The following is a 55010-nucleotide window of genomic DNA, read 5'->3' as shown; positions in this document are numbered from 1 at the left end:
ATCGACCTCGGCCCCGGCGCCGGCCACGACGGCGGGCTCGTGGTGTTCGAGGGCACGCCGGCCGATCTAGTCGGCGCACCCGCGAAGAAGCGGACGCTCACCGGCCAGCACCTGGCGGCGTACGTCGGCGCGTGAATCACACCGGTGTCGATGAGTTCCTGCCGAACGACATCGGTGTCGCATCGGGGTAGTCAGCACGCTAGCGCCCTGGTGCGCGCGTGGGGCTCTGAATCCGCGCAGATTCGCCGATCGAGCAGATGCCCAGCACGGCCTCGTGTTCTACTTCGAGGATGCAACCGGCGACGTTGAGCGACGACGTCTCGGCGTTTGGTGGGACACGTCGCCGGCTGGTCACCCTGACGGCGTTCGGGGCGATCCCGACCTTCGTGCTCTCACTCGCCATCGTCCTTGCGACGGCACTCCGGGACACCGAGCTCGTGGCGACACAGGCCGGGCAGCGCAGCGTCGACCTGGGGTGGCCGTGGGCGTGGATCCGCCAGGATCAGCATTCTCTCGATCCGCCGTTGCCGGACCGGATGGGCTTCACGTCGCCGTGGGAGAGCCCGACGAGTCTCTCGGGAGTGGCGTTCGTCGAGAACGTGCTCGTCGTCTTCACGGTGCTCACGGTCGGCGGACTACTCGCCGGCGCACTGATCGTTGTCCTCACACGGGCGGTCCGTGCTTCTCGGTTGTTCGCCGATAACTGACATTATGTCACTCTGTTTATCAGAGGCGCCCGAGCGTGCCTCCCCCTCCACGATGGCCACGAGCGACATCGCGGCTGGCGCTGACCACGCGAGGCCTGGCGTGAGAACAGGTCTGCAGCGCCGCCACGAGCGCGGCCGCGTCACTGGGCCAGGTGACGTCCGACCAGCTCTTCATGCACACGGAGCCGGCATCGTTCGATTGATCCGCCCCCGCGACGGGCAGGGCACGGAGCAGCACCGCGAAACCCTCGATTGAACACGGTGCCGTCTAGGCTCGCCCCGTGACCGACGCCAGGGGGAAGCCGAAGAAGAAGCACCGACCGTGGTGGCAGGAGACCCTGCTGCTGCTGGTGATCGCGGTAGGGCTCGCGGTGCTGATCAAGACCCTGTTCGTACAGGCGTTCTACATCCCCTCCCCCTCGATGGTCCCCGGGCTGGTGAAGGACGACCGGATCCTGGTGGAGAAGCCGTCCTACTGGTTCGGCGGCTCCCCCGAGCGCGGCGACGTCGTGGTCTTCCAGGACCCGGGCGACTGGCTGCCGGCGCACGAGAAGGCCGGACCGACCAACCCGGTGGCGCGGGCGATGGCCAAGATCGGCCTCTACCCCACCGGCGGGCACCTGGTGAAGCGCGTGATCGGAGTCGAGGGCGACACCATCGTCTGCTGCGACGAGCAGGGGCGGATCACGGTCAACGGCCAGGTCCTCGACGAGGACGACTACGTCAACAACGCCGACACCGTCGAGTGCCGGGGTCCCCAGGGCCCGGGTGACTGCGAGTGGACCGCGGGGCCCGTGCCGGCTGGGCACGTCTTCGTCATGGGCGACAACCGCGCCGAGTCCGCGGACAGCAGCTACCACCTGTGCCGCGAGAACGACGACACCTGCGACCCCGACGAGGCCTTCGTCGATGCCGACCTGGTCGTCGGCAAGGTCTTCGCGGTGATCTGGCCGCGCGACCATTGGGACTGGCTGACCCGGCCGGCGACGTTCGACGACGTCCCGGACGCCGGCTGACGGACTGGTTGAAGTCTGGAGTAACGTCGCGTCATGGCCGACCTCGATCTGGATCGCATCATCGCGGAGCGCGACCGCATCCGTGACACCTACGTCGCCGACGAGGCGGATCGCCCGGCCTCGTCGGCCCGCGGCCTCCACCACGTGGCGATCGTCTGCGCGGACGTCGAGACGACCGTGCGGTTCTACCAGGAGCTGCTGGAGTTCCCGCTCACGGAGATCTTCGAGAACCGGGACTACCCCGGCTCCAACCACTTCTTCTTCGACATCGGCAACGGCAACCTGATCGCGTTCTTCGACTTCCCCGGTCTCGACGTCGGGCCGTACGCCGAGGTGCTCGGCGGCCTGCACCACCTGGCGATCTCCGTGGCCCCCGACCGCTGGCAGCACCTCAAGGAGAAGCTCGACGCCGCCGGCGTCGACTACCTCCTCGAGAGCCGCACCTCCATCTACCTCAAGGACCCCGACGGCACCCGCGTCGAGCTGATCGCCGACCCGCTCGGCGAGATGTACGGCACCAAGGTGACATAACTCTCGTCTCCCCTGCGGTTCGGTCACCAACCGCAGAGAACGGGGCCTGGGATCTGCGGTTGGTGACCAAACCGCGCGCCCGGGCGGCGCAGGCAGCGCTCAGACGTCAGCCAGCCGCGGGACGACGTCCTGGCACACCTGGGTCGTCCAGGCGACCGGGTCGTCGGTGGGCGGCATGAGAGTCACCAGCGACATGCCGAGGGCGGCGTACTCGGCCATGTCGGTGAGGAACGAGTCCGGGTCGGTGGCCGGGTCGCCGTTCCAGAGCATCGTCTTCTCGATCGCGTCGTAGTCGCGGCCGAGGTCGTCGCAGTGGCGGCGCAGGACGTCGAGCTTGTGGCGCACGCCGTCCACGCCCTCGGGGAAGATGTTGCAGGCGTCGGCGTACTGCGCGACCAGCCGCAGCGTCTTCCGCTCGCCGCTGCCGCCGATGAGGATCGGTGGGTGCGGCCGCTGGACCGGCGGGGGCACGTTCACGGTCTCGGCGAGCTCGTAGTGCCGGCCGGCGTAGGCGCCGTCCTCGTCGCTCCACATCTGCCGGACGACCTGGAGGGTCTCCTCGAGCCGCTCGAACCGTTCGGCCGTCGACGGGAACGGCACCCCGAGGCCGTAGTGCTCGCGGTCGTACCAGGCGGCGCCGATGCCGAGCATCGCCCGGCCGCGCGAGAGGACGTCGAGGGTGGTGACGATCTTGGCGAGCAGGCCGGGGTGGCGGTACGTCGTCCCGGTGACCAGCAGCCCGAGGCGGACGTTGGCGGTCTGGCCGGCGAGGTAGCCCAGCGTCGTGTAGCCCTCCAGCATCGGCTCGGGCGGACCGCCGAGCATCTCCATCTGGAAGTAGTGGTCCATCACCGTGAACATCGCGGCCCCGCCCTGGTCCGCGACGCGCGCGGTCTCGGTGAGCCGGTCGGTGAGGCGGGACTCCCACTCGGGGTGGGAGAAGTTGGCGTAGTGGATGCCGATGCGCACGTCCCGAACCTACGCCCCCGCCCACAGCCAGCGACCGCCCAGCAGGAGGCAGCCGAGCGTCACGAGCAGGAACACCAGGACCCACACCAGACCCGGCAGCGGCGTGAGACGGGCCAGCATGTCGGCGTCGGAGTCCCGGGCCCGTCCCGCGCGCCGCAGCTGCTGGAGCTCGAGCACCGGACGCGGCGCGGCGAGCAGCAGGAACCAGGTCCCGGTGTACGCCGCCAGCGACTGCGCCGGGTCGCTCCCCCACCAGGTCACGGCGACCACGCCGACGCCGGCCAGCAGCACGATCCAGAGGCCGAAGAAGTTGCGGATCTGGACCAGCAGCAGGCCGAGCAGCAGCACCGCCAGCCAGAGGACGGCGAGGGCGTGCCGCTCCCGCAGCAGGAACGCGCCGCCCAGGCCGAGGAGCGCCGGACCGACATACCCGGCGAAGGCGGTGAGCACCATGCCGGGCCCGGTACGCCGGCCTTTGGAGACCGTCAGCCCGGAGGTGTCCGAGTGCAGCCGGATGCCGGCGAGGCGCCGGCCGCTGACCAGCGCCGCGACGCCGTGCGCGCCCTCGTGCGCGATCGTCACCACGTGGCGGGCCAGCTGCCACGCCCGCGGCACGAGCACGAGCGCCAGCGCCACCAGTGCGGTCGCGAGCACGCTCCCCTCCCCCGGCGGCGGCTGCGTGCCGGTGACGTCCTGCCAGATCCGGTCGAGCACGGGAGAAGCGTGCCTCACGCGACCCGTGGGTACGTCGCCGGCATGACCGAGCGATACGAGACCGAGAAGCTGGAGGCCGTCCAGGCCGTCGTCGACCGGGTCACCTCCTGGCAGGACGGCGCGACCGAGGGCACCGTCGAGCAGGAGCTCCGCGACGGGTGCGCCGAGGCCGGCGTCGACGTGCCGGACGGCGACGTGAAGAGGCTGGCCGACGCGATCCAGGACGAGCACGGGGCCGTGTCCGCGCAGGAGGTCCTCACCGCGTGACCCAGCACGACGACGGGTTCGACCACGCGACCGTGGAGGCCGTCGGCAAGCTGTCCGAGGCCTTCGAGGTGATCGAGGAGGCCCGCGGCAGCCTCTACCACTTCCACCGGCGCTCGGGCACCGCCGACTTCGCCCTCGGCGAAGCCGTGGAGCTGCTCCGGGAGGCCGGCCACACCGACCTCGCCGACCGGATCGACCGCGAGCTCGTGGGGCGCAACGTGCTGCCGGGCATGTGGACCTTCCAGATGGTCGAGGGGTACGACGACACCTACTACTCGCACTTCCAGCGGTTCGTCACCGAGGCCCGGGACACGCTCACCGGCGGCCAGCGGCACGCCTACGAGGCGCGGCTCAAGGCGGCGCGACACACCCAGTCCACCGACGAGAGGTGAGTACGTTGGACCGCATGGCGATCCCGACGTACGAGCTCAACGACGGCACCACCCTCCCGGCGATCGGCTTCGGCACCTATCCGCTGAAGGGCGAGGACGGGGTCGCGGCGGTGCGCAGCGCACTCGAGGTGGGCTACCGGCTCATCGACACCGCGGTGAACTACGAGAACGAGACCGAGGTCGGCGAGGCGATCCGGCAGAGCGGCGTCCCACGCGACGAGATCGTCGTGACGTCGAAGATCCCGGGCCGCCACCACGCCTACGACGACGCGATCCGCAGCACGCACGAGTCGCTGGAGCGGCTCGGGCTCGACCACCTCGACGTGCACCTCATCCACTGGCCGAACCCCACCGTCGGCCAGTACCCCGAGGCCTGGCACGCCCTGATCGACCTGCGCGAGAAGGGCCTGGTCCGCTCGATCGGCGTCTCGAACTTCACCGCCGAGCACCTCGAGCGGATCATCGACGACACCGGCGTGACGCCGGTGGTCAACCAGATCGAACTGCACCCGTACTTCCCGCAGGCGGTGATGCGCGACGTCCACGCCGGCTACGGCATCCGCACCGAGTCGTGGAGCCCGCTCGGCAAGCGGCAGGCCCCGTTCACCGAGCCGCCGATCGTCTCGGCCGCCGAGAAGTACGGCGTCACCCCGGGCCAGGTCATCCTGCGGTGGCAGGTCCAGCTCGGGTCGGTCCCGATCCCGAAGTCGGCGACGCCGGAGCGGCAGCGCGAGAACCTCGACGTCTTCGGCTTCGAGCTGACCGACGACGAGGTCAAGGCGATCACGGGCCTGGGCCGACCCGACGGACGGCTGTTCGGCGGCGACCCGGACACCCACGAGGAGATGTGAGGACGCCCCACCTGTGCATCGACGAGGCCCGGCTGCGGGCCAACGTCGCGCAGGTCGCCGAGCGGGCCGCCGCCGCGGGGGTCGCGCTGCGGCCGCACGCGAAGACCCACAAGTGCGCCGAGATCGCGCGGCTCCAGCTCGACGCGGGCGCGATCGGCCTGACCGTCGCCACGATCGGTGAGGCCGAGGCGTTCGCGGAGCACGGCGTCGAGGACCTGTTCATCGCCTATCCGCTGTGGGTGACCGAGGACGCGGCGCGGCGCCTGCGCGGCCTCGCCGACACCGTCGACCTGGCGATCGGCGTCGACTCCGCCGCGTCGGCCGAGCGGTCGGCGCGCCTGCTCGAGGGCACCGGTGTCGTCGCGATGATCGAGGTCGACAGCGGACACCACCGCAGCGGCGTGCCTCCCCAGGACGCGGGACGCCTGGCCGCGGCCGCGGTGGAGGCCGGGCTGCCGGTGCGAGGGATCTACACCTTCCCGGGTCACAGCTATGCGGCCGACGCCCGGGCCGCGGCGGCCGCCGACGAGGCGCGCGCGCTCACGGAGGCCGTCGAGGCCTTCCGCGCGGCCGGGCTCGAGCCGGACGTCGTCAGCGGTGGCTCCACCCCCAGCCTGGCGCACAGCGACACCGAGATCCTGACCGAGCTGCGACCGGGGGTCTACGTCTTCGGCGACGCCCAGCAGTGGGAGCTCGGGGCGATGGCGCCCGACGAGATCTCGCTCGTCTGCCGCGCGACCGTCGTGAGCCACGCGTCCGGCCGGCTCGTGCTCGACTCGGGCAGCAAGGCCCTCGGTGCCGACCGGGCGACCTACGCGACGGGGTGGGGCCGGTTGCCGGCGTACCCGGACGCGCGGGTGGTGCAGCTCTCCGAGCACCACTGCGTGGTCGACCTCGCCGGTGCGGAGCTGCCCACGCTGGGCAGCGTCGTCGACGTGGTGCCGAACCACGTCTGCACCGCGGTCAACCTGGCCGACGAGCTCTGGACGGACGCCGGCGAGAGGTGGGCCGTCGTCGCCCGGGGGCGCAACTCCTAGGATGCGGGCCATGCTGCTGCGCCGGATCGCCCTGCCCCTCGCCCTGGTCGGCCTGCTCACCCTCGCCGGGTGCGGGGACGACGAGGCGAGCAGTGACGTCACCGCCACCGACGGCGTCAGCTGCGAGTACCCGCAGAGCGAGCAGCCCGCGGCCGAGGAAGGGGTCGAGCCCCCGTCGGCCGCCGCGACGGAGACGGGCAGCGTGCCGGTCACGGCGGCGACGAGCGCCGGTGACTTCGCCCTCACCTTGGACGCCGACGCGGCACCGTGCACGGTCAACTCGTTCCTCTCCCTCGCCGAGCAGGGCTACTTCGACGGCACCACGTGCCACCGGCTCACGACCGCGGAGGACAACGGCATCGCGGTGCTCCAGTGCGGCGACCCGTCCGCCTCGGGCTCCGGCGGCCCGGGCTACAGCTTCGACGACGAGCTGACCGGCCAGGAGACCTACCCGGCCGGCACGCTGGCGATGGCCAACGCGGGCCCCGACACCAACGGGTCCCAGTTCTTCTTCGTGTACGGCGACACGCCCCTGCCGCCGGACTACACGGTCTTCGGGAGCTTCGACGAGGCCACCGTCGAGCTGATCCAGGGCGTCGCCGAGCAGGGCAGCGACCGGTCCTACCCCGACGGCAGCGGCCGGCCGGTCGAGGCGGTCGACATCGAGTCGGTCACCGTCGACTAGCGCGGGGACGACCGCCCGGTCAGCTCCGGCCTACCGCTGGACGTACTCGATCGGGGCCCCGAGCTGGACGGTCCGGCCGACGGTGCAGAGCCGGTCGCGCGACTGGGCGATCGAGCGCGGCAGCGCCTCGCGCGCGCGGTCGCCGGCCTCCCCCTCGGGGAACCGGACCTCGAAGGTCAGCCTCAGGTCGACCAGGTGGTTGCCCTGCTCGTCGCGCACGTTCTCGCCGGTCGCGACGAGTTCGAACGTCGTCGCGTCGGCCCGCTTGCGGGTGATCAGGTCGACGTCGATCGCGCTGCAGCCGGCGATCGCCGCGAGCAGCAGCTCGACCGGGGTGAAGTCCGGGTCGTCGCCGGACCCGACGGGCAGCACTCCCCCACGGGCGTTGGTGGCCTTGAACCGGCCCTCCCCGATCTTGGTCAGGTCGACGCTGCGCACACTCCCGGGCCCACTCATGGGCACAGCGTGCCAGACCGCGCGACACGCCCGGGCGCCCGGCGCGGACTTGAGTCGAGGCGGGTCATCGGGGACGGTGGAACGGGTAAGCAACCGCTATCCGGAAGGCGAGCCATGCTCACCCTCACCGAGAACGCCAGCGCCATCGTCAACGAGATCACGCACCAGCCGGGCCTGCCCGACACGGCCGGTCTCCGCATCACCACCGAGGACACGCCCGAGACGGCCTTCGCGGTCTCCGCGGCCCAGCAGGCCGAGCCCGGCGACCAGGTCGTCGAGCAGGGCGGCGCCACGATCTACCTGGAGCAGTCCGCGGCCGAGCTCCTGGACGACAAGATCCTCGACGCCGCGGTCGACCCGAGCGGCAAGGTCGAGTTCGCGCTCGCCCAGGCCTGACCCCCCACGCCGAGTCGGCGCTGTCTCAGCTGAGACAGCGCCGACTCGGCGTTTCCCATCAGGTGTCAGTCCGGGAGGCCGGTGACCAGGCGGGTCTGGACGAAGCCGTTGCGGACCCGCTGCGGGTGGTCGCCCACGGGTGCGGTCCGCGTGATCCGTCCCGTCCGGTAGGAGATCTTGGCGACCTGGTCGGTGCCACTCCACGAGATGTAGCAGGACCTGCCGTCCCAGCTCTGGGTGACCCAGTAGGGCTTGCCGTCCGCCTTCTTCAGCAGCTTGCCGCGCTTCCAGGTGCGGGCGTCGACGACGGTCGCGTAGTCCGACATCGTGCCGGCCACGCAGATCTTCGTGCCGGCCGGGCTCATCGCGATGCCGTGGTGCGCGGAGTCGAGGAGGTACTGCTCCCGCGGCGTGTCCGGGACGAGGTTCGGCAGCCGCACGACCTTGCTGATCCGGCCGCTGGCGAGGTCCATGCCGAGGAAGCCGTGGAAGAACGACACCTGGAAGTAGACCGTCTTCTCGTCCGGCGACAGGGTCATCGGGCGTACGGCGGTGCTGAAGTCGTCCAGCCCCCGCTTGTCGAGCGCCGCGCGGAGGTCGTACTCCCGGAGGACCTCGTAGGTCCTGGCGTCGACCAGCTGGAACCGCCGCTCCTGCTTCGTGGGGTCGAGCGCAGGGTCGTCGAGCGGGCTGTAGACCATGCCGATGCTGGCGTGGAGGATCTTCCTCCCGCCGTCGAGGTAGACGCTCTCGTGCGGCGACCCGCCGGAGGGGAACCTCCCGACCTCGGTGCCGTCGGCGATGTTCAGCGCGTGCACGACGTTCCCGGTCGACGCGCTCACCACCACGGTCCGGCCGTCCGGCGAGATCGCCATGTGGTCGGCGCGGACGCCGTCGACCGCGAAGCGCCACACGATCTCCTGGGTGCGCAGGTCGATCGCCACCACGTCGGCGAAGGACGGACGCGACACGATCAGCAGCCGGCCGTCGTTCGAGGAGTACATGTCGTCGACGAACTGGTCGTGGCCCTCGCCGATGAGCGTGCGGATGCCGAGGAAGTAGCCGAGCCGGTAGGGGTTGGTGGTGATCTCCTGCATCCGCTCGTCGTAGTCGGGGATCACGTTGATCCGCCCGAGCCGCTCGAACGAGCCGGGCGCGAGCACGTCGGCCGTGCCGGCCCAGTTGTTGCCGACGAACGCCACCCGGCGTACGTCGTCGGCGCGGCGCTCGAGCACCCCGCGGGTCTCCTCGGCGGAGACGGGCGGCGCGACGAGCGTCGTCGTCAGGGTGGCGGCGAAGGCGGCAGCGAGGGCGGCGGCGAGGGTCGGGACGAGTCGGGGCTTCACGCCCGGCCAACGACCGCGGCGCCGGGCCGGTTACGTCCGACCCGCGCCGCGGCCGGCCTCAGCGCGCGAAGACCGGGGCGAGCACCGACCCGCGGACGACGCCGTCGAGCGGGCCGAGCACGACGCGCGACTGCCGCTGGTCGGCGTCCTTGCGGCCCATGAGGATGAGGTCCAGGTACCCGCCGCCGCGCTGCGGACGACGCGACACCGTCACGAGGATCTGGTCGTTGCGCACCTGGCCGTCGAGCCACGCCTGGACGTCGTGCACGTTGCGCGGCATCCGGCCGGAGCCGGCGGACTCGCCGCCGAGCACCTGCAGGAAGCCGCGGTGCCGCGGGAGGTTCGTCGGCACCTCGACGGTGGTCGGCAGCACCGTGGTGGCGCCGTTGCCGCGCACGGTCACCCGGGCCGCGAGGTCCTGCCCACCGCGGGCGAGCAGGGTGGTCCGGCGACCGATCTCGATCCACTGGCCGCGCTGGCGCACCTCGACCTTCGCGATCGAGTACGACGACTGGTCGTCGGTCAGCTCGCCGGTCGTCGTGACGGTGTCGAGCGTGATCCCGGAGAGCTGCGCGAGCGCGTAGACCAGGTCCCCCATCTCGAAGCCGAGGCGGAAGGGCAGCGAGCTGCCGCCCGAGTACAGGTCCTCGCGGGTCAGCTCGAACGGCCTGCCGTTGCGGTCCGTGCCGGTGATCGTCCACGCCAGGGACTCGGTGCCGCGGACCGGCCCGTCGACGACCGCGTCGAAGTTCGACAGCAGGCCGTAGAACGTGGTGAGGGCGAGGGTGTCGGGGCTGTCGATGCTGACGTGCGAGACGCCGGTGCGGCTCCGCTCGGCGTAGGTCAGTCCCGCGCTGATGTCGGTCGTGTCCGGGAGGACGCCCAGGGTGCCCGCGATGCCCGCGCGCCGGTCGTCGGTGATCGTGCCCAGCGGGGCACCGAGGTTGGCGACCTTGAAGCCCGCGACCAGGTCCTCCTGGACGTAGAGCGCGTCCGCGCCGTGCAGGGCCATCGTGGTGCCGCCGAGGTACGCCGCCGGGTGGCCGAAGCCCACGACCCGGTCGCCGCACACCGAGGTGACCGTGCCGACCCCGGACATGGTGACGTCGCCGTACGCCGTGGAGGCCGCGAGGTTGCCGCCCGCGACGATGTCCGTGACGTCCGCGGCCGCGGCCCCGGCCCGGCCCGCGGCGTACGCCGAGCGCGGGACCCAGGTGCGGTCGCCGGCCCGGTCGGCCGCCTGCGCCAGCCGGGCGGCGCCGACGCCGGCGACGCCGAGCGGCATCGGGAGCTGGGCGAAGCCCTGACGGGCCTGTGCGAGAGAGACGTCGGTGCGGCGCGCGATCGCGCGGGCGGCCGTGCCGTCGACCGCGACGTCCTCGGGCGCGGCCAGGTAGTCGTCCATCTGCTCGAACGGCGTCACCCCGGCCACCGTCGAGCTGCCCATCGCCAGGCTGTAGCCCACCGCGCCGATGAGGCGGCCGTCGGCGGCGTACACCGGCGAGCCGGACATGCCCTGCCAGATCCCGACCCGGTCGATCTCGGGCGAGGTGAGGCGGACCATGACCATGTCGAGACCGGGACCGACGCCGTCGTCGAGCACGCCGAGCACCCGGCCGGTGAAGCCCTCCGGCGTCGTGCCACGGGTGACGGTGAGGCCGGTGACCGCGTCGTCGGCGGTCAGCTCGTCGACCGGGAAGGCGACGGCGCAGTCGCCGGCCGGCGCGGCCGACTGGGCGGGAGCGCCGGTGACGGCGGCGGCGGAGAGGCCGAGGCCGGCGACGAGCGCGACGGACGCGAGGGCGCGGGCGCGCCGGGTGCTGCGAGTCATGAGTGGATCCCCCGAGACGACAGGAGACACGGATCTCGCACCCCCCGCGCAGGAGCCTAACTCAGGTGCCGGCCCGGCAGCAGGAAATCGGCGTGATCGGGACCGCATAGGCTGGCGAGGTGACCAGCGCCTACCGAAGCCTCCAGCACGCGGAGGCCGTCGCCCGATTCGAGCTCATCACCGTCGACGAGTACGACGTCCGGCTCGATCTCGCCTCGGACGAGAGCTCGTTCCGCTCCGTGACGACGGTGCGGTTCCAGTCGCAGGGCGGGTCGACGTTCGTCGACCTCAAGCCGCTGCGGGTGAACGGGATCCGGCTCAACGGCAGCCCCGTCGACCCGAACCTGCTGGACCGCGGGCGGCTGCCGATCGACACCGTGGCGGGGCCGAACGAGCTGGTCGTGGACGCGCTGATGCCCTTCCGCAACGACGGCGAGGGTCTGCACCGCAGCGTCGACCCGGCCGACGGCCGGCACTACGTCTACGGCATGAGCTTCATGGACGCGGCGCCGACCGTCTACGCGTGCTTCGACCAGCCCGACCTCAAGGCGCCGTACACCTTCCACGTCACGGCGCCCACGGACTGGGTCGTGGTCGGCAACGCGCCGTCCACGCAGGTGGAGCCCGGCGTATGGGAGCTCGAGCGGACGGCCCCGCTGTCGACGTACTTCGTCACGCTCGTCGCCGGGCCGTACCACGTGCTCCGCGAGGAGCACGATGGCATCCGGCTCGGCCTGTCCGCGCGCGCCAGCCTCGCTCCGGCGCTGGACGCGGACGCCGACGAGCTGTTCACGATGACCCGGCAGTGCTTCGACGAGTTCCACCGGCTGTTCGGGATCCGCTACCCGTTCGGTGACTACCACCAGGCCTTCGTGCCGGAGTTCAACGCCGGCGCGATGGAGAACCCGGGCTGCGTGACCTTCCGCGACCCGCTCGTCTTCACCAGCCGGGTCACCCGCGGCATGCGCATCGCACGAGCGACCACGGTCGCGCACGAGATGGCGCACCAGTGGTTCGGGAACATCGTCACGCCGAAGTGGTGGGACGACCTCTGGCTCAACGAGTCGTTCGCCGAGTACATGGGCGTGCGGGTGACCGCCGACGTCACCGAGTACGGCGACGCGTGGATCGACAACGCCTACGACCGTCGCCTCTGGGGCCTGACGGCCGACCAGGGCCCGAGCACGCACCCGGTCGCCGGCAACGGCGCGGCCGACGCGAGCGCGGCGCTCCAGGACTTCGACGGCATCTCCTACGCCAAGGGCTCGAGCATCCTCAAGCAGCTCAACGCCTCCCTCGGCGACCGGGTGTTCTTCGACGGCGTGGTTGACCACCTGACCCGGCACCGGTTCGGCAACGCCACCATGCACGACCTCTTCACGTCGTGGGAGCGGGCGGGCGCCGGCGACCTGTCCTCGTTCACGTCGAACTGGCTGCGCACCGCCGGCGCCGACACGGTCAGCTTCGACCGGGACGCCGGCGTCGTGCGACGCACTCCCCCGCAGGACCACCCGGCCGACCGCGCGCACACGTTCCGCGCCGCGGTCGCGATGGACGGCGCGTGGGAGGACCGGCAGATCACGCTGGACTCCCCGTCGACGCCGCTGGACGTGCCGGACGGCGCGGCGGTCGTCCTCGACCCCTACGACGACTCCTGGGAGGTCGCCCACGTCGACGCGGTCACCGTCGGCGCGCTGCGAGAGCTGCTGCCCGACGTACCCGACGACCTGCGGGCGGGCATCTGGAACAACCTCCGCGGCGCGCTCATGGACGCCGCGGTCGACCCCGCCGCCGTGCTCGACCTGGTGGCCGCGAGCCTCCCGGTCGAGGACACCGAGGACACCCGCCGGCGCACGCTGACGTGGGTCTTCGGCTGGGTCGTGCCGCTCGCGGGCGAGGGCGCGCTGGCGCGCGTGCACCGGGCCGCGCTGGCCAAGCTCGAGACGCTCGAGCCCGGCTCCGAGCGACAGCTCGCTGCGTTCCGCGCGTCGATCACGTCCTCCGAGGACGCCGACGAGCTGCGCGGGTGGCTCGCCGACGCCCCCGCGGGCATCGAGGTCGACCTCGACCTGCGCTGGCGGATCCTCGTGCGGCTGGCCACGCTCGGCGCCACCGACCGCGAGGAGCTCCGGGCGGCGCTGGACGCCGAGCCGACCGGCGAGTCCCGGGTCGCGCACACCCGCGCGGTCGCCTCGCTCCCCGACTCCGACGCCAAGGCATGGGCCTGGGACCGGTTCACCGGCAAGGTCGACGTGCCCAACTACGAGATCGAGGCCGCGGGCTTCGGCATGTGGCGCGGCGGCCAGGAGCACGTGACGGCGCCGTACGTCGACCGCTACTTCGAGGACCTCCCCGCGACCGTCGGGGTGCGCAGCGGGTGGGTCCTGGCAGACGCAACGGAGTTCTTCTTCCCGCGTACGTCGGTCACCGAGGAGACGTTGGAGCGCACGCGTGCGCTGGCCGCGGACGAGGGCCTCGACCCGTCGGTCCGCCGCCGGCTGGCCGACCAGGCCGACACGCTCGCCCGCAAGCTGGCCGTCGCCCGGGCCTTCCCGCAGGCATGAGCACCAGCCGCGCACGCCGACCCGGACCCACGGTCCGGGCGCGGGTGCACGAGTCCACCTCCGCCGGCGAGCGCCGCCGGGAGGACCGGCTCGCGACCGAGGAGCCGCTGGAGATCCGGCTGGCCTGGCCGTCGGCGCCGGCCCGCCGGGTCTGGGTGACCATGCGCACGCCCGGCCACGACTTCGAGCTCGCGGCCGGGTGGCTGGTGCACGAGGGCGTCGCCTCGCCGGCGTCGATCCACGGCGTGGCCTACTGCACCGACGTCGCACTGACCGCCGAGGAGGAGTTCAACGTCGTCACCGTGACGCTGTCCGCTCCCCCGCTGCGCGACCCCGGGCACCGGCACTCCGGCTCCGGCTCGTCCGCGTGCGGGGTGTGCGGCAAGGACAGCGTCACCGACGTCCTCGACGCCCCCGTGGCACCCCGCTGGTCGGGTCCGCCGCTCCCCCCCGAGCTCGCCCGGTCGCTGCCGGACGCGCTCCGCGACCACCAGCAGGTCTTCGCCCGCACCGGCGGCGTCCACGCGGCCGGTCTCGTCTCGGGGTCCGGGGAGCTGCTCGTCGTACGCGAGGACGTCGGGCGGCACAACGCCGTCGACAAGGTCACCGGCGCCCGCGTGCTCGCCGGCTCGCCGCCGGCCGAGGCCGGCCTGGTCGTCTCCGGCCGCGCCGGCTTCGAGCTCGTCCAGAAGGCCGTCGCCGCCGGCATCGGCACCCTCGTCGCCGTCGGCGCCCCCACGTCGCTGTCCGTGCGGCTGGCGGAGCAGGCCGGTCTCGGGCTCTACGGCTTCACGTCCGCCTCCCGGTGCGTGCGCTACGCCTGAGAGGTCGCGGTTTGGTCACCAACCGCAGATCTCGGGCCCCGATCTCTGCGGTTGGTGACCAAACCGCAGCCCCTCGGCGCGCCGGACCGGGGACTGTCGGCGGCCCCTCCTAGCGTTGCGGTGTGCGCATCCTCCACACCTCCGACTGGCACCTCGGGCGGTCCTTCCACCGTGAGGGCATGCTCGGGCACCAGGCTGCGTACGTCGACCACCTGCTCGAGGTGGTCGAGGCGGAGCGCGTCGACCTGGTCGTCGTCGCCGGCGACGTCTACGACCGGGCCCTGCCCCACGTCGACGCGGTGCGGCTGGCCGACGAGACGCTCGCCCGGCTGGCGGCCAGCCGGGCGAAGGTGGTGCTCACCAGCGGCAACCACGACTCGGCCCAGCGGCTGGGCTTCAGCTCCCGGCTGATCGATGCCGCGGGGGTCTTCATCCGCACCGACGCGAGCACGGTCGGCGCGCCCGTGCTGCTCGACGACGAGCACGGCACCGTGGCGGTCTACGGCCTGCCCTACCTCGACCCGGACGCCGTCCGGGAGCCGTGGGGGCTCGCCGGCCGTTCGCACGAGGCGGCGCTGACCGAGGCGATGCGGCGGGTGCACGCCGACCGGGCCGGGCGCAGCGCGCGGTCGGTGGTGCTCGCGCACGCCTTCGTGGCCGGGGCCCAGCCCAGCGACTCCGAGCGCGACATCAGCGTCGGCGGGGTGTCGCTGGTCCCGACCAGCGTCTTCGACGGCGTCGACTACGCCGCGCTCGGTCACCTGCACGGTCGGCACACGCTCACCGACACCGTCCGCTACTCCGGCTCGCCGCTCGCCTACTCCTTCTCCGAGGCCGGCCACACCAAGGGCTCCTGGCTGGTCGACCTCGGCGCCGACGGGTTCGAGCGGGCGGAGTTCGTCCCGGCCCCGGTCCCCCGGCCGCTCGCCCGTCTCCGCGGCACGCTCGACGACCTGCTCCATGACCTCACCATCACCGAGCACGAGGACGCCTGGGTGCAGGCGACGCTCACCGACGACGTGCGGCCGGTGCAGGCGATGGAGCGGCTGCGGCGCCGGTTCCCCCACACGCTCGTGATCGGGTTCGAGCCGCGCGGCGGCGAGCGGACCGCCGTACCCACGGCGAAGCGGGAGGGCCGCTCCGACCACGCGGTCGCGCTCGACTTCATGGCCGACATGCGCGGTGCCCCGGCCACCAAGGCGGAGGCCGCGCTGCTCCAGGAGGCCGTCGACGCCTGCTGCGACGACCCCGACTTCGACGTGCTGGTGTCGGAGGCCGGATGAGGCTCCACCACCTCGAGGTCACCGCGTTCGGGCCGTTCGCCGACACGGTCGCGGTCGACTTCGACCACCTCTCCGACGCCGGGCTGTTCCTGCTCTCCGGCCCCACCGGCGCGGGCAAGACCAGCGTCCTGGACGCCGTCTGCTTCGCCCTGTACGGCGACGTGCCCGGCGACCGCGGCAGCGCCAAGCGCCTGCGGTCCGACCACGCCGCGCCCGACGCCCGCCCGCGCGTGGTGCTCGAGGCGACGCTGTCCGGGCGCCGGTTCCGCATCAGCCGCTCGCCCGCGTGGGAGCGACCCAAGAAGCGCGGCACGGGCATGACCACGGAGCAGGCGTCGGTGGTCATCGCCGAGCGCGTGGACGGCGAGTGGACCACCCACAGCACCCGCCTCGACGAGACCGGCCACCTGGTGACGCGGTTGGTCGGCATGAACGTCGCCCAGTTCACCCAGGTGGCGATGCTGCCCCAGGGCCGCTTCCAGGCCTTCCTGCGCGCGCGCTCCGAGGAGCGCCACCACCTGCTCCAGCAGCTCTTCCGGACCGGCCGGTTCGAGGACGTCGAGCGCTGGCTGCGCGACCGCCGGCTCGCGCTGCGCAAGCAGTCGGAGTCGGCCGAGGCGGCGGTCGCCGACCTGGTCAGCCGGGTCAGCGAGACCACCGGCACCGAGGCGCCGGCCGATGGGGTCGCCGCCTGGGCGCGCGGCCTGCTCGCCACGGCCGAGCAGCGCTGCGCCGAGACCGTCGCCGCTGCTGCCGCCGCCCACGGGGCCGAGGCCCGGGCGCGGGAGTCGCTGGAGTCCGCCCGCGTCCTCACCAAGCGGCGGGCCCGGCTCGACGCCGCCCACGCCGAGCACGACCGCCTGACCGCGGCGGCGCCCGAGGTCGACCTCGCGCGCGAACGCCTCGCCGCCGCGCGCCGCGCCGCCGGCGTCGTGTCCCTCCACCGGGTCGCGGTCGCCGCCCGCGCCGCGGTCACCGCGACCGACCGCGGCGAGCTCCAGCAGCACCTCACCGCCACGGTCGAGGAGGTGGCCCGCCTGCGCGCCCTCCAGCCCCGCGTGGCTCGCCGGCGCGAGGTGCAGGCCGAGACCCACCGCCTGGAGGCCCGGCGGGCCGAGCTCGCCCGCGCAGACGAGGCGGCCCGTGCCGCCGCGCGGGCGCAGGTCGCCACGCTCACGGCGCGTCTGGCCGATGCCGAGCGCGCGCACGAGGCCGCCCGGCTCCAGACCCTCGACCTCCGCGAGCACGCGATCGGGCTGCGCGAGCTGCGGGTCAACGGCATGGCCGCGGAGATCGCGGCCGGACTCGTCGTCGGTGGCTCCTGCCCGGTGTGCGGCTCGTGCGACCACCCCCACAAGGCCGTCGCCACGGCCGATGCTCCCGACGAGCTCGCCGAGAAGGCCGCCCAGAAGGCCGCGGACGATGCCGCCGCAACCGAGTTCCTCCGCAAGGACGAGGTCCGTGACGTGGCCACCGCCCTCGCCGTGGCGACCGAGCGCATCGACGTCACGCCGCCCGAGATCGCGACCGAGACCGCCGCCGTCGACGCGCGCCTCGACCACCTCGCGGCCGAGGCGGCCGACCTGACGGCCGCCCTCGCCGACTACGACGACGACCTGCTCGCCGCCTCCGTCCGGCGCGAGCGCGACCTCCGCACCGCCCTCGGCGCGCTCGACGACCTCGAGGCCGCCGAGCAGGCGCTGGCGCACGCCGTCGACGAGGCGGGCTTCGTCGCCGCCGAGTCCGCGGTCGCCGCGGCCCTCACCGAGCGGGCGTACGACGACCTGGCCCGTCGCGTGGCCGAGCACGACCGCCGGCTCGCGGCGGTCACCGAGCTCCTCGCCGAGCCGGGCGCCGACGAGGTCGCCCGGACCGAGCTCCCCGACGTCGCCGCGCTGACCGAGGCCCACCGGGTCGCGCTGGCGGCGCTGGGCGACGCCCGCGCCCAGGAGCAGCACTGGCGCACGCGTGCGCAGCGGCTGACCGACCTCGCCGCCCGGCTCGACGACGCCCTGGCCGCCTGGGCGCCGCTGCGCGGCGACCTGGACCTGGTGACCGGGCTGTCGGCGTTCGTCGAGGGCAAGGCGGCCGACAACCGGCTCCAGATGCGGCTCTCGGCCTACGTCCTGGGCTACCGGCTGACCCAGGTGGTCGCCGCCGCGAACGCCCGCCTCGCCGGGATGAGCGACCAGCGCTACTCCCTGGAGCACACCGGCCAGCGCGGAGCCGGCGAGACCCGTGGTGGCCTCAGCCTGCTCGTGCGCGACGACTGGTCCGGCGAGGCCCGCGATCCCGCGACGCTCTCGGGCGGCGAGACGTTCGTGGTCTCGCTCGCCCTCGCGCTCGGCCTGGCCGACGTGGTCACCCAGGAGGCGGGCGGCGCCGACCTGGACACGCTCTTCGTTGACGAGGGCTTCGGGTCGCTCGACGCCGACACCCTCGACGACGTGATGGACACCCTCGACTCGCTGCGCGACGGCGGCCGGGTCGTCGGGGTCGTCAGCCACGTGGCCGAGATGCGTGACCGCATCCCCACCCAGCTCGTCGTCCGCAAGGACCGCCGCGGCTCGACGCTCGCCGTCAGCCGCTGACTCCTGCAACGAGGCGTGGTCGCCCACGCATGGTCACCCCAACGAACGCCAGCTGCTGAGGTCGAGCCCCCAGTCGTCGGCGAGCCGTCGGGCCTGCGGTCGGTAGAGCCGGCGAAGCGCGTCCTGCATCCCCTCCGGCCACGCCCATGCGGCGTCGGGCGCCGAGCTCGAGCGGGACCGCTCGTCCACCGCCTCCAGGGGTACGGCGGTCAGGCCCATCCGCGACCACACGGCCTCGACCGCCGCCTGCGGATCCTGCGCGGCCTGCTCGTAGACCTGCACGACCAGCCGCTCGCGTCCGACCTGGGACGCCCAGACGTCGAGCTGGTCGGCGTAGTAGCCGGCCCACGTCTGGAGGCTGGTCGGCGTGCCCGACAGCTCGGTCTTCCCGCGGGTCACGGCGAGCCGCATCGCGGAGCGGAACCGGTCCACGGGGTCGCGCAGCAGCACCACGATCGGGGCGTCCGGAACCAGCTGCGGCACCGCGAGGCCGACCGACGGGTGCCGCAGGTAGCTGGGCGAGAAGTCGCCGCGCTTGATGCCGTCGTCCGGGAACAGCCGGAGGTACTCCTCGGGCGGGACGTTGCCGTCGGCGACCCGGTGGAGCAGCTGCTGCTCCTTCTTGCCGTTGGTCCCGAGGCCGACCTCCGGGTGCTGCGTCAGCAGTCCGGTGAACCACGAGGTCCCGCTGCGCTGAGCTCCGATGCCGAGCCAGGAAACCACGTTCATAGGGAGGACATTAGTCAGGTAGGTTCGCGCCATGAGTGGCCCGGTCCTCGACCCGTCCTTCACCGCACTCCCCCACCGCACTCTCGGCGACGCCGCCCTGTCCCGCGCCGGGGAGCTCGGTGCGAGCCACGCGGACTTCCGCTTCGAGCGGGTGCGCTACCAGAGCCTGGTCGCCCGCGACGGCGTCCTGCAGAGCGCCAGTGACAGCGAGGACCTCGGCTTCGCCGTGCGCGTCATCCACGGCGGCGCCTGGGGGTTCGCGTCCGGCGTCGTGCTGACGCCCGAGGAGGCGGTCCGGGTCGCCGAGACCGCGGTCGCGGTCGCGCGGGTGGCGGCGGAGATGACCGCCACGCCCGTCGAGATCGCACCCGAGCCGGTGTACGACGACGTGGAGTGGGTCTCGTCCTACCGCCTGGACCCCTTCGAGGTCCCGGTGCCCGAGAAGGCGGCGCTGCTCGTCGACTGGACCGACCGGCTGCGCAGGGGCGCCGCGGTCGACCACGCGTCGGCGCACCTGCTCCAGGTGCACGAGGTCAAGTACTACGCCGACCTGGCCGGCACCCGCACCACCCAGCAGCGCGTCCGGGTGCACCCCGGGTTCGAGGCGATGGGCACCGGCGCGGACGCGTTCGACTCGATGGCGAGCATCGCGCCGCCGGTCGGTCGCGGCTGGGAGTACCTCACCGGCTCCGGCGACGAGGCGTGGGACTGGGACGACGAGATCGAGCAGGTCCCCGAGCTGCTCGCGGAGAAGCTGAAGGCGCCGAGCGTCGAGGCCGGCACCTACGACCTGGTCATCCACCCCTCCAATCTCTGGCTGACCATCCACGAGTCGATCGGCCACGCGACCGAGCTCGACCGGGCGCTCGGCTACGAGGCCAACTACGCCGGCACGTCGTTCGCCACCCCGGACCTGCTCGGCAACCTCCAGTACGGCTCCCCGGTCATGAATGTCACCGGCGACCGCACCGTCGAGCACGGGCTCGCCACGATCGGGTACGACGACGAGGGCGTCGCCACGCAGAGCTGGGACATCGTCCGGGACGGGCTGTTCGTCGGCTACCAGCTCGACCGGGCGATGGGGCTGATGCACCCCGAGCTGAACGACGGCCGCTCCAACGGCTGCGCCTACGCCGACTCCCCCGGCCACATCCCGATCCAACGGATGGCCAACGTCTCGCTCCAGCCGGCGCCGGACGGGCCCTCGACCGATGAGCTGATCGGCCGGGTCGAACGCGGGCTCTACGTCGTCGGCGACAAGTCGTGGTCGATCGACATGCAGCGCTTCAACTTCCAGTTCACCGGCCAGCGGTTCTACCGGATCACCGACGGCGAGCTGGTCGGCCAGGTCCGCGACGCGGCGTACCAGGCGACCACCACGGACTTCTGGAACTCGATGGAGGCCGTCGGCGGGCCGGACACCTGGCTGCTCGGCGGCGCCTTCAACTGCGGCAAGGCCCAGCCCGGGCAGGTCGCCTCGGTCAGCCACGGCTGCCCCACCTCGCTGTTCCGCGACGTCCGCATCCTCAACACCACCGAGGAGGGTGGCCACTGATGAGCTCCCCCCAGGACTTCGTCGAGCACGGCCTCGCGACCTCGGCAGCCGACGACTGCATGGTGATCGTCCGCGCCCGGACCAGCGCGAACCTGCGGTGGGCCAACAACACGCTCACCACCAACGGCGTGATGAGCGGCAGCGACGTCACCGTCATCTCGTTCGTCGGCAGCGCCACCGCCTCGGTCAGCGGGAGCGTCACGAGCACGGCCGGCGTGACCGCGCTCGTCGACGCCGCGGATGCGGCGGCGCGTGCGGCCGCGCCCGCCGAGGACGCCAACGAGCTGGTCCGTGACCGGGTCTCCGTCGACTGGGACGCCGCGCCGGTCCCGACCGACATCCACGTGTACGACGACGTCGCCCCCGCTCTGGGCGGCGCGTTCGGCCGCGCCCGCTCGGCCGGCCGCATCCTGTACGGCTTCGTGAACCACGAGGTCACCACGACGTACCTCGGCTCGTCGACCGGACTGCGCCTGCGGCACGTGCAGCCCACCGGGCACGTCGGCTGCACCGGCAAGACCAGCGACCTGCGCAGCAGCGCCTGGGTGGGCGCCGCGACCCGCGACTTCGCCGACGTCGACCCCCTGGCCATCGACGACGAGCTCGCGAGGCGGCTCGCCTGGGCCGAGCGCAAGGTCGACCTCCCGGCCGGCCGCTACGACACGATCCTGCCGCCGACGGCCGTGGCCGACCTGATGATCGACGCCTACTGGTACGCCGGCGCGCGCGTCGCCTTCGAGGGCCAGTCGGTCTACAGCCAGCGTGGTGGGGGCACCCGGATCGGACAGCGCCTGGCCGGCGAGGGCGTCCACCTCTTCTCCGACCCGGCCGCGCCCGGGTTGGAGTGCCTGCCGTTCGTGGTCACCGCGAGCTCGAGCAACGAGGCGTCGGTCTTCGACAACGGCCTCGCGCTCGAGCGCACGGACTGGATCCGCGACGGTGAGCTCACCGCGCTGATCCAGACGCGACACTCCGCCGCGATGACCGGGCAGCCGCTGACGCCGGCCGTCGACAACCTGCTGCTGTCGGTCGACGGGGCCACCGGCTCGATCGAGGATCTGGTCGCCGGCACCGACCGCGGCCTGCTGCTGACCTGTCTCTGGTACATCCGCGAGGTCGACCCGCAGACCCTGCTGCTGACCGGCCTGACCCGCGACGGCGTCTACCTCGTGGAGGACGGCGAGATCACCGGTGCGGTCAACAACTTCCGGTTCAACGAGAGCCCGGTCGACCTCCTGAACCGCTTCACGCACGCCTCGGCGAGCGCTCCGGCGTTCAGCCGGGAGTGGGGTGACGACTACTTCTCCCGGACGCAGATGCCGGCGCTCCGAGTGCCCGACTTCAACATGTCCAGCGTGTCGCAGGCTCAGTAGTCGCGCGGGCCACCGTCCGCGCCACCGGCGACCGATCGCTGCGTTCGCCCTCGGCCACCGCGCGACAGGGCTACCGTGATCGCGTGCGCGCCGCCCTGCTCGCCGTGGCCATTGCTCTCGCGGCGATCGTCAGCGCGCCCGCGCAGGCGGTCCCCCGGCAGGACGCCGCCCCCGCGGAGCGGATCGAGCTCCGCGACGTCCAGCCGGTCCGGGTCTCCAAGACCTCCGACCGCGGCGAGCTGCAGGTGACGAACCCCAACGACCACTGGGTGAGGTTCATCTGGGGCACCTTCCGCCGGGCCAAGCCCGACGGCCGCAAGCGGGTCGAGGCGTCCGAGACCGTCACGATCCGCGTGCACCGGCACCGGATCGACTGGATCGCGCTGCTCGACGGCTACCAGCTCGCCGGCCAGGGCTCCGTGCGGGACATCCGGCTCTAGGCTCCCGGGATCGGCGCCCCGGGGTCGTAGGGCACCCGCGTGTAGATGAACGTCGCGACGTCGAGGTGGCTGATCGAGCCGTCCTCGCGGCGGACGACGTGCAGCTCCTCACCGGCGTGGTAGCCGGATGCGCCGAGCACCCGGCCGTCCGCGCCGACCCGGAACCGGTAGGACTCCGTGCCGTTGCGGCGGGCCACCAGGTCGGTGCCCTCCATGGCGAACACGAAGGGCGTGTTGCCCCAGTGCCACACGCCCGGGACACCGGCCAGCGGGGCCGGCACGCCCGCGGACGGCAGCCACGGGCCCTCGAGCGTCGGCTCGCTCCGCTCGAGCTCCTCGAGCAGCTCGGTCACGATCGCCGCCGGTGAGTAGCCGGTGGTCGCGTTGGCGAGGACGGCGCCGCCGGTCCGCCGCTTGCGGTCCACCAGGACCGTGGCGAGGAAGCCGGGCATCGAGCCCGTGTGACCGGACAGCGTGCCCGAGCCGCCGCGGAGGATCTGGAAGCCGAGGCCGTGCGCTCCGGCGAGCCCGTCCTCGGGGGTACCCGACTGCGGCCCGTAGGCCCGGTCCAGCTCCTCGACCGCCAGCACGTCCGGATGGCCCTGCCCGAGGAAGGAGGCGTACGTCGCCAGGTCGCTGATCGTCGACCACACCTGGCCCGCCGGCGCCATCGCGCCGGTGTCGGTGGAGGGCTCGGGGAAGAGCGTGCCGTCGTAGGGGTGGACGGACTGGCCCTGCGCGGCCGCGCCCTCGGGGAGGTACGACGTGCGGGTCATGCCCAGCGGGACCAGCACCCGCTCCCGGACGGCCTCCCACCAGGTCGTGCCGAGCAGCCGGGCCGCCACCTCGCCGAGGAGGGCGTAGCCGAGATTGGAGTAGTGGAACCGCTCCGCCGCGCCGAAGACCGCACCGGAGCCGTCGTTGGCCGCCACCAGCGCGTCGAAGGACAGGCCGGCGGACCGCTCCCACCAGGAGCCGACCGGTTCGGACTGCATCCCCGAGGAGTGCGCGAGCAGCTGGCGCAGCGACCGGTCGGCGTAGCCGACGTCGCCCAGCACCACCGACGCGGGGTCGTCGAGGCCGATCCGGCCGTCGCGCACCAGCTGGAGGACGAGCACCGCGGTCATGGTCTTGGTGATCGACCCGATGCGGTACTGCACGTCCAACGCGTCGTGGCCCGGCACGGCCGGCGAGCCGTAGGAGCCGAACCAGGCCGGTGCGCCGTCGCGGACCAGCCCGGCGACGACCGACGGCAGCCGGCCCGTCGTCTGGGCATGGGCGAGCCGCGCGAGCAGCCGGTGGGAGGTGTGGTCGGTGACGGTCACGCCGACATCATTCCGCGAATGCCTCCAGGGGCGGGCACGCGCAGACGAGGTTGCGGTCGCCGTACGCCTGGTCGATCCGCGCCACCGGCGGCCAGTACTTGTCGGGGTCGATGCCGGTCGGGAACACCGCCAGCTGGCGGTCGTAGGCCCGGTCCCAGTCGCCGACGAGGGCGCGGGCCGTGTGCGGGGCCCCGCGCAGCGGCGACTCCTCCGGGGTCCACTCCCCCGCCGCGACCCGGTCGATCTCGCCCTTGATCGCGATCATCGCCTCGACGAACCGGTCGATCTCGGCGAGGTCCTCGGACTCGGTCGGCTCGACCATGAGCGTGCCCGCGACCGGGAACGACATCGTCGGCGCGTGGAAGCCGTAGTCCACCAGCCGCTTCGCGACGTCGTCGACGGTCACGCCGGTGTCCTTGGTGATCCCGCGCAGGTCCAGGATGCACTCGTGGGCCACCAGGCCGCCGTGGCCGCGGTAGAGCACCGGGTAGTGCTCGCCGAGCCGGGTGGCGATGTAGTTGGCCGACAGGACCGCCACCGCGGTGGCCCGGGTCAGGCCCGCGGCTCCCATCAGCCGGATGTAGGCCCACGAGATCGGCAGGATGCCCGCGGAGCCGTACGGCGCCGCGCTGATCGGGCCGATGCCTTCCCGCTTCCCGGCCTCGGGGTGCAGCGCGTGCGAGGGCAGGTACGGCGCCAGGTGGGCGCGCACCGCGACCGGTCCGACGCCCGGTCCTCCGCCACCGTGCGGGATGCAGAAGGTCTTGTGCAGGTTGAGGTGGGAGACGTCGCCGCCGAACTCGCCGGGCCGGGCGTAGCCCAGCAGGGCGTTGAGGTTGGCACCGTCGACGTACACCTGGCCGCCGTGCGCATGGACGATCTCGCACAGCTCGGTGATGGTGTCCTCGTAGGCGCCGTGCGTCGAGGGGTAGGTCACCATGATCGCCGCGAGGTCGTCGGCGTGGGCCTCGCACTGCGCGCGCAGGTCGTCGAGGTCGACCTCGCCGCCCTCGCCGGACTTCACGACCACGACCCTCATGCCGGCCATCACCGCGGACGCCGCGTTCGTGCCGTGCGCCGAGGACGGGATCAGGCAGACGTCACGCTCCCCCTGGCCGTTGGCACGGTGGTAGCCACGGATCGCCAGCAGGCCCGCGAGCTCGCCCTGCGAGCCGGCGTTCGGCTGGATCGAGACGCGGTCGTAGCCGGTCACCTCGGCCAGCCAGGCCTCGAGCTCGGCGACCAGCTGGCGGTAGCCGGCGGCGTCCTCCGCCGGCGCGAACGGGTGCAGGTCCGCGAAGCCGGGCAGCGAGATCGGCTCCATCTCGGTGGTGGCGTTGAGCTTCATCGTGCAGGAGCCCAGCGGGATCATCCCGCGGTCGAGCGCGTAGTCGCGGGCCGAGAGCGTGCGCAGGTAGCGCAGCATCTGGGTCTCGCTGTGGTGGGTCGAGAACACCTCGTGAGTGAGGTACGGCGTGGTCCGGAGCAGCGCCTCCGGGAGCGCGTCGGACGTGGCCGCGTCGACGGCGTCGAGGTCGACGCTCGAGACGCCGAACGCCTTGAGCACGCTGGAGATCGTCGAGCGGGTGGTCAGCTCCGAGGTGCTGATGCCCACGTGCTCGGCGTCGACCAGCCGCAGCTGGATGCCGTAGGACCGGGCCGCGGTGACGACGTCGGCCGCGGCGGCGACCTGCACGGTCAGCGTGTCGAAGAAGTCGCGGTGCCGCGCCGGGAAGCCGGCGTCGGCCAGCGCGGTGGCCAGGACGGCGGCGTACCGGTGGGTGCGGGTCGCGATCGACCGCAGGCCCTCGGGGCCGTGGTAGACGGCGTACATCGACGCGACCACGGCCAGCAGGACCTGCGCGGTGCAGATGTTGGAGGTCGCCTTGTCGCGGCGGATGTGCTGCTCCCGGGTCTGGAGGGCGAGGCGGTACGCCGGGCGCCCCTCGGCGTCGACGGAGACGCCGACGAGCCGTCCGGGAAGGTGGCGCTCGAGGCCGGCGCCGACGGCCATGTAGCCCGCGTGCGGGCCGCCGTAGAACAGCGGGACGCCGAAGCGCTGGCTGGAGCCGATCGCCACGTCGGCGCCGAGCGCGCCGGGCGACTCGAGCAGGGTGAGGGCGAGGAGGTCCGCGGCGACCACCGCGAGCGCGTTGCGCTCGTGCGCCTGCTCGATGACCCGCCGCGGGTCGAGCACGCGGCCGGAGGCGCCGGGGTACTGCACCAGCACGCCGCACAGCTCACCGTCGGGCAGGCCGTCGCTCAGGTCGGCGACGACGACCTCGATGCCCATCCCCTCGGCGCGGGTGCGGATCACGTCGATGGTCTGCGGCTGCGCGTCGGCGTCGACGACGAACGGACCCGAGGCCTTGCCCGCCTTGGATCTGGGGAGCGCACGACGCACGAGGGTCATCGCCTCGGCGGCCGCGGTGCCCTCGTCGAGCAGCGACGCGTTCGCGGTGGGCAGCCCGGTGAGGTCACCGACCACGGTCTGGAAGTTGAGCAGCGCCTCGAGGCGGCCCTGGGAGATCTCCGGCTGGTACGGCGTGTAGGCGGTGTACCAGCTCGGGTCCTCGAGCACGTTGCGGCGGATCACCGGCGGGGTGATCGTGCCGTGGTAGCCGAGCCCGATCATCGCCTCGCCGGGGCGGTTCTGCGCCGCCAGGTGCCGCAGCTCGCGGGCGGTGGCCTCCTCGCTCAGCGCGGTCGGGAGGTCCAGCGACTCCGGCGTACGGATGCCGCCGGGGACGGCCGCGTCCATCAGCGCCTCCAGCGACCCGAACCCGAGGCGCTCCAGCATCGTGGCGACGTCGGCGTCGCGTAGCCCGATGTGGCGCTCGAGGAACGGCAGCGCGCCGTCCAGATCGGTCAGGGTGGGGTGGTCGGCCATGTGCGGGGGCTCCTCGGGGTCGACTGTCGTCGTTCGGGTGCCTCCCCCTCTGTCAGCGCGCTCACACCTTCAGAGTTGCCTGACCCGCACGGTCCGGGCGCCTGAGAGGTTCCGGGGAGGAATTGCCCCTTCGGCGCTCCGCGAGACCCGGAAACGACTGAGCCCCGCGAAGACTCTCCCGTGCGGGATCGTCAGCGGGGCTCAGTTTAGCCGAGCGGTCAGCTGATCTTGCGCGCGCGGCGCGCGGCGAGCTCGTCGCCGGGGGCCGGCGCCTCGTCCGCGTCGGCGGTGCGCTCGCTGGGCAGCTCGGCGAGCGTGCCCTCGATCTCCTGCCAGACGCCGCCGATGGCGATGCCGAAGACCCCCTGGCCGCCCTGGAGCAGGTCGATGATCTCGTCGTTGCTGGTGCACTCGTAGACCGAGACGCCGTCGCTCATCAGCGTGACGCGGGTCAGGTCGTCGGTGCCGCGCTCGCGCAGGTGCTGGACCGCCGTCCGGATCTGCTGCAGCGAGATGCCGGCGTCGAGGAGGCGCTTGACGACCTTGAGCAGCAGGATGTCCTGGAAGGAGTACAGCCGCTGCGAGCCCGAGCCCTTCGCGCCGCGCACGGTCGGCTCGATCAGGCCGGTGCGGGCCCAGTAGTCCAGCTGGCGGTAGGTGATGCCGGCGGCGTTGCACGCGGTCGGGCCGCGGTAGCCGGTGTCGCTGGGCAGCGGGGAGACGTCGTCGGTGAAGAGCAGTCCCTGCTCCTCAGCCACTGCGGTCGCCTCCGCGACCTCGGCGTTCTCGGTGTGCTGCTCGTTCTCGTTCACGCGGTCCTCCGACGGCTATCCGTTGTGCGTAACACCGGGGAAGTAGTTACAACGGAGGACTTCACGGTAGAACCCGCGAGGAACACCGTCAAAGACGCGCCCGGCGTGTCGTAACCCTCTACCTCTACTTGAGGGTGAGTGTTCAGGCATCGGCGAGCGTGCCGCTGGTGCGTACCTGACAAGGCGGAGGAGCGAAGGCGGCCTTGGAGCGGAGCGGGCCGTCGAGCGACGACAACGCCGCCAGGTGCGTGCCAGCGGTGTGCTCAGTGAGCGTCGAAGTCTTCGGGGGTGACCTGGTCGAGGAACTCGCGGAACTTCTCGACCTCGTCCTCCTGCTCGGCGGGTACGGCGAGACCGGCCTCGTCGAGCACCTCCTCGGCGCAGACGATCCGGGTGCCGGTCCGCAGCGCCAGCGCGATCGAGTCCGACGGCCGGGCGGAGACCTCGGCGCCGGAGCCGAAGACGAGGAGCGCGAAGAACACGCCGTCCTTGACGTCGGTGATCCGCACCTCGGTCAGCTCGTTGCCGGTCGCGTCGAGCACGTCCTTCATCAGGTCGTGCGTCAACGGCCGCGGCGGCACCACGCCCTGCTGGGCGAACGCGATGGCGGTCGCCTCGACAGCACCGATCCAGATCGGGAGGTACCGCTCCCCCGCGACCTCGCGCAGCAGCACGATCGGCTGGTTCGAGGGCATCTCGACCCTGACTCCCATGACATCGACTTCGCGCACGTCCCCACAGTACCCCCGTCCCGAGAGCGCACGAGGTCACTGGGTTCTCGGCCTCTTCGCGCGGTTCTCGGCCACTGCAAAGGCCGACAACCGCGTCGATACCCGGCTGACCGGGTATCGCCACGACGGAGCCGCTCAGCTCGACCGCAACCCGACCTTCACCAGCGTCGCGTGGAGCCGCACGGAGAGGGCGGCGATCTCGGCGACGGTCTCCTCGGCCCGGGCCTTCGCGGCGGTGTCGCGGCCGGCCTTCTGAGGGGCGACGACCTGCTCGACCAGGCCCACCTCGCGGTCGGCGGCGGTCTTGAACGCGCGGAGGTGGCGCGGCTCGAAGCCGAAGTCGGCGAGCTCGCGGGCGGTCCGGGCGAGGACGAGGGCGTCGGTGTCGTAGTGGCCCGTGCGCGACGGCGTGATCAGGCCGAAGGACTCCAGCTCGACGAGCAGCTCCTCGGTGATCTCCGCGATCTTGACCAGCTCGCGGCGCGAGAGGCGGAGGTGGTCGCGGCGGTTGAACGACGCGGCGCTGGGCAGGCCGTCGGCGGCGAGCGCGACCTTCGGGACGGTCGGGACGACCGGGTCGATCGGCGGCGGCTCGAGGCCCCGGTCGATGGCGTCGAGGTGCTCGCCGATCACGCGCAGCGGCAGGTAGTGGTCGCGCTGCATCCGCAGGACGTAGCGCAGCCGGTCCACGTCGGCGTGGGAGAACTTCCGGTAGCCGGCGGCGGTGCGCTCGGGCTTGATCAGCCCCTTGTCCTCGAGGAAGCGGATCTTCGGGATCGTGATGCCCGGGAAGTCCGGACGCAGCTGGTCCAGGACCTCCCCGATGTTCATCCGCGCCCGGCCGGCGGCGGAGGAACCCGAGGCAGTCGAGGTCATCAGCGCGCGTGCCCCGAGAAGAACACCAGCCGGTACTTCCCGATCTGCACCTCGTCACCGTCGGTGAGCTGCACCCGGTCGATGCGGTCCCGGTTGACGTAGGTGCCGTTGAGGCTGCCGACATCGGTGACGGTGAAGGTGTCGCCGTCCCGGTTGAAGTCCGCGTGCCGGCGGGAGACCGTCACGTCGTCGAGGAAGATCTCGCTGTCGGGGTGGCGGCCCGCGGTGACCACGTCGGCGTCCAGGAGGAAGCGGCTGCCCGAGCCGGGCCCGCGCTGCACGACGAGCAGGGCGTGGCCCACCGGGAGCGCGTCGACGGCCGCGGCGTCGACCGCGTTGAGCTGGCGGTCGGAGGTCTCGACCTTGTCACCGGCGCCGATCGAGATCGTCGCGGTCGACTCGTCGACGCCGCCGCCGCTCACCGGGGGGACGGCGTCGGGCGTGACCAGCCGGGTCCCGCACTGCGCGCAGAAGCGCGCGTCGTCGGGGTTCTGCTTGCCACACGCTGTGCAGAACGGCATCGGTCGGTCCTTCCGGGTCAGCCAGAACTTTCGAGCAGAACCCTCAAGTCCGGGCTGAGGTTGACGGTTGGACCGAACCTATCAGCCCGGGCAGATCGTTCAAGGCAGGATCGGGACAGATCGCTGATGGGTCGGCTGACGGGTCGGCTGACGGGTCAGAGCGTCGCCTGGTACGCCGCCGCGTCCATCAGCCCGTCCACCGCGCCGGCGTCCGAGGGCACGACCTCGAAGAGCCAGCCACCGCCGTACGGGTCGTTGTTGACGAGCTCGGGCGTCGCGTCGAGGGCGTCGTTGCGGGCCACGACCTTGCCGGAGACCGGCGCGTAGACGTCGCTCACGGACTTGGTCGACTCGAGCTCGCCGCAGGTGCCGCCGGCCTCGACGTCCTCCCCCACCTCGGGGAGGGAGACGTAGACGATGTCGCCGAGCGCGTCCTGCGCGTAGTGCGTGATGCCGATCCGCACCGAGCCGTCGGCCTCGCCGGGCTGGCGCACCCACTCGTGCTCGGACGTGTACTTCAGCTCGTCGGGGTACATCGCGGGACTCCTCGGATGGGCGGGGCGTGCAGGGTGACGTTACTGCGGGGGCGCGGGCTCGGCGTACCCGGCCCGCTTCGGCTCGACGACGCTCTCGATGTCGATGGACGCGAGCTCGTCGACGGTCACCGAGGCACCGTCGCCCTCGAACAGGTCGCGCGGGCCCGAGGGGAAGTCGATGCCGGAGTCGGCGAGCGTGTGCGGGTCGCCGATGGCGTCGATGACGTACGGCGGGCTGACCAGCCGTCCCCCGATCATCAGCCCGCCCGCGGCGTCCTCGACGGCGGTGTCGGCGACCACGCGCACCTCGCCGTTGACCTGGATCGCCTCGGCGCCGGCGGTGCGGAGCTCCTGGATCGTGTCGACCATGCTCTGCACCGAGACCGCTCCGGTCTCCTCGGTGACGGTGACCCGGATGCCCGGGCCGGTGACCGGGACCAGCCCGGCGAGGATGGCCAGGTTCGCGGCCTGCTGCTGGGCCTGGGCGAGCGCGGCCTCGCGGGCACCGGTGTCGTTGAGCAGGTCGTCGCGGGTGCGCTGGAGCCGGGCGATCTCGGACTCGGCGCGCTGGGTGGTGCCGGCCAGGCTGCTGAGCACGTCGATGAGGTCCTGCTCGCGCAGGCCCGCGTAGCTGTTGTCGACCTGGGTGAAGCGGACCTGGGTGACCGCGGCGTACCCGAGCAGCGCGAGCAGCACCGCGACCACGATCTGGCCGCGGCTCGGACGCAGCAGCGCACCCCGGAGGCGGTCCCGCCCCGTGGTCGGCTGCTGGGTCAGCGGCTGGGGCGGCTGCTGGGTCGGCTGCTCGAGCTCGTCAGGCATGGAAGAGGTGCCTCCGGATGGCGGCGACGTTGGAGAAGATCCGGATCCCCAGGACGACGATGACGCCGGTCGAGAGCTGCCCACCGACGCCGAGCTTGTCGCCGAGGTAGACGATGCTCGCGGCGATCACGACGTTGCTGACGAACGACACCACGAAGACCTTGTCGTCGAAGATGCCGTCCAGGTAGGCCCGCAGGCCGCCGAAGACCGCGTCGAGCGCGGCCACGACGGCGATGGGCAGGTAGGGCTCCAGGCCGAGCGGGACGTCCGGCTGGAACACCACGCCCAGCACGACGCCGACCAGCAGCCCGAGCGCGGCGATCACTGCGGCGCCTCCCTCATCTGGTTCTTCTCCTCGCTGCGGTTCTCGGCCGCCGTGCCCTCCTGGGCCGACCGCAGCCGGGCCATCCGCGGCGGCGCCGCGGTCAGGGTGAGCTCGTCGACATTGTCCATGGTCCAGGGGAAGCCGAAGTTCTCGACGATCGACCGGAACTGCAGCCCGCTCGTGGTCTGCATCAGGTCGGCCTGCAGGGTGTCGGTGTCGCCGATGGCGAGCACGGTGTACGGCGGCGACAGGTTGCGGTTGTTGCCGGTGATGCGGACCGCGGAGCCCGACTGGCTGATGCCGGAGCGCGCCGTGATCCTGGCCCCGTTGATCGAGATGGCCTCGGCGCCGGCGTTCCAGAGACCGTCGACCAGCCGTCGCAGGTCGCGGGCGCGCACGGGCTCACCGTTCTCGGCGTCGTCCACGACGACGCGGACGCCGGGTCCGGTGACCGCGGCGAAGCCGGTGTTGACCGCCATCCGCTGGACCCGTGTCTCGACGGCGAGCTGCTCGTCGGCGATCGCGTCGGCGTCGGTCTGGAGGCGGATGTTCTGCCCCCGGAGGCGGTCGATCTGCCGCTGGTACTCGGCGAGCTCGGTGCGGCCCTCGTCGATCTGCGCGATCAGGGTGGCGCGGCTGGCGCTCTTCACGTCGGCACCCGCGGAGGTCTGCACGGCCGCGACCGCAACCAGCAGACCGAACGCCGCCACGACGACCGCCGCCACGCGGTGCGGCCGGCGCCTGCCGTCGGGGTCGGGCGGCTTGCGGTCGGCGACGTGCTGGTAGTCCTCGTCCATGGACTGCTGGGTGATCAGCGTCAGCAGGGGCGTGCTGACCCGGTCCGGGACCCCGGTGTCAGGCATCACCCACCGGCTCCCCGCGCCGGCGCCGGCGCTCGGTCGTCCTGAGCAGCGTGCGGACCTGCCAGGCGTAGAGGAGGCCGGCCCACCAGTAGAGACCGATGCCCCAGATCGCGAACGCCCAGCCGAACACGTTGGCGAGCGTCGCGACGGTGCCGTCGCCGTCACCGAGGAGCAGCAGCGGGAAGGCGTAGAGCAGGTTGAAGGTCGCCGCCTTGCCGAGGAAGTGCACGGGCAGCGCGCTGTAGCCGCGGGTGCGCAGTAGAGGCACCAGCCCCCACAGCAGCAGGTCGCGCAGCGGCAGCGAGAGGGCGACCCACCACGGGATCACGTCACGCAGGGCGAGGGCGACGACCACGGCCAGGATGTAGAGGCGGTCGGCCACCGGGTCGAGGATCTGCCCGACCGCGGAGGTCTGGCCCAGCCGACGGGCGAGGTAGCCGTCGAGGAAGTCGGTGACGCCCGAGACCATCAGCAGCGCGAGCGCCCAGCCGTCGGCCTCCGGGCCGAGCACCAGCCAGAGGAAGACGGGTACTCCCGCCAGCCGGAGCAGGCTGAGCAGGTTGGGCACCGTCCACACGCGCCCCGCACCACTGCGCGTCGAGTCGTCCGCCACTGCCAGCCTGTCTGTCTGTCTCCTCGGAGTCTGCCGCAGTCACCTTAAGGCACCGCTCCCGATCAGAATGCGCCTGCTACGCGGCCCGATCAGGAGCCGCGCCGTCCGCGCAGGAGTCAGAGCGCGTCCTCGTGGTGCGCGGCGTCGCGGATCTCTCCGACGAGCTCCTCGATCACGTCCTCCAGCGTGGCCAGGCCGAGCGTGCGTCCCTCGGCGTCGACGACCCGCGCCATGTGGGCACCACGGCGCTGGAGGGTCTCGAGGGCGTCGTGGAGCAGGTCGTCGGCCCGGACCGGCGCGAACGGCCGGATCCACTTGTCGTCGACCGGCCGCTCGCGGCGCGTCTCGTCGGTCTCGAGCACGTCCTTGATGTGCAGGTAGCCGAGCAGCTCGTCGCCGTCGACAACCGGGAACCGGCTGTACCCCGTCGCGGCGCACAGCGCCTCGACCGCGGCCGCCGTCGTCCCCCGCTCGACCGTCGCCAGCGACGACGGCTGCATGAGCACCGCGGCCACCGACTTCTCGGTGAAGCCGAGCGCACCGGCGAGCCGGTCGTACTCGTCGGCCTCGAGCAGGCCCTCGCCGCGCGACTGCTCGACGAGCGCCGCCACCTCCTCACGGGTGTACGTCGAGCTGACCTCGTCCTTGGGCTCGACCCGGAGCAGTCGCAGCACGCCGTTGGCGATCGCGTTGAGCGCGACGATCAGCGGGCGCAGCACGGTGACGATCGCGAGCAGCAGCGGGCCCAGCACGATCGCCGAGCGCTCCGGCCCGGCGAGCGCGATGTTCTTCGGCACCATCTCGCCGAGCACGACGTGCAGGAAGACCACGATGGCCAGCGCGATCATGAACGCGATCGGGTGCAGCAGGCCGTGCGGCACGCGCAGGGCGTCGAGCAGGGGCTCGATCAGGTGGGCGACGGCGGGCTCGCCGACCGCACCGAGGCCGAGCGAGCAGATCGTGATGCCGAGCTGGGCGCCCGCCATCATCAGCGAGACGTTCTCCATGGCATGCAGGGTCGTGCGCGCCATGCGGGACCCCGCCTGGGCGGCGGGCTCGATCTGGCTCCGCCGGGCGGAGACCAGGGCGAACTCCGCGCCGACGAAGAAGGCGTTGAACGCCAGCAGCACGACGGCGATCAGGACCGCGGTGAAGTCGCTCATCGGGGTCCCCTCGAGGTTGTCGGCCGGAGGAGCGGAGCGGGGGAGGTCGAGAACCTCGTGGGGTGGTTCATCGCGCCTCCTCCTGGTCCTCGTCGCTCGTGCCCTCGAGCACGCGGAGGCTGAGCCGGTCGATGCGCAGGCCGTCCATCCGCTCCACGGTCAGCACGGCGAGCCGCTCGCGCGGCTCCTCCGGGTCGCTGCGGTCGGGTACGGCGACCTCGGCGAGGTCACCGACCTCGGGCACCCGGCCCAGCACGCGCAGCACGAGGCCGGCGATCGTGTCGTAGTCCTCGTTCTCCGGGAGCTCGACACCGGTGAGGTCCTCGACCTCGTCGGGCCGGAGCAGGCCGGAGAGCGACCATGTGCCGTCGCGCAGCTGGCGCGCGTTGGCGCTGAGCCGGTCGTGCTCGTCGGCGATGTCGCCGACGATCTCCTCGACGACGTCCTCGAGCGTGACGATGCCGGCGAACCCGCCGTACTCGTCCATGACGACGGCGAGCTGGAAGCTCTCGTCGCGCAGCTGGGCGAGCAGCGGGTCGAGCCGTAGCGAGTCGGGGACGACGATCGGCTTGGCCACGAGGTGCTTGACCTTGGTGGTCGCGCGCTCCCCGACGGGCAGGGCGACGGCGTTCTTCACGTGGACCGTGCCGACGACGTTCTCGTCGGCGTCGAGCACCGGGAACCGGGAGTGGCCGGTCTCCTTGGCCCGCTCGAGCACGGTAATCGCGCGGTCGTTGGCGTCGAGGCTGGTCGTCCGCACGCGCGGCGTCATGATCTCGCCGGCCGTGCGGGTGCCGAACTCCACCGACCGCTCCATCAGCTCGGCGGTCTCGACGTCGAGCGTGCCCAGGTCGGCCGAGCGCTGGATCAGGGACGCCAGCTCGGTGGAGCTGCGCGCGGAGCGGAGCTCCTCCTGCGGCTCGACGCCGAGGCGCCGGACGATCGCGTTGGCCGCGCCGTTCAGCACGCGGATCGGGCCGCGGTTGATCGAGGTGAAGCCGCGCTGGAAGCGCTGGGTCGCCTTGGCTGTCGCCATCGGCCGGGCGATGGCGAGGTTCTTGGGCACCAGCTCACCGAAGATCATGGTGAGCACGGTGCTCAGCACGAGGGCGATCGTGATCGCGATCGGTGACACCGCCCCGTCCGGGACGCCGAGCTCGCCGAGCGGGTCGCGGAGCAGCTCCGCGATCGCCGGCTCGGCCAGGAAGCCGATCGCCAGGTTGGTGAGCGTGATGCCCACCTGGGCGCCGGAGAGCTGGGTCGACAGGCTGCGCAGCGCGGTCTGCACGCCGGCGGCGCCGGCGTCACCCGCCGCGGCGGCCTGCTCGACCTGGTTGCGGTCGACGGTGACGAACGAGAACTCGGCCGCGACGAACAGGCCGCAGGCGAGGATCAGGAGGAGGGCTGCGGCGAGCAGCCACCACTCGGTCATCGGTGCTCTCCTCGCGCGCTAGAGGGGCGGGAGAGCCGGGGACTTTGAGAGCCGTCCATGGGCGGAGCGTCGAGTCCTCACGTATCGGTGTCGGGCGGTCGCGAGCACTCTACCGAAGCCTCCCGGACCGGTACACATGCGCGAAGTTGCCGCGGCCGGCGCCCGGCTCACTTACGCTGTGCGTGCCCGCGGGACGTCCGCGGGACAGCTGCGAAGACTCGGGAGCCCTCGATGACCCGGTTGCTGCCCGCCACGGCGCGCCACCTCGTCGGCCGTTTCTCCTACGGCCTGACACCGGAGCTGGCTGCGGAAGTCCGCAACGCGGGCGGCGCCCAGCAGTGGTTCGAGCAGCAGCTCCAGCCCGGGCGGATCAGCGACCCGAGGGCCGACGAGCTGCGCCGCTGGTGGCCGAGCCTGTCCCGCGACTGCACCGAGCTCTGGCACCGCCAACGCGACGACGTCGAAGGCGGCTGGGAGGTCATGGAGCAGTATCAGAGCTGGCTCCTGCTGCGCCGGATGCGCACCCGCCGTCAGGTGCTCGAGATGGTGACCGAGCTGTGGGAGAACCACTTCAACGTCCCGGTCAACGGCGATGCCCAGTGCTTCTGGCGGACCGACTACGGCGACGTGATCCGCGCCCGCGCGCTCGAGCGCTTCGAGGACCTCCTCCAGGGCGTCATCACCCACCCCGCGATGCTCATCAGCCTCGACAACGTCAGCTCCAGCCGCAACCACCCCAACGAGAACCTCGGCCGCGAGCTCCTCGAGCTGCACACCGTGGGGCGAGGCCAGTACGACGAGGACGACGTCAAGGCCTCGGCCCGGATCCTCACCGGGTGGAGCGTCGACATGTGGGACACCTTCACCGAGGAGTACCGCCCCCGGTGGCACTGGCGCGGCCCGGTGAAGGTGATGGGCTTCGAGCACCCCAACGCGGAGGCCGACGGCCGGGAGGTCACCCGCGCCTACCTGAGCTACCTCGCCCGGCACCCCGCCACCGCCCGCCGCGTGGCCCGCAGGCTCGCCGTGAAGTTCGTCGGCGACGACCCGTCCCCCGCCCTGATCGACCGGCTCACCGCCGTCTACCTGGAGAACGACACCGCCATCCGGCCGGTGCTCCGCGCCCTCGTGCGGTCGACCGAGTTCGCGCGCTCGGCGGGCGCGAAGGTGCGCGACCCGGGCGAGGACCTGGTGGCGACCTACCGCGCCCTCGGGATCCGGGTCAGCCAGCCGGCGCTCGGCGACGCGCGCTACGACTACGCCGCCCAGCAGCTCCTCTGGCAGGCCTCCTCGATCGGCACCGTCCCGTTCGGGTGGCCGCGTCCCGACGGGCAGCCGATCGACAACCAGTCCTGGTCGTCCCCGTCGCGGATGCTGGCCTCGATGAGCGTGCACATGGATCTCGCCGGCACGTGGTGGCCCAAGACCGGCATCCGCTACCGCAAGCCGGAGCAGTGGGTCCCCCGCTTCCCCATCCGCTTCGACCAGCTCGTCGAGCACTTGTCGCAGCAGCTGCTGCACCGTCGGTCGACCCCGCAGCTGCTGCAGGCGTGCTGCGAGGCCGTCGATGTGCAGCCGCGCGAGAGGATCACCCGCGACCACGGGGTCGTGAAGTGGAACATGTACCGCCTGCTCGCGACCTTCCTCGACTCCCCCGCCTTCCTGACCCGGTGAGCCCGATGACGAACACCACTGCCGCCCCCTGCTGCGACGAGTTCGCTCGCATGTCACGCCGCTCGCTGCTCGGCGGCGCGCTGGCGCTGGCCGGCACGACCACCGTCCTGGGCTCGGCTGCCATCACCGCCTCGGCCTCGGCACTCACGCCCGCGCCGTCCGTGCTCGTGGTGCTCTCGCTGCGCGGCGCGGCCGACGGCCTCTCGCTCGTCGTGCCGCACGGCGACCCCGTCTACCACGGCGACAAGGTGCGGCCCGGCATCGCCGTGCCGTCCGACCGGCTGCTGGTCAAGGACGCCATGTTCGGCCTGCACCCGGCGCTCGCGCCGCTCGAGCCGTACTGGGCCTCCGGCACGCTGGCCGCCGTCCACGCCACGGGCCTGCCCGTACCGAACCGCTCGCACTTCTCCGCGATGGAGGAGGTCGAGGACGCCGACCCGGGATCCGACATCCGCAGCGGCTGGCTGAACCGCCTGCTCGGCACCGACGCGACCCGGTCCCCGCTCCAGGGGTTCAACATGAGCGGCGGGGTCGTCCCCACCTCGCTGTTCGGCCCCGAGCCGGTGATGTCGGCGGACAGCGTCGACGGCGTGCGGATCCCGGGCGACGACAAGTGGGATCCCACGAAGGGGCGACGCCGGTCCCTGCACACCCTCTGGGACGACGACCGCGGCCCGCTCGGCACCGCGATGCGCTCGATGTTCGGCGCCCTCGACGGGTTCGCGCCCGTGGCGGAGACCGTCGACAACCGGAAGAGCTACCCGAACAGCGACCTCGGTCGTGCCCTCTCCGAGGTCGCGCGGGTGATCCGCGGCGACGTCGGCGTCGAGGTGATCACCGTCGACCACGGGGACTGGGACATGCACTCCGACCTCGGCAGCGCCGAGCGGGGCTGGTTCGTCGACAACGCCCGCGACCTGGCACGGTCGCTCGCCGCGTTCCTGGGCGACCTCGGCGAGCACGCGTCGAAGGTCACCGTCGTCACGATCAGCGAGTTCGGCCGCCGGGTCGTCGAGAACGACAGCAACGGCCTCGACCACGGCTACGGCAACGTGATGTTCGTGGCCGGCGCCGGCGTCAAGGGCGGCCGCTACTACGGCAGGTGGACGCCGCTCACCACCGACGCCGACAGCGACGTGCTCGTCACCACCGACTACCGCAGCGTGCTCGCCGAGATCGCCACCACGCGCTTCGGCGCCTCCACCGCGGCTGTCTTCCCGCGCTTCCAGCCCGAGTCCGTCGGCGTCATGACGTCCCTCTAGTCCGAGCTGACCGGCCGGATCACGGTCTCCTCCCGGCTCAGCTCGTCGAAGGCGTCCTGGACGTCGCTCAACTGCACGAGCGTGCAGAGCGCGGCGACGGCCAGCACCGCACAGAGTGCGGCGGCGTGCAGGATGTCTCGCATCGAAGTTCCCCCCAGAGCTCCGTCCGTTGCGCGACCCAGCATTCCACGCCGGCGCCGCGAAACCCCGCAAGAGTCCCTCAAGGATCCGCCGGCGCGTCGCCTCAGCTGCTACAGCGTCTTGCCCAGCCGGGCGACGGCCTCCTCGAACTCCGCCACCAGGCCGGCCATCACCTCGGCCACCGGCCGGACCTCGCTCATCCGGCCGACGATCTGGCCGATCGGCATCGAGATCACGTCCGGGTCTCCCGAGACGTTGATCCGGTTGTGGGCATCGGCGACCAGGAGGTTCTGCAGCGGCATCGGCAGCGGCGGCGGCGCGTCGTCCTCGGCCCAGGCCTCGCTCCACTTCGTCTTGAGCAGCCGGGCCGGCTTGCCGGTGTAGATCCGGGTGCGGACGGTGTCGGACGAGGTGGCGCGGGTGAACGCCTCGGTCCACCCGGCGTTCGACTGGAGGTTCTGGTACTCCTCGGTGCCGAGCCAGATCGAGCCGGTCCACACACCCTGCGCGCCGAGCGCCAGCGACGCCGCGACCTGCCGGCCCGAGCCGATGCCGCCGGCGCCGAGTACCGGGACGTCGGGGCCGACCGCGTCGACGATGTCGGGCTGGAGGACCATGCTGGCGATCTCGCCGGTGTGGCCGCCGGCCTCGTAGTCCTGGGCGACGATAATGTCGACGCCGTTCTGCACGTGCGACAGCGCGTGCTTGGCGGCACCGGCGAGAGCGGCGACCCTGATGCCGTGCTCGTGGCACCTCTCGATCACGTCGACCGGCGGCGAGCCGAGCGCGTTGGCGATCAGCACCGGCCGGTGCTGATCGCGACGTCGAGGTGCGAGCGCGCCACCGAGTGCAGCCAGCCGAGGACCCCCTCGCGCCCCTCGCCCTCCGGCAGCGGCGGCACGCCCAGCCTCTGGAGCGTGCGGTCGACGAAGTCGAGGTGGTCCTGCGGGATCATCGCCTTCAGGTCCATCGGCCTCCCCTCGGTGGGGATCCTCATCGGCATCACGATGTCGACGCCGTACGGCTTGCCGTCGGTGTTCTCGTCGAGCCAGGTCAGCGTCTGCTCGAGCTCCTCGGTGTCGTTGAACCGGACGCAGCCAAGCACGCCGAGGCCGCCGGCCCGCGACACCGCCGCGGCGACGTGCTCGGACGGCGTGAACGCGAAGATCGGGTACTCGATCCCGAACTCGTCACAGAGGGAGTGCGCATGTCTCTCCCGGGAAGGTGCGGCGTGGTGCTCAGACGGACGTGGGGTCGGCCGTCGCGGCCCGGGCCGCGATGCCGGCCATGGCCATCTCCTTCGCGGCGGGATACTGCGCCTTGCCGGTCGCGTTGCGCGGTACCCGGTCGACGATCGTGAGCGAGCGCGGCAGCTCGTAGCCCGACAGGTGCTCACGCAGGTAGCCGCGCAGGTCCTCCAGGTCGAGGGTCGTGCCCGCGCGCAGCTCCACGACGGCGGCGACGGCCTGGCCGAATCTCTCGTCGGGGATGCCGACCACGAGCACGTTGTACACGGCGGGGTGGCCCTTGACGGCCATCTCGACCTCTTCGGGGTAGACCTTCTCGCCGCCGGTGTTGGCGCAGTTGGAGCCACGGCCCAGCAGCGTGATCCGCCGGCCCTCCTCGATCCGCGCGTAGTCGCCGGGGACGGAGTAGCGGGCGCCGTCGATCTCGAGAAACGTCGCCGCGGACTTGACGGGATCCTTGTAGTAGCCGAGCGGCACCGAGCCGCCACGGGCGAGCCGGCCGGTCCTCCCGACGTTCGTCTCCGGGTCGAGGATCCGGTTGTCGTCGTCGGTGACGACGCTGCCGGGGCCGAGGCCCACGACGGGCCCGTCCTTGGAGATGTTGTTCGGGTCGCCCAGGCCCATGCCGGCGAAGCCGGTCTCGGTCGAGCCGACCGAGTCGGTGAAGATCGAGTCCGGGAACGCCCTCATCCAGCGCTCCTTGACCGGCGGGCTGAAGATCGCGGCGCTGCTGGAGACCGCCATCAGGTTCGAGGCGTCGTACGGCGTGCCGGTCGCGGCCTTGTCATCGTAGGCCTCGATCAACGGTCGGGCCATGGCGTCGCCGGTCATGAAGATGAGCTGGATCCTCTCCCTCTCGATCAGCTCCCAGGTCCGGACCGGGTCGAACTTCGGCTCGAGGATCGTCAGGTGCCCGGCGAACAGGTGCATGAGCATGCCGGCCTGCGCGCCGCCGTGCATGAGCGGACTGAGCGGGAAGGTGACCATCCGCGGGTCCGTGGCCTGGCTGGACTGCGTGTACTCCTCCAGCGGCTCGCCGGTGTCGAAGTCGATGCCGCCGCCGAGCACCCGCCAGAAGTCCTCGTGGCGCCACATGACGCCCTTGGGGAACCCGGTGGTGCCTCCGGTGTAGATGATGTGGATGTCGTCGGCGCTGCGCTCGCCGAAGTCGCGTTCGGCGCTCTGGCCGGCCACCGCGTCGTCGTAGTGGACGCCGCCGTACGACGAGTAGTCCGACCGGTCGTCGGGGTCGAGCGCGTCGTCGACGACGACCGCGACCGCGAGCTGGTCGTGCCGGGGCCAGCACTTCGCGACGAGCGGCGCATAGGTGCGCTCGTGGATGAGCGCCACGACGTCCGCGTTGTCGAGGAGGTAGTCCAGCTCCGCCTCGACGTAGCGGTAGTTGACGTTGATCGTGGTCGCCCGGATCTTCACGATGGCCAGCGTCGCCACCACGTGCTCGATGCTGTTCTTGGCATAGATGGCGACATGGTCGCCCTGGCCGACGCCCCGCGACTGGAGGAAGTGCGCGAGCCGGTTCGCGTCCGCCTCGAGCTCGGCGTAGGTGACGGCCCGGTCCCCGACCTTGATCGCGAGGTTGTCGGGCGCGGCGTCGACGGCGTGTTCGAAGAGGTCGGCGATGTGGTGTGCCACGCCGCGACACTAGAACACGTTCTCGTTTTCGTCTAGCATGCCCAGGCATGACCGACGCCCCCCACTGCCTCGTCGAGCAGGACGGCCACAAGCTGACCGCGACGGGTCAACGGCGACGACTCCGTCCGGGTCTGCATCCTCACCGGCGCCGGCGGCTACTTCTGCGCGGGCATGGACCTGAAGGCCGCGACCAGGAGGTCGCCGGACGAGAGCTTCAGGTCGGGCTTCGACCCGTTGGTGATCAAGGGCCTGCTCAAGGGCTTCCGGCTCACGAAGCCGCTGATCGCCGCCGTCGAGGGGCCGGCCGTCGCGGGGGCACCGAGATCCTCCAGGGCACCGACATCCGGATCGCCGGGGAGTCGGCGAGGTTCGGCGTCGCGGAGGCGAGGTGGAGCCTCTACCCGATGGGCGGCTCCGCCGTCCGGCTCCCCCGCCAGATCCCCTACACCGTCGCGCTCGACCTGCTGCTGACCGGCCGGCTGGTTTCCGCGCCGGAGGCCAAGGAGGTCGGGCTGATCGGGCACGTCGTGCCCGACGGGGAGGCGCTCGCCAAGGCTCACGAGATCGCCGACCTGATCTGCGCCAACGGCCCGCTCGCCGTCCAGGCCATCCTCAGGACCGTCCGCGACTCCGAGGGCAGGCACGAGGAGGAGTGCTGGGCCGGCGACGCCGAGGTCGGCATGGCCGTCTTCGCCTCCGAGGACGCCAAGGAGGGGCCGCGGGCCTTCGCCGAGAAGCGGAAGCCGGAGTTCCAGGGGCGTTAGCCACCCGGGCAGGCCCGCACACCGTTATCGCTGGTGACACAGTCCCCGTGGCCGTCCTCCAGCACCGCTTCGCCGCTCCGCCACGACAGGAACACCATGAAGGTCGTCGGTGGACGTGTCGGACGGCCGTGGAAGTAGTGGTAGATGTTCCGGTTCTCGTACGACACGTCTGTGAGGGCGCAGAAGCGTCGCGGGATCGGCGAGACGCACCTCCAGCCGGCAGCCCTCACCCGCGGGGACCAGGGTGCTCAACGCCGAGGTGCGGTAGGTCGGGTCACCGCGGAACACCATGTCGCGGCCCATCCTCAGCCCGGACTCGGAGGCCACGAAGACGTGCCACGTCTTGCCGTCGTCGGTGACGGCGGTCGGGTAGGAGTACACCCAGTCCCCACCGGGCTCGGGCCGCGACCGGCAGCGGAGGTTGATGTAGAACGGGTCCTCCTCTCCCCAGGGTCTCCGTGCATCATCCCGGGTCAGTCCGGCTGGTACTCCAGCACGTCGCCGGGCTGGCACTCGAGCACCCGGCAGATCGCCTCGAGCGTGCTGAACCGGATCGCCCGGGCCCGGCCGTTCTTCAGCACGGCCACGTTGGCCGGGGTGAGCCCCACCTGCTCGGCGAACTCCCCCACGCTCATCTTGCGCTGCGCCAGCTGGACGTCGATGCGCACGACGATGGCCATCAGATCACCCCGTCGAGGTCGGTGCGGAGCACCGTCGCCTGGCGCAGCAGCTCGCGCATCACCACCAAGAGCAGCACCACGACGGCGGAGGCCAGCACGACGGCGAACAGCGCCATCGGCCCGCCCGGGTCGTCGGCCTGCGACACCGCCCAGAGGCTGAGGCCGGCGAGCATGACCCAGGCGGTGACCATCGCGGCGAGGATCGCGTCGACCCACACGAACGCCCGCTCGGTGAAGATCCGCTGCTCGCGCACCATGCCGAGGAGCCGCCAGACGCAGACGATGACGACCTGCACGCACAGGAGCTCGAGGACCGCCCAGGCGGTGAGCGGCCACCGCAGGTGGGCCAGGTCCGGGTTCTCCTGCGCCATGTACCGGAACTGGCCCGGCATCGAGAGGGTCTGGAACACCACCGTGAGGAGGAACGCCCCGACCAGCAGGATCTTCAGCAGCGGCACCGCACGCATCGCCCACGTCATGCATCGAGTATCGGCGGGTACCTATCGTTTATCAAGAGGTCAGAGCATCCGCGGCAGCAGCTTCGGGCACCGCTCGAGCAGCCCGAGCACACGCTCGACGAACATCGGCACCGGGTCGATGGTGATGCTGGTGATCTCGGCGTCGTTGACGACGTAGGCGTGGTCGTCGAGCGAGCCCAGCGGGTGCAGGGAGGTACGCCGGTAGCCCTGCGTCTGGCTCGCGCCCAGGATGAAGAGCACCTCGGGCCGATTGAGGGCGAGCAGCGCGCCCGCCGTACCCCGGCCGGCGCCGAGCGCCTCGAACGCCTGCACGTACTGGCTCATCCGCTCCGCGGCCCGCCCGCCGGTGATCGTCGTGTCACCGAGGTGCATCACCGGCCGGTCGCGGTGGCGCTTGAGCGCGGCCACCATGAGGTGGCCGTTGTGGGTCCCGAGGCGCAAGCGCTCGTCCGGCTGAGGGTCCGCCATGCCACCCGAGACTCGAACGTGTTCTACCGGCGGGCAATCCCCGCTACTCCTGGGGCTGCCAGTACGGGTTCTTGATCCGGTTGACCAGCAGCCCGACCTTGTCGATCCGGTGCTCGGGGTTGCCGAACCGGTCGGTCCAGTAGTTGCCGCGTGCGTGGTCCTCCGGCGTCGCGCAGGTCGAGATCGTGATCCACCCGCGGGTCGCCTTCTTGCCCGGCTGGCCGGGCACCTCGGCCCGCTGCGCCCGCAGCGACTTGGCCGACCGGAACGACACCCAGCGGGTCTTCACGATCCGGTAGACGTAGCGGTAGCGGCCGGCGTCGACGAAGACCCGCGCGCCGTTCTTCAACGACGGCGTGTGCCGGAAGACGCCGCCGTGCGAGGTGCGGTGGCCGGTGACCTGGTAGTTGCCGATGCCGCCCGGGCCGGTTCCGCCGTTCGGGCCGTACGGCGCCGCCGCGATGCCGCGGTTCTGGATCCGGGTGCCCGGGGCGTCGTCGGTCTTGCCGCGGTAGGGGACCACCGGCAGCCGGTGGATGTCGCGGGCGAGGATGGTGAGCCGGGCATTGCGGGGCTTCCCGGCGCTGTGCTCGATCGATCCCTTCTCCACCGGTGCCGCGTCGGCGGGCGAGCCCGCCAGGGCGACGGCCAGAGCCAGGCCGAGTCCGATCAGGGTGCGCATGACCCGTCGTACCCAGGATTCCCGGCCTTAGCGCAAGGACGTCGGCTTCTGGTGCTCGGGGTCCTCGGACTACCTGGCCGGCCGATCGTTCTCGTTCGTCCAGGCGGTCGACGCGATCGGCGTGATCTCGCCGGTCAACGAGTCCCACGTCGAGATGGACCTCGCGTGGGCGATGTACGAAGCCTGGCCCAAGATCCAGACCGGCGAGGTCGACACCGCGCTCGTCTACGCCTTCGGCAAGTCGTCGGCCGGCGTCCTGCGCCGGTCGCTCAGCCTCCAGCTCGAGCCGTACACGATGACCCCGCTGTGGCCCGACACCGTGTCGCTGGCCGCGCTCCAGGCCCGGGTCGGCATCGACGCCGAGGTCTGGGACGAGGCCGCGATGGCCGAGGTCGCCAACCGGTCCCTGACCGACGCGGAGAAGAACGACTGGTCGATCCGCAAGGGCGGCTCCTCGGTCGAGGAGCTGCTGGCCCGGCCGATGTTCGCCGACCCGCTGCGCAAGCACGACTGCTCCCCCGTCACCGACGGTGCCGCCGCGATCGTGCTCGCGTCCGGCGACCGGGCCCGCGAGGTGCGCGAGAAGCCCGCGTGGATCGGCCGCATCTCCCACTTCGTCGACCCGATGAGCATGGGCACCCGCGACCTCACCCGTGCCCCGTCCGCGGCCCGGGCGGCGGCGAACGTCGACCTGTCCGGCGTCGAGGTGGCCGAGCTGCACGCCCCGTTCAGCCACCAGGAGCTGATCCTGCGGCGCGAGCTCGGGCTCGCCGACGACATCCGCATCAACCCGTCGGGCGGCGCGCTCACCAGCAATCCCATCTTCTCCGGCGGCGGCATCCGCATCGGCGAGGCCGCCACGCGGGTCTGGTCCGGCGAGATCACCAAGGCGGTGGGCCATGCGACGTCCGGCCCTGCCCTCCAGCAGAACCTCCTGTGCACCCTGGTCTCCACTCCTGAAGGGGCGAGCAACTGATGGCCAAGCATCCCGCCGCCGTGGTCGGCGTGGGTCAGACCCACCACCGCGCCAAGCGTGAGGACGTCTCGATGGCCGGCCTGTGCCGCGAGGCCATCGACCGCGCGCTGGCCGACGCCCACCTGTCCTTCGACGACATCGACGCCGTCGTGATCGGCAAGGCGCCCGACCTGTTCGAGGGCGTGATGATGCCCGAGCTGTTCCTGGCCGAGGCGCTCGGCGCCGCGGGCAAGCCGCTCCTGCGCGTGCACACCGCGGGCTCGGTCGGCGGCTCCACCGCGATCGTGGCGTCGTCACTCGTGCAGGCCGGCGTGCACAAGCGCGTGCTGACCGTGGCCTACGAGAAGCAGTCGGAGTCCAACGCCATGTGGGCGCTCTCGGTGCCGCTGCCGTTCAACATGCCGGTGCATGCCGGCGCCGGCGGCTACTTCGCCCCGCACGTGCGGTCCTACATCCGCCGCTCCGAGGCGCCCACGCACATCGGCGCGATCGTGGCGGCCAAGGACCGGCAGAACGCACTGAAGAACCCCTACGCGCACCTGAAGAACCCCGACACCACCGTGGAGTCGGTGCTCGCGTCGCAGATGCTCTGGGACCCGATCCGGTACGACGAGCCCTGCCCGTCCTCCGACGGCGCCTGTGCCCTGGTGATCGTCGACGAGGACACGGCGGCCTCCTCGCCCAACCCGGCGTGGATCCACGGCACCGTGATGCGGTCCGAGGCCACCACCGCCGCGGAGCGCGACCAGGTCAACCCGCAGGCGTCCCGTGACGCCGCGGCCGCGCTCTGGACGCAGGCCGGCATCACCAACCCGCTCGAGGAGATCGACGCGGCCGAGATCTACGTGCCGTTCTCGTGGTTCGAGCCGATGTGGCTGGAGTCGCTGGGCTTCGCCGAGGAGAACGGCGGCGGCTGGCGGCTCACGGAGTCCGGCGCCACGGCGATGGACGGGAAGATCCCGGTCAACTGCTCGGGCGGCGTGCTCTCGTCGAACCCGATCGGCGCGTCCGGCATGCTCCGCTTCGGCGAGGCCGCGCTCCAGGTGCGCGGCGCCGCCGGCGAGCACCAGGTCGACGGCGCCCGCCGGGCCCTGGGGCACGCGTACGGCGGCGGCTCGCAGTTCTTCGCCATGTGGGTCGCCGGCGCGGAGAAGCCGTGGAACTAGGCTCGCGGCATGGCCGAACTGTTCCGCACCAACGACGTCGCGCTGGTCGCGGTGACCGAGGCGCTCCTCACCGGGGCCGAGATCCCCTACCACGTCGCCGATCGGCACGCGTCCGTGCTGGAGGGCTCGCTGCGCTTCCTCCAGATGCGGGTGCTGGTTGTGGACGACCGGATCGAGGAGGCGCGCGAGCTGCTGCGGGACGCCGACCTGGGCGAGTGGGTCGGCTAGTCTCCGAGCATGGGTGAGCTGGTCGCGTTCCCGAGCCCCGGCCGGGGGCCTGCGCCCGGGCCGGGGCCGCTCTGGCGCGAGGCCGTGGGCAGGGAGCTCCGCGAGGAGCGCCGAACCGCGGGCCGCACGCTCGCCGACGTCGCCGAGCAGGCGGGCGTCTCGACGCAGTACCTCTCCGAGGTGGAGCGGGGCCTCAAGGAGCCCAGCTCCGAGATCCTTGGCGCCGTCGTCGGCGCGCTGGGACTCCGCTTGGTCGACCTGACGACCCGGGTGAGCAGGCAGCTCACCCGGATCTCGGGCCCGGTCTGCCTCGCGGCCTAGTGCGGGCCAGCGCGGACTAGTACCCCGGGAAGACCTTGCGCAGGTCGTCGAGGGTCACGTTGCCCTCGACGGTCACGCCCTCGGCGTACGGCTCCTTGAGGCGGCCGTTGAGCAGCCGCATGAACGCCTCCGGTGCGCCCCGGAACGTCGCGGTCGGCGACTCGACGCCGCCAACGACGGTGACCCCGGAGTCGATGACCAGTCCGGCGCCGGGGACGGCGACGGACGCCGGCTCGCCGAGCTCGCCCGGCTTCGCGGAGAAGCCGAGGATGAAGTTCAGCGGCCCGCGGAACAGCTCGACGAGGACCTCGGCGGAGTCCGCGTGCACCTCGGCCGACGGGTCGAGGCCGACGCGGACGTCCCACGAGTGGTGGGCGAGCTCGTTGAGCCGCATCCCGAGCGCCACCGCGAGCGGCACCGGTTCCGGGAGGAAGCCGAGGTCGACCAGGAGCGACCCGCGCTGCTCGGCGGAGAGGCCCTCGACCGTCTCGAGCCAGCGGGTGTCGTGCTCGACGAAGCCCGCCGCCTGGTCGAGGGGGCCCAGCGCGTCCCAGCGCGCCCAGACGGCCTGGTTGTCCGTCGGCTCGACGTCCTCGCCCGCGGCCCGGGCGATCGGCACCCGGCCGATCTCAGCGCCGCTGCCGAGGTGCGAGAGCACCTGGGCGATCGTCCACTCGGACGCACCGCTGGGGGCGTCGAAGGACTCGTCGGGCAGGTTCGGCACCAGCGCCACGAGGGCGTCGTGCTCGGTCCGGAGGGCGGTGATCGTGCGGTCCACGAGTTCGCTCATGTGACCCGCAACACCTCGGGCGGTGAGAATCTTCCTCCTGCCCGGACGTCGCTGCGAGCGACGCGGTCGATGCGCTGGTGGACTGAGACCTACCGGAGGCATGGTTGGTCAAACGTGCTAGTCGCCGTCGCGAGCTTCCCTGTTGCTGACCTGGCTCCTTCGCACACGTCTCAACATCTTGAGCGCCTGGAACGTATGAGAGGTGAGCCGTAAGGGGACGAGCATGCGCGAGGACGAGTTCGAGACGTTCGTGGTCGAGTCGACCACGAACCTTTCTCGGGCTCGCTCGCACGGTCTCCGGGAACGAACACGACGCGTGGGACCTGCTTCAAGAGACGTACGTCCGACTCGGCACCCGCTGGAGGCGCGTTCATCGCGATGCCAATCCACTCGCCTATGCACGAACCACTCTCGTTCGCCTCAACATCGATCGTGTTCGCCGAGTACGACGAGAACTACTCAGACAGTCGACGTCGGAAGCCTCAGTGACCTGGGACCCCGAGCCAGCAGACCTCGAGTGGTTGCCCGGAGCTTGGCAGCGCCTGACACCCAGACAGCGGTCAGCCATCGCGCTGCGCTATCTGGAGGATCTCGACTTCGCGACGATCGCCGAGACGCTGCGTTGCTCGCAGGCAACAGCTCGGTCGCACGTATCGAGAGGGCTCGCATCCCTCCGTGAGGCCGCTCCGACACACGAAGGGACGCAGAAGCATGCGTGAGGAGACTTTGAAGCGAGCATTGTCCGACATGGCGTACGCCCCCGCGCGACGTGATGTCGACCAAGGGGACCTGCGCCGCGCTGTGCGCCGGCGTCGTACGGGTGTCGCGGTCGCTGGAGTCGTGGCCTCCGTGGCATGCATCAGCGGTGTCGTCGGTGGTGCACTCGCGATCGGTGAGGCGCCGGGCGACTCCCACGGACAATTCGTGGCCACCCCGACTACGTCCGAGCCGCCGGACTCCTCCCCCCCCGTCGTCACCAGGAAGCGGAGCCTCCGCCGGGATCGTGACTCCGGCTGAGGTGTGCGGCGCCGGCACGATCCCGGTCACCTTCGAGGTCGCCTCGACGTTGGGGTCCGGTGGCGCTACGGATCCCATCTCGGCAGTCGGGCCCTGGGTCGGACCGCGCGAGGACGTCGCCGAAGTCGGCCAGTCGCCCTCGGGCGAGGCGCTGATGTCAGTCCGCGAGTCAGACACGGGATCGGTCTTGCGTGTTCTGTCGGTCGGTCAGTTCCGGAAGGAATGGTTCATCACAGCTACCACCGCCTGCGGTTCACTCGCCTCTGGTGCTTCCTGCGGTGTGTCCATCGACTTCTCCGGTTCGACCTACTCGAGGGATCCTGCGCAGCCACCGAACCTCGGTGTCGGCCGACCGCTCGGTCAGGCTCAGACCTCGCCGTGCTTCGGATTCGAGACCGGGGACGGAGTTGCTCAGTTCGCTCAACCCGTGCGTCCTGTCACCGCGTTCCAGGCGAACGAACAGGAGCCGAGCCAGGCTGTTGCCGTCAACGTCGAGGGAGAGGTCGTGCTGCTTCGGATCTCGGGTTAGCGTCCCGGGAGCCGAGCGCGTCCTCGTCCAGGCCTTCTCCCGTCCAGCACTGGAAGGGACACCGACGCCAGGGCCGAGTCGAGCTGCTCGACGGTGCTCACGCCGACGATCGGCTTCCAGCCCTGCTCCATCAGCCAGGCCAGCACCAGCCGGGAGCGGGGCACGCCGCGCGCCTCGGCCTCCCGCGTCAGGGCGGCGAGCCGCTCGGTGGTCCCCGGGTGGTCGTAGGCCTCGGGGAACGGGCGGTCCTCGCGGTCGAAGCCGCCCTGGATCAGCGGGCTGTAGACCCACAGCTCGAGGTCCGGGTGCTCGTCGAGGTAGTCGACCGTCTCGTCGCTGACGAAGCCGAACCGGTGGTCCTTGCCGGGCACCTGGGCGCCCGGGCGCGGGTGGACGTACGACGTGGTCAGCTGGAGCGCCGTCCACGGCTCGACGCCGAGCTCGAACGCCAGAGCGCGGCCGCGCTCGACGCGCCAGGTGGGGTGGTTGGAGACGCCGAGTCGCTTCACGAGGCCGCGCGAGACCAGGCCGCCGAACGCGGAGACGGTCTCCTCGAGGTCGGTCGACCGGTCCTCGCCGTGCGCCCAGTAGAGGTCGATGGCGTCGATGCCGAGCCGCTCCAGGCTGCGCGCGGACTCGCGCTCGATGACCTCCGCGGACAGTCCCTCGACCCCGCCGTCGTCCGTGGGCTCGACGCCGACCTTGGTGGCGATCACGACCTCGTCGCGGATCCCGGGGTTCGCGGCGAGCCAGCGCCCGAGCAGCGCCTCGCTCTGGCCGCCGTAGCCGGTGGGCGAGGACCAGAAGGCGTAGCAGTTGGCCGTGTCGAGCACCCGCCCGCCGGCCTCGACGAACCGGTCCAGCAGGGCGAAGGACGTCGCCTCGTCGGTGCGGGTGCCGAAGTACATGGTGCCGAGGACGAGGTCCATGAACCCAGCCTAGATAGGGTCTTCGGGTGATCGAGCTCCGCACCCCCAGCCAGATCGAACAGATGCGTCCTGCCGGGCGCTTCGTGGCCGATGTCATCACCGCACTCGCCGAGAAGGCCGACGTCGGGGTGAACCTGCTCGAGCTCGACGAGCTCGCCCACGCCATGATCCGGGATCGGGGCGCGTCGTCCTGCTACATCGACTACCACCCGTCGTTCGGCGCCTCGCCGTTCGGCAAGGTGCTCTGCACGTCCGTGAACGACGCCGTGCTGCACGGCCTCCCCCACGACTACACGCTCCAGGACGGTGACCTGCTCAGCGTCGACTTCGCCGCGAACGTCGACGGCTGGGTCGCCGACTCGGCGCTGAGCGTCGTGGTCGGCACGCCGCGCCAGGAGGACCTCGACCTGATCGAGACCACCGGCCGCGCGCTCGAGGCCGGGATCGCCGCGGCGAAGCCGGGCAACCGGCTCGGCGACATCTCCGCCGCCATCGGCGACGTGGCCCGCGGCGCCGGCCTCGGCATCAACCTGCAGTTCGGCGGGCACGGCGTGGGCCGCACGATGCACGGCGAGCCGCACGTGCCCAACGACGGCCGGGCCGGCCGCGGCCTGAAGCTGCGACCGGGCCTGGTGATCGCGATCGAGCCGTGGTTCCTGCACACGACCGACGAGATCTACACCGACGCCGACGGCTGGACGCTGCGGAGCAAGGACGCCTCGCGCGGCGCCCATATGGAGCACACCGTGGCCATCACCATCGATGGTCCGCTCGTGCTCACCGCACGCGATTGACGGCTGTCCCGATCAGGCGTACCTGATCTGGAGGTCCTTGAGGCCGTTCACCCAGGAGTGCCGCAGACGCGCCGGCTCGGCGAGCTTGCTGATGTCCGGCGCGTGGTCGGCCAGGGCGTTGAAGATCACCCGGATCTCCTGCCGCGCCAGGTTCGCGCCGAGGCAGCAGTGGGCGCCGTGGCCGCCGAAGCCGAGCTGGCGGGTTCGGGTCGCGCAGGATGTCGAAGGCGAAGGGGTCCTCGAAGACCTCCTCGTCGAAGTTGGCGCTCGCGTAGAACAGCGCCGCCCGCTCCCCCTTCTGGAACCGCACGCCGCCGACCTCGACGTCGTTCAGCGCGGTCCGCTGGAAGACCGACACCGGGGTCGCCCAGCGCACGACCTCGTCGACCATCGTCGCGGGGCGGTCGCGCTTCCAGATCTCCCACTGCTCGGGGTGGTCGAGGAAGGCGTTCATGCCGTGGGAGATCGCGTTGCGCGTGGTCTCGTTGCCGGCCACGGCCAGCAGGATGACGAAGTAGCCGAGCTCGTCGTCGGTGAGGCCGCGCTCGCCCTTGTGGGCGTTGACCAGCTTGGTGATCAGGTCGTCGCGCGGGTTCGCCTGCCGGTCGGCGGCGAGCATCATGGCGTAGCCCAGGATCTCGGCCGCGGCGACCTCGTTGTTGCCGGCGTAGTCGGGGTCCTCGCCCGCGAGCATCTGGTTCGACCAGTCGAAGAGCTTGTGCCGGTCCTCCTGCGGCACCCCGATCAGGTCGGCGATGGCCTGGAGCGGGAGCTCCGCCGCGATCTCCTCGACGAAGTTGCCGGTGCCGCGGCCCACGGCCGCCTGCACGATCTCGTCGCCGCGCCGGACCATCGTCTCCTCGAGCTCGGCGATCGAGCGCGGCGTGAAGCCGCGGGAGATGATCGCGCGGGTCGCGGTGTGCTCGGGCGGGTCCTGGTTGATGAGGATCACGCGCTGGAGCTCGATCTGCTCGCGCAGCATCTCGCTCGGGAACCGGATGATCGCGCCGTTCTCGTACGTCGACCAGTTCTTGCTGTCCTGGGAGATCACGGCGACGTCCTCGTGCCGGGTGATCGCGTAGTAGCCCGCCTGGCCCTCGGCCGCGAACCCGGTGGTCCAGGTCGACTCCTGGTCCACCCACACGATCGGTGACTTCCGGCGGGCCGCGCGGAACTGCTCGTGCGGGATCGCCGCGTGCTTCACGTCGGGGTCGGTGAAGTCGAACCCCGGTGCGGGGCGGTCGCGGTCACGGGAGCTCCCTCTCGGGTCAGTCTGCAACACGTTCTAGTAACGGAGGATACATACCGGAGGTACGCATAGGAAGTTGTGCTGAGTGAGAACGTGTTCTAGTTTCGTCCCATGGGCACGCCGGTCATCGTCGACGCCGTCCGCACTCCTCTCGGCAAGCGCAACGGGTAGCTGGCCGGCGTGCACCCGGGCGTCCTCCTGGGGCACGCGATGGCCGAGGTGCTGGCCCGCTCCGGGCTCGACTCCGACCTGGTCGACCAGGTCGTCGCGGGCTGCGTCACCCAGGCCCGCCTCGGTCAGCGTCACGAGCGCCGGCAGCTCCGCCTCGGGCGTGGCGCCGACCCGGCGGACCAGCTCGTAGTCCGTGGCGGCCGCGAGCGCCGCGTCGTGGAGCCGGTCGAGCTCGGCCCGGTCGACCTTGGCGAGGTGCTGGCGCCGGTTGACCGCGACCTGCTTCCGCTCGAACCCGTGCTGCGCGGCGAACTCCGGCAGACCCGGGAGCTCCCAGCTGTCCATGCCGACCGAGGTCTTGCCGTCGCGCCGGGCCCGGTCCATGAGGTGCTCGACGATCGCCGACCCGTGGCCCCGGCGGCGGTGCTCGGGATGCACGTCGACGCCGAGCCAGGCGACGTGGAGGTTGTCGTAGGTCGTCGTCTCGTACGTCGCCGTCGCGACGTCGGTGCCGTCGACCGTCACCAGGAGGTGGTCGGCGGGCTCGCCGTCCCAGCCGTGGCGGATGTTCAAGGCCACCGCGGTCGCCGTGGAGGGGTGCGCCCAGGGCTCCTCGTGGAGACGCACGGCCTCCAGGACGTCCACCGACCGTCGCACGGCGTCGGCCTCGTCCCACGTCACCTGCTGGATGTCCACAGTCTCCGAGAATGCCTCCGACCGGCCCGGAGCGCATCCGAGTTTTCGGCGTCTGTCGGTCCCGCGGCCGCTAGTCTCCGCCCGTGGGCCGCGCCGTACTCCTCTGGATGATCCCGATCAACCTGTTCCTGGTGGCCTGGGTGTGGATCGGCCGCTTCGTCTTCGGCGTCGGCGGCTGGTTCTTCCTGATCTTCCTGTTCTCGGTCGTCCCGGTCGTGCTCGTCGCACTGCTCGTCACGACGATCCTCGCCTACACCCAGGACGGCCGGCCGCGGTCGCTCACCGGGTTCCAGTCCGTGGCGCAGCTGACCACGTGGCTGGCGCTCCTCGTGTTCGGCACGTTCTGCCCGGACTTCGGCGACACCGAGGAGAGCGAGATGTCCGTGCTCACCCAGGTCTTCGGGTGGAGTCGGACCGCGCTCGACATCAGCTACGCCACCGCGATGGCCGCGGCGCTCGTCGCGCTGGTCGCCTGGATCGTGCTGCTGGGGTCCCTGGTGTTCGGCCGCCGGCGGGCACCGGCGACAATGGGGACGTGAGCGAGCCCCAGGACAGCCCGAAGCCGAGGACGCGGCCCCGGCACCTGATGGACCCCGCCAACCCCCGCCGGGAGACCATCAAGCGGCGCGACTCCGGACCGATGCACCTCGAGCCGGTCCAGAAGTGGGTCCTCTCGATCCTCGCCTTCACCACGATCATCCACATGTCCGTCGGCCTGGTGATCGCCGCCGTCCACATCGACGGCGACCGGATGGACGCCCGGGTCGGGCTCAACGTCATCGCCGCCGCCTTCGGCGTGATCTCGGTCGCGGTCTTCCGCTCCATCCACAGCAAGAAGTTCGCCTCCCCCTGGCTGCTGCTCGGCGTGGTCCCGGGCATCATCGGCCTGCTCCTCGTGCTCTGAGTGCGACTGGCGCCCTTCGCCGATTCATCACGGTAGGCAGGCGAACTCCCACTTCCCGCGCCATGCCCACCACGGGGAGTGTCGGCTCACCCACCTACCGTGATGAATCGGCAGCGGCAGCCACAGCCACCCCTGACCTAGGTTGGCCCCGTGGCAGAGCTGACGCGCGGTGAGACGCAGACCCTTGACGCGACCCGGCTGCGGGTCGGGCTCGGGTGGGACAAGATCCGGACCGCGGGCGCCCTCAGCGGCTTCGCGGACGCCGACCTCGACGCGTCCGCGGTGCAGTTCGCGAACGGCGAGATCTTCGACCTCGCGTTCTACAACAACCTGCGGACCCGCGACGGGTCGGTCGAGCACCTGGGCGACAACCGGACCGGCAGCGGCGCGGGCGACGACGAGACGATCGTTCTCGACCTCGCCAAGGTGCACGGTCCCGTCGACACGATCTTCCTGCTGGTCAGCAGCTACCAGGGCCACTCGCTGGAGTGGGTCGCCAACGCCTACTGCCGGCTCGCCGACGAGCAGGGCACCGAGATCGCGCGGGTCACGCTGACCCTCGGCGTACCCGAGACCGGAGCGCTGCTGGCCAAGCTGGTCCGCGGCGAGGGCGGCTGGACGCTGCACGCGATCGCCGAGGGCATCGCGGTGAGGCTGCCGACCGACTCGCCGGCGAGGCTCAAGCGCTTCCTCTGAGCCTGCCGGGGCCGGTCGGCGTCCTCGG

General features: G+C 71.9%; 58 protein-coding genes, 3 pseudogenes and 1 riboswitch (1 of these 62 running past the window's edge). Of the genes and pseudogenes, 30 read left to right on the top strand and 31 right to left on the bottom strand.

Translation table 11 applies throughout. From position 1 onward, the window contains the following. The 4 genes from ACYQ0U_RS18800 to ACYQ0U_RS18785 all read left to right on the top strand — a co-directional run. A protein-coding gene (locus ACYQ0U_RS18800) for an ATP-binding cassette domain-containing protein (protein ID WP_459975411.1) crosses the window boundary here: on the top strand, nucleotides 1-135 show its final stretch. It extends 2247 nt beyond the left edge of the window; the window shows 135 of its 2382 coding nt (coding positions 2248-2382); the start codon falls outside the window, past its left edge; it ends in the stop codon at nucleotides 133-135. Between the two features lie 170 nt (nucleotides 136-305). Further along, nucleotides 306-707 carry a hypothetical protein gene (locus tag ACYQ0U_RS18795; RefSeq protein WP_459975410.1) on the top strand — a complete coding sequence of 134 codons (402 nt, stop codon included), beginning with the start codon at nucleotides 306-308 and terminating at the stop codon, nucleotides 705-707. Nucleotides 708-988: 281 nt separating this feature from the next. Continuing rightward, the gene (lepB, locus tag ACYQ0U_RS18790; RefSeq protein ID WP_459975409.1) at nucleotides 989-1723 is read left to right on the top strand and encodes a signal peptidase I; all 735 of its coding nucleotides are present in this window, start codon (nucleotides 989-991) and stop codon (nucleotides 1721-1723) included. A 33-nt stretch (nucleotides 1724-1756) separates the two neighbouring features. Further along, nucleotides 1757-2254: a VOC family protein gene (locus ACYQ0U_RS18785; RefSeq protein WP_459975408.1), complete on the top strand. Its 498-nt coding sequence runs from the start codon at nucleotides 1757-1759 to the stop codon at nucleotides 2252-2254. 99 nt (nucleotides 2255-2353) lie between these two features. On the opposite strand, the gene ACYQ0U_RS18780 is transcribed toward ACYQ0U_RS18785, so the two are convergent. After that, nucleotides 2354-3223, bottom strand: coding sequence for an LLM class F420-dependent oxidoreductase (locus ACYQ0U_RS18780; protein WP_459975407.1), 870 nt, complete (start codon nucleotides 3221-3223; stop codon nucleotides 2354-2356). Between the two features lie 9 nt (nucleotides 3224-3232). After that, nucleotides 3233-3937 carry a M50 family metallopeptidase gene (locus tag ACYQ0U_RS18775; protein WP_459975406.1) on the bottom strand — a complete coding sequence of 235 codons (705 nt, stop codon included), beginning with the start codon at nucleotides 3935-3937 and terminating at the stop codon, nucleotides 3233-3235. A 42-nt stretch (nucleotides 3938-3979) separates the two neighbouring features. On the opposite strand from ACYQ0U_RS18775, the gene ACYQ0U_RS18770 reads away from it, so the two are divergent. Genes ACYQ0U_RS18770 through ACYQ0U_RS18750 form a run of 5 tightly spaced genes read left to right on the top strand, consistent with a single transcriptional unit; the run spans nucleotide 3980 to nucleotide 7169 of the window. Further along, the gene (locus tag ACYQ0U_RS18770; RefSeq protein ID WP_459975405.1) at nucleotides 3980-4204 is read left to right on the top strand and encodes a hypothetical protein; all 225 of its coding nucleotides are present in this window, start codon (nucleotides 3980-3982) and stop codon (nucleotides 4202-4204) included. Further along, nucleotides 4201-4596, top strand: a complete 396-nt coding sequence (locus tag ACYQ0U_RS18765) for a hypothetical protein (protein ID WP_459975404.1) — start codon at nucleotides 4201-4203, stop codon at nucleotides 4594-4596. The genes ACYQ0U_RS18770 and ACYQ0U_RS18765 overlap by 4 nt, the downstream gene beginning before the upstream one ends. 14 nt (nucleotides 4597-4610) lie before the next feature. Then, a complete protein-coding gene (locus ACYQ0U_RS18760; protein ID WP_459975403.1) occupies nucleotides 4611-5447 on the top strand; it encodes an aldo/keto reductase in 837 nt (278 codons plus the stop codon). Continuing rightward, nucleotides 5444-6484, top strand: coding sequence for an alanine racemase (locus tag ACYQ0U_RS18755; protein WP_459975402.1), 1041 nt, complete (start codon nucleotides 5444-5446; stop codon nucleotides 6482-6484). Before ACYQ0U_RS18760 ends, ACYQ0U_RS18755 begins: the two co-directional genes overlap by 4 nt. Nucleotides 6485-6494: 10 nt before the next feature. Then, nucleotides 6495-7169 carry a peptidylprolyl isomerase gene (locus ACYQ0U_RS18750; protein ID WP_459975401.1) on the top strand — a complete coding sequence of 225 codons (675 nt, stop codon included), beginning with the start codon at nucleotides 6495-6497 and terminating at the stop codon, nucleotides 7167-7169. Nucleotides 7170-7199: 30 nt separating this feature from the next. Here ACYQ0U_RS18750 and ACYQ0U_RS18745 read toward each other — a convergent pair whose 3' ends face one another. After that, nucleotides 7200-7625 carry an OsmC family protein gene (locus tag ACYQ0U_RS18745; RefSeq protein ID WP_459975400.1) on the bottom strand — a complete coding sequence of 142 codons (426 nt, stop codon included), beginning with the start codon at nucleotides 7623-7625 and terminating at the stop codon, nucleotides 7200-7202. 114 nt (nucleotides 7626-7739) lie between these two features. On the opposite strand from ACYQ0U_RS18745, the gene ACYQ0U_RS18740 reads away from it, so the two are divergent. After that, nucleotides 7740-8021 carry a Fe-S cluster assembly protein HesB gene (locus ACYQ0U_RS18740; RefSeq protein WP_459975399.1) on the top strand — a complete coding sequence of 94 codons (282 nt, stop codon included), beginning with the start codon at nucleotides 7740-7742 and terminating at the stop codon, nucleotides 8019-8021. A gap of 65 nt (nucleotides 8022-8086) precedes the next feature. Here the strand turns inward: ACYQ0U_RS18740 and ACYQ0U_RS18735 are convergent, their stop codons facing one another. Next, entirely contained in the window at nucleotides 8087-9367 is a 1281-nt protein-coding gene (locus ACYQ0U_RS18735) for a YncE family protein (protein WP_459975398.1), read from the bottom strand. A 58-nt stretch (nucleotides 9368-9425) separates the two neighbouring features. Then, entirely contained in the window at nucleotides 9426-11198 is a 1773-nt protein-coding gene (locus ACYQ0U_RS18730) for a hypothetical protein (RefSeq protein WP_459975397.1), read from the bottom strand. A gap of 119 nt (nucleotides 11199-11317) precedes the next feature. Between ACYQ0U_RS18730 and pepN the strand changes: the two genes are divergently transcribed. The 4 genes from pepN (at nucleotide 11318) to ACYQ0U_RS18710 (ending at nucleotide 18460) form a co-directional block, all read left to right on the top strand. Then, nucleotides 11318-13762 carry an aminopeptidase N gene (gene pepN, locus ACYQ0U_RS18725; protein ID WP_459975396.1) on the top strand — a complete coding sequence of 815 codons (2445 nt, stop codon included), beginning with the start codon at nucleotides 11318-11320 and terminating at the stop codon, nucleotides 13760-13762. Beyond that, nucleotides 13759-14586 carry a formate dehydrogenase accessory sulfurtransferase FdhD gene (locus ACYQ0U_RS18720; RefSeq protein WP_459975395.1) on the top strand — a complete coding sequence of 276 codons (828 nt, stop codon included), beginning with the start codon at nucleotides 13759-13761 and terminating at the stop codon, nucleotides 14584-14586. Before pepN ends, ACYQ0U_RS18720 begins: the two co-directional genes overlap by 4 nt. 122 nt (nucleotides 14587-14708) lie before the next feature. Beyond that, a complete protein-coding gene (locus ACYQ0U_RS18715; RefSeq protein ID WP_459975394.1) occupies nucleotides 14709-15869 on the top strand; it encodes an exonuclease SbcCD subunit D in 1161 nt (386 codons plus the stop codon). Further along, the gene (locus ACYQ0U_RS18710) at nucleotides 15866-18460 is read left to right on the top strand and encodes an AAA family ATPase (RefSeq protein WP_459975393.1); all 2595 of its coding nucleotides are present in this window, start codon (nucleotides 15866-15868) and stop codon (nucleotides 18458-18460) included. Before ACYQ0U_RS18715 ends, ACYQ0U_RS18710 begins: the two co-directional genes overlap by 4 nt. Nucleotides 18461-18493: 33 nt before the next feature. Here ACYQ0U_RS18710 and ACYQ0U_RS18705 read toward each other — a convergent pair whose 3' ends face one another. Then, nucleotides 18494-19189 (bottom strand): sulfotransferase, encoded by a 696-nt coding sequence (locus ACYQ0U_RS18705; protein ID WP_459975392.1) that lies wholly within the window; start codon nucleotides 19187-19189, stop codon nucleotides 18494-18496. A 31-nt stretch (nucleotides 19190-19220) separates the two neighbouring features. Here ACYQ0U_RS18705 and ACYQ0U_RS18700 point away from each other — a divergent pair, with 31 nt between their 5' ends. From ACYQ0U_RS18700 to ACYQ0U_RS18690, 3 genes are all read left to right on the top strand, one after another. Next, nucleotides 19221-20744, top strand: coding sequence for a TldD/PmbA family protein (locus ACYQ0U_RS18700; protein ID WP_459975391.1), 1524 nt, complete (start codon nucleotides 19221-19223; stop codon nucleotides 20742-20744). Continuing rightward, nucleotides 20744-22117 (top strand): metallopeptidase TldD-related protein, encoded by a 1374-nt coding sequence (locus ACYQ0U_RS18695; protein WP_459975390.1) that lies wholly within the window; start codon nucleotides 20744-20746, stop codon nucleotides 22115-22117. The genes ACYQ0U_RS18700 and ACYQ0U_RS18695 overlap by 1 nt, the downstream gene beginning before the upstream one ends. Before the next feature lie 83 nt (nucleotides 22118-22200). After that, complete coding sequence (locus ACYQ0U_RS18690) at nucleotides 22201-22557, top strand: hypothetical protein (protein ID WP_459975389.1); 357 nt, start codon at nucleotides 22201-22203, stop codon at nucleotides 22555-22557. On the opposite strand, the gene ACYQ0U_RS18685 is transcribed toward ACYQ0U_RS18690, so the two are convergent. From ACYQ0U_RS18685 to ACYQ0U_RS18625, 13 genes are all read right to left on the bottom strand, one after another. Next, nucleotides 22554-23882, bottom strand: a complete 1329-nt coding sequence (locus tag ACYQ0U_RS18685; protein WP_459975388.1) for a serine hydrolase domain-containing protein — start codon at nucleotides 23880-23882, stop codon at nucleotides 22554-22556. The two genes, ACYQ0U_RS18690 and ACYQ0U_RS18685, sit on opposite strands and share 4 nt — an antisense overlap. A 7-nt stretch (nucleotides 23883-23889) precedes the next feature. Then, nucleotides 23890-26772 carry an aminomethyl-transferring glycine dehydrogenase gene (gene gcvP / locus ACYQ0U_RS18680; RefSeq protein WP_459975387.1) on the bottom strand — a complete coding sequence of 961 codons (2883 nt, stop codon included), beginning with the start codon at nucleotides 26770-26772 and terminating at the stop codon, nucleotides 23890-23892. A 79-nt stretch (nucleotides 26773-26851) separates the two neighbouring features. Further along, nucleotides 26852-26963: riboswitch (glycine riboswitch) on the bottom strand. Between the two features lie 27 nt (nucleotides 26964-26990). After that, nucleotides 26991-27530: a MerR family transcriptional regulator gene (locus ACYQ0U_RS18675; RefSeq protein ID WP_459975416.1), complete on the bottom strand. Its 540-nt coding sequence runs from the start codon at nucleotides 27528-27530 to the stop codon at nucleotides 26991-26993. A 317-nt stretch (nucleotides 27531-27847) separates the two neighbouring features. Next, entirely contained in the window at nucleotides 27848-28315 is a 468-nt protein-coding gene (locus ACYQ0U_RS18670) for a bifunctional nuclease family protein (protein ID WP_459975386.1), read from the bottom strand. 135 nt (nucleotides 28316-28450) lie between these two features. Beyond that, nucleotides 28451-29191, bottom strand: coding sequence for a transcriptional regulator FtsR (ftsR, locus tag ACYQ0U_RS18665; protein ID WP_459975385.1), 741 nt, complete (start codon nucleotides 29189-29191; stop codon nucleotides 28451-28453). Further along, a complete protein-coding gene (locus tag ACYQ0U_RS18660) occupies nucleotides 29191-29712 on the bottom strand; it encodes a zinc-ribbon and FHA domain-containing protein (protein WP_459975384.1) in 522 nt (173 codons plus the stop codon). Before ACYQ0U_RS18660 ends, ftsR begins: the two co-directional genes overlap by 1 nt. A gap of 155 nt (nucleotides 29713-29867) precedes the next feature. Then, nucleotides 29868-30248: a glycine cleavage system protein GcvH gene (gene gcvH, locus ACYQ0U_RS18655; protein ID WP_459975383.1), complete on the bottom strand. Its 381-nt coding sequence runs from the start codon at nucleotides 30246-30248 to the stop codon at nucleotides 29868-29870. A gap of 39 nt (nucleotides 30249-30287) precedes the next feature. Further along, nucleotides 30288-31070: a DUF881 domain-containing protein gene (locus ACYQ0U_RS18650; RefSeq protein WP_459975382.1), complete on the bottom strand. Its 783-nt coding sequence runs from the start codon at nucleotides 31068-31070 to the stop codon at nucleotides 30288-30290. Beyond that, nucleotides 31063-31395, bottom strand: coding sequence for a small basic family protein (locus tag ACYQ0U_RS18645; protein WP_459975381.1), 333 nt, complete (start codon nucleotides 31393-31395; stop codon nucleotides 31063-31065). Before ACYQ0U_RS18645 ends, ACYQ0U_RS18650 begins: the two co-directional genes overlap by 8 nt. Continuing rightward, nucleotides 31392-32258, bottom strand: a complete 867-nt coding sequence (locus ACYQ0U_RS18640) for a DUF881 domain-containing protein (protein ID WP_459975380.1) — start codon at nucleotides 32256-32258, stop codon at nucleotides 31392-31394. Before ACYQ0U_RS18640 ends, ACYQ0U_RS18645 begins: the two co-directional genes overlap by 4 nt. After that, nucleotides 32251-32871, bottom strand: coding sequence for a cardiolipin synthase ClsA (gene clsA / locus ACYQ0U_RS18635; protein ID WP_459975379.1), 621 nt, complete (start codon nucleotides 32869-32871; stop codon nucleotides 32251-32253). Before clsA ends, ACYQ0U_RS18640 begins: the two co-directional genes overlap by 8 nt. 116 nt (nucleotides 32872-32987) lie before the next feature. Further along, entirely contained in the window at nucleotides 32988-34034 is a 1047-nt protein-coding gene (locus ACYQ0U_RS18630) for a hemolysin family protein (RefSeq protein ID WP_459975378.1), read from the bottom strand. 67 nt (nucleotides 34035-34101) lie between these two features. After that, entirely contained in the window at nucleotides 34102-35466 is a 1365-nt protein-coding gene (locus ACYQ0U_RS18625) for a hemolysin family protein (protein ID WP_459975377.1), read from the bottom strand. A gap of 231 nt (nucleotides 35467-35697) precedes the next feature. Here ACYQ0U_RS18625 and ACYQ0U_RS18620 point away from each other — a divergent pair, with 231 nt between their 5' ends. After that, nucleotides 35698-37140 (top strand): DUF1800 domain-containing protein, encoded by a 1443-nt coding sequence (locus tag ACYQ0U_RS18620; RefSeq protein ID WP_459975376.1) that lies wholly within the window; start codon nucleotides 35698-35700, stop codon nucleotides 37138-37140. 5 nt (nucleotides 37141-37145) lie between these two features. Further along, entirely contained in the window at nucleotides 37146-38402 is a 1257-nt protein-coding gene (locus ACYQ0U_RS18615; RefSeq protein WP_459975375.1) for a DUF1501 domain-containing protein, read from the top strand. Here ACYQ0U_RS18615 and ACYQ0U_RS18610 read toward each other — a convergent pair. The 4 genes from ACYQ0U_RS18610 to ACYQ0U_RS18595 all read right to left on the bottom strand — a co-directional run bounded on the left by ACYQ0U_RS18610 (nucleotide 38399) and on the right by ACYQ0U_RS18595 (nucleotide 41443). Further along, nucleotides 38399-38545 (bottom strand): hypothetical protein, encoded by a 147-nt coding sequence (locus ACYQ0U_RS18610; protein WP_459975374.1) that lies wholly within the window; start codon nucleotides 38543-38545, stop codon nucleotides 38399-38401. The genes ACYQ0U_RS18615 and ACYQ0U_RS18610 overlap by 4 nt on opposite strands. 108 nt (nucleotides 38546-38653) lie before the next feature. After that, nucleotides 38654-39346: an NAD(P)H-dependent flavin oxidoreductase gene (locus tag ACYQ0U_RS18605; protein ID WP_459975373.1), complete on the bottom strand. Its 693-nt coding sequence runs from the start codon at nucleotides 39344-39346 to the stop codon at nucleotides 38654-38656. Then, nucleotides 39340-39672, bottom strand: a complete 333-nt coding sequence (locus ACYQ0U_RS18600) for a hypothetical protein (RefSeq protein WP_459975372.1) — start codon at nucleotides 39670-39672, stop codon at nucleotides 39340-39342. Before ACYQ0U_RS18600 ends, ACYQ0U_RS18605 begins: the two co-directional genes overlap by 7 nt. A 109-nt stretch (nucleotides 39673-39781) precedes the next feature. Continuing rightward, on the bottom strand, nucleotides 39782-41443 hold the full coding sequence (locus tag ACYQ0U_RS18595) for an acyl-CoA synthetase (RefSeq protein ID WP_459975371.1): 1662 nt from the start codon (nucleotides 41441-41443) through the stop codon (nucleotides 39782-39784). 135 nt (nucleotides 41444-41578) lie between these two features. On the opposite strand from ACYQ0U_RS18595, the pseudogene ACYQ0U_RS18590 reads away from it, so the two are divergent. Then, a pseudogene (locus ACYQ0U_RS18590) lies at nucleotides 41579-42207 on the top strand (crotonase/enoyl-CoA hydratase family protein). 473 nt (nucleotides 42208-42680) lie between these two features. On the opposite strand, the gene ACYQ0U_RS18585 reads toward ACYQ0U_RS18590, so the two are convergent. The 4 genes from ACYQ0U_RS18585 to ACYQ0U_RS18570 are packed head-to-tail and all read right to left on the bottom strand — an operon-like array spanning nucleotide 42681 to nucleotide 44516. Then, entirely contained in the window at nucleotides 42681-42887 is a 207-nt protein-coding gene (locus ACYQ0U_RS18585; protein WP_459975370.1) for a helix-turn-helix domain-containing protein, read from the bottom strand. Further along, nucleotides 42887-43366 carry a DUF2975 domain-containing protein gene (locus ACYQ0U_RS18580; protein ID WP_459975369.1) on the bottom strand — a complete coding sequence of 160 codons (480 nt, stop codon included), beginning with the start codon at nucleotides 43364-43366 and terminating at the stop codon, nucleotides 42887-42889. The genes ACYQ0U_RS18585 and ACYQ0U_RS18580 overlap by 1 nt, the downstream gene beginning before the upstream one ends. 39 nt (nucleotides 43367-43405) lie before the next feature. Beyond that, nucleotides 43406-43834 (bottom strand): AMP-binding protein, encoded by a 429-nt coding sequence (locus tag ACYQ0U_RS18575; RefSeq protein ID WP_459975368.1) that lies wholly within the window; start codon nucleotides 43832-43834, stop codon nucleotides 43406-43408. A gap of 43 nt (nucleotides 43835-43877) precedes the next feature. Continuing rightward, a complete protein-coding gene (locus ACYQ0U_RS18570) occupies nucleotides 43878-44516 on the bottom strand; it encodes a sortase domain-containing protein (protein ID WP_459975367.1) in 639 nt (212 codons plus the stop codon). Between the two features lie 43 nt (nucleotides 44517-44559). Between ACYQ0U_RS18570 and ACYQ0U_RS18565 the strand changes: the two are divergent. From ACYQ0U_RS18565 to ACYQ0U_RS18550, 4 genes and pseudogenes are all read left to right on the top strand, one after another. Beyond that, nucleotides 44560-45492 (top strand): annotated as a pseudogene (locus ACYQ0U_RS18565) (thiolase domain-containing protein); the annotation flags it as partial. Continuing rightward, nucleotides 45492-46658, top strand: a complete 1167-nt coding sequence (locus ACYQ0U_RS18560; protein WP_459975366.1) for a thiolase domain-containing protein — start codon at nucleotides 45492-45494, stop codon at nucleotides 46656-46658. The pseudogene ACYQ0U_RS18565 and the gene ACYQ0U_RS18560, both read left to right, overlap by 1 nt. Before the next feature lie 9 nt (nucleotides 46659-46667). Next, a complete protein-coding gene (locus ACYQ0U_RS18555; protein WP_459975365.1) occupies nucleotides 46668-46886 on the top strand; it encodes a putative signal transducing protein in 219 nt (72 codons plus the stop codon). A gap of 9 nt (nucleotides 46887-46895) precedes the next feature. Further along, nucleotides 46896-47207, top strand: a complete 312-nt coding sequence (locus ACYQ0U_RS18550; protein WP_459975364.1) for a helix-turn-helix domain-containing protein — start codon at nucleotides 46896-46898, stop codon at nucleotides 47205-47207. A gap of 16 nt (nucleotides 47208-47223) precedes the next feature. Here the strand turns inward: ACYQ0U_RS18550 and ACYQ0U_RS18545 are convergent, their stop codons facing one another. After that, nucleotides 47224-47997, bottom strand: a complete 774-nt coding sequence (locus ACYQ0U_RS18545) for a maleylpyruvate isomerase family mycothiol-dependent enzyme (RefSeq protein WP_459975363.1) — start codon at nucleotides 47995-47997, stop codon at nucleotides 47224-47226. Nucleotides 47998-48284: 287 nt separating this feature from the next. Between ACYQ0U_RS18545 and ACYQ0U_RS18540 the strand changes: the two are divergent. Together ACYQ0U_RS18540 and ACYQ0U_RS18535 are read left to right on the top strand one after the other, a co-directional pair. Continuing rightward, nucleotides 48285-48716, top strand: a pseudogene (locus tag ACYQ0U_RS18540) (sigma-70 family RNA polymerase sigma factor); the annotation flags it as partial. 284 nt (nucleotides 48717-49000) lie between these two features. Continuing rightward, nucleotides 49001-49543, top strand: a complete 543-nt coding sequence (locus ACYQ0U_RS18535; protein ID WP_459975362.1) for a DUF6281 family protein — start codon at nucleotides 49001-49003, stop codon at nucleotides 49541-49543. Here the strand turns inward: ACYQ0U_RS18535 and ACYQ0U_RS18530 are convergent. Then, nucleotides 49540-50472, bottom strand: coding sequence for an aldo/keto reductase (locus ACYQ0U_RS18530; protein ID WP_459975361.1), 933 nt, complete (start codon nucleotides 50470-50472; stop codon nucleotides 49540-49542). The genes ACYQ0U_RS18535 and ACYQ0U_RS18530 overlap by 4 nt on opposite strands. 26 nt (nucleotides 50473-50498) lie before the next feature. On the opposite strand from ACYQ0U_RS18530, the gene map reads away from it, so the two are divergent. After that, complete coding sequence (gene map, locus ACYQ0U_RS18525) at nucleotides 50499-51266, top strand: type I methionyl aminopeptidase (RefSeq protein ID WP_459975360.1); 768 nt, start codon at nucleotides 50499-50501, stop codon at nucleotides 51264-51266. Here map and ACYQ0U_RS18520 read toward each other — a convergent pair. Together ACYQ0U_RS18520 and ACYQ0U_RS18515 are read right to left on the bottom strand one after the other, a co-directional pair. Then, the gene (locus ACYQ0U_RS18520; protein WP_459975359.1) at nucleotides 51250-52548 is read right to left on the bottom strand and encodes a cytochrome P450; all 1299 of its coding nucleotides are present in this window, start codon (nucleotides 52546-52548) and stop codon (nucleotides 51250-51252) included. The two genes, map and ACYQ0U_RS18520, sit on opposite strands and share 17 nt — an antisense overlap. Before the next feature lie 3 nt (nucleotides 52549-52551). Next, a complete protein-coding gene (locus tag ACYQ0U_RS18515; RefSeq protein ID WP_459975358.1) occupies nucleotides 52552-53382 on the bottom strand; it encodes a GNAT family N-acetyltransferase in 831 nt (276 codons plus the stop codon). A gap of 83 nt (nucleotides 53383-53465) precedes the next feature. Between ACYQ0U_RS18515 and ACYQ0U_RS18510 the strand changes: the two genes are divergently transcribed. The 3 genes from ACYQ0U_RS18510 (at nucleotide 53466) to ACYQ0U_RS18500 (ending at nucleotide 54982) form a co-directional block, all read left to right on the top strand. Continuing rightward, entirely contained in the window at nucleotides 53466-53921 is a 456-nt protein-coding gene (locus ACYQ0U_RS18510; protein WP_459975357.1) for a hypothetical protein, read from the top strand. After that, nucleotides 53918-54286, top strand: coding sequence for a hypothetical protein (locus ACYQ0U_RS18505; protein WP_459975356.1), 369 nt, complete (start codon nucleotides 53918-53920; stop codon nucleotides 54284-54286). Before ACYQ0U_RS18510 ends, ACYQ0U_RS18505 begins: the two co-directional genes overlap by 4 nt. Before the next feature lie 150 nt (nucleotides 54287-54436). Continuing rightward, nucleotides 54437-54982, top strand: coding sequence for a TerD family protein (locus tag ACYQ0U_RS18500; RefSeq protein ID WP_459975355.1), 546 nt, complete (start codon nucleotides 54437-54439; stop codon nucleotides 54980-54982). Nucleotides 54983-55010: the final 28 nt, after the last annotated feature.

It is taken from the genome of Nocardioides pyridinolyticus (assembly GCF_054653575.1).
This window is presented reverse-complemented; position numbering and strand designations above follow the sequence as displayed.

Excerpts from the sequence above, each read along its gene's own strand:
- ACYQ0U_RS18570 (WP_459975367.1), bottom strand. The coding sequence starts at position 44,516 with ATGCGCACCCTGATCGGACTCGGCCTGGCTCTGGCCGTCGCCCTGGCG.
- gcvH (WP_459975383.1), bottom strand. The coding sequence starts at position 30,248 with ATGTACCCCGACGAGCTGAAGTACACGTCCGAGCACGAGTGGGTGCGC.
- ACYQ0U_RS18770 (WP_459975405.1), top strand. The coding sequence starts at position 3,980 with ATGACCGAGCGATACGAGACCGAGAAGCTGGAGGCCGTCCAGGCCGTC.
- ACYQ0U_RS18730 (WP_459975397.1), bottom strand. The coding sequence starts at position 11,198 with ATGACTCGCAGCACCCGGCGCGCCCGCGCCCTCGCGTCCGTCGCGCTC.
- ACYQ0U_RS18560 (WP_459975366.1), top strand. The coding sequence starts at position 45,492 with ATGGCCAAGCATCCCGCCGCCGTGGTCGGCGTGGGTCAGACCCACCAC.
- ACYQ0U_RS18545 (WP_459975363.1), bottom strand. The coding sequence starts at position 47,997 with ATGAGCGAACTCGTGGACCGCACGATCACCGCCCTCCGGACCGAGCAC.
- ACYQ0U_RS18555 (WP_459975365.1), top strand. The coding sequence starts at position 46,668 with ATGGCCGAACTGTTCCGCACCAACGACGTCGCGCTGGTCGCGGTGACC.
- ACYQ0U_RS18750 (WP_459975401.1), top strand. The coding sequence starts at position 6,495 with ATGCTGCTGCGCCGGATCGCCCTGCCCCTCGCCCTGGTCGGCCTGCTC.
- ACYQ0U_RS18710 (WP_459975393.1), top strand. The coding sequence starts at position 15,866 with ATGAGGCTCCACCACCTCGAGGTCACCGCGTTCGGGCCGTTCGCCGAC.
- ACYQ0U_RS18580 (WP_459975369.1), bottom strand. The coding sequence starts at position 43,366 with ATGACGTGGGCGATGCGTGCGGTGCCGCTGCTGAAGATCCTGCTGGTC.
- ACYQ0U_RS18620 (WP_459975376.1), top strand. The coding sequence starts at position 35,698 with ATGACCCGGTTGCTGCCCGCCACGGCGCGCCACCTCGTCGGCCGTTTC.
- ACYQ0U_RS18610 (WP_459975374.1), bottom strand. The coding sequence starts at position 38,545 with ATGCGAGACATCCTGCACGCCGCCGCACTCTGTGCGGTGCTGGCCGTC.
- ACYQ0U_RS18630 (WP_459975378.1), bottom strand. The coding sequence starts at position 34,034 with ATGAGCGACTTCACCGCGGTCCTGATCGCCGTCGTGCTGCTGGCGTTC.
- ACYQ0U_RS18785 (WP_459975408.1), top strand. The coding sequence starts at position 1,757 with ATGGCCGACCTCGATCTGGATCGCATCATCGCGGAGCGCGACCGCATC.
- ACYQ0U_RS18615 (WP_459975375.1), top strand. The coding sequence starts at position 37,146 with ATGACGAACACCACTGCCGCCCCCTGCTGCGACGAGTTCGCTCGCATG.
- ACYQ0U_RS18660 (WP_459975384.1), bottom strand. The coding sequence starts at position 29,712 with ATGCCGTTCTGCACAGCGTGTGGCAAGCAGAACCCCGACGACGCGCGC.
- ACYQ0U_RS18760 (WP_459975403.1), top strand. The coding sequence starts at position 4,611 with ATGGCGATCCCGACGTACGAGCTCAACGACGGCACCACCCTCCCGGCG.
- ACYQ0U_RS18625 (WP_459975377.1), bottom strand. The coding sequence starts at position 35,466 with ATGACCGAGTGGTGGCTGCTCGCCGCAGCCCTCCTCCTGATCCTCGCC.
- ACYQ0U_RS18695 (WP_459975390.1), top strand. The coding sequence starts at position 20,744 with ATGAGCTCCCCCCAGGACTTCGTCGAGCACGGCCTCGCGACCTCGGCA.
- ACYQ0U_RS18700 (WP_459975391.1), top strand. The coding sequence starts at position 19,221 with ATGAGTGGCCCGGTCCTCGACCCGTCCTTCACCGCACTCCCCCACCGC.
- ACYQ0U_RS18720 (WP_459975395.1), top strand. The coding sequence starts at position 13,759 with ATGAGCACCAGCCGCGCACGCCGACCCGGACCCACGGTCCGGGCGCGG.
- ACYQ0U_RS18530 (WP_459975361.1), bottom strand. The coding sequence starts at position 50,472 with ATGGACCTCGTCCTCGGCACCATGTACTTCGGCACCCGCACCGACGAG.
- ACYQ0U_RS18705 (WP_459975392.1), bottom strand. The coding sequence starts at position 19,189 with ATGAACGTGGTTTCCTGGCTCGGCATCGGAGCTCAGCGCAGCGGGACC.
- ACYQ0U_RS18650 (WP_459975382.1), bottom strand. The coding sequence starts at position 31,070 with ATGCCTGACGAGCTCGAGCAGCCGACCCAGCAGCCGCCCCAGCCGCTG.
- ACYQ0U_RS18550 (WP_459975364.1), top strand. The coding sequence starts at position 46,896 with ATGGGTGAGCTGGTCGCGTTCCCGAGCCCCGGCCGGGGGCCTGCGCCC.
- gcvP (WP_459975387.1), bottom strand. The coding sequence starts at position 26,772 with ATGGCCGACCACCCCACCCTGACCGATCTGGACGGCGCGCTGCCGTTC.
- ACYQ0U_RS18745 (WP_459975400.1), bottom strand. The coding sequence starts at position 7,625 with ATGAGTGGGCCCGGGAGTGTGCGCAGCGTCGACCTGACCAAGATCGGG.
- ACYQ0U_RS18575 (WP_459975368.1), bottom strand. The coding sequence starts at position 43,834 with ATGGCGGACCCTCAGCCGGACGAGCGCTTGCGCCTCGGGACCCACAAC.
- ACYQ0U_RS18740 (WP_459975399.1), top strand. The coding sequence starts at position 7,740 with ATGCTCACCCTCACCGAGAACGCCAGCGCCATCGTCAACGAGATCACG.
- ftsR (WP_459975385.1), bottom strand. The coding sequence starts at position 29,191 with ATGACCTCGACTGCCTCGGGTTCCTCCGCCGCCGGCCGGGCGCGGATG.
- ACYQ0U_RS18585 (WP_459975370.1), bottom strand. The coding sequence starts at position 42,887 with ATGGCCATCGTCGTGCGCATCGACGTCCAGCTGGCGCAGCGCAAGATG.
- ACYQ0U_RS18640 (WP_459975380.1), bottom strand. The coding sequence starts at position 32,258 with ATGCCTGACACCGGGGTCCCGGACCGGGTCAGCACGCCCCTGCTGACG.